The organism is Micromonospora sp. NBC_00617, assembly GCF_045161355.1.
In the GTDB taxonomy this organism is placed as follows: domain Bacteria; phylum Actinomycetota; class Actinomycetes; order Mycobacteriales; family Micromonosporaceae; genus Micromonospora.
The window spans coordinates 6,463,753-6,521,107 of the sequence record NZ_CP107751.1 but is presented as its reverse complement, the minus strand read 5'-3'; the positions used below and the strand labels follow the sequence as shown (position 1 = coordinate 6,521,107).

50 protein-coding genes (2 of these 50 running past the window's edge) are annotated in these 57,355 nt (G+C 72.1%); 18 read left to right on the top strand and 32 right to left on the bottom strand.

Translation table 11 applies throughout. From position 1 onward, the window contains the following. Together OG505_RS30230 and OG505_RS30225 are read right to left on the bottom strand one after the other, a co-directional pair. Positions 1-623 carry the beginning of a DEAD/DEAH box helicase gene (locus tag OG505_RS30230; RefSeq protein WP_405429407.1) on the bottom strand. 1,507 nt of this gene lie to the left of the window's left edge, so 623 of the gene's 2,130 nt are visible here — the first part of the coding sequence; its start codon is at positions 621-623; its stop codon lies off the left edge, out of view. Positions 624-679: 56 nt separating this feature from the next. Next, on the bottom strand, positions 680-2,377 hold the full coding sequence (locus OG505_RS30225) for a BTAD domain-containing putative transcriptional regulator (protein ID WP_405429406.1): 1,698 nt from the start codon (positions 2,375-2,377) through the stop codon (positions 680-682). Between the two features lie 142 nt (positions 2,378-2,519). Here OG505_RS30225 and OG505_RS30220 point away from each other — a divergent pair, with 142 nt between their 5' ends. Next, on the top strand, positions 2,520-3,338 hold the full coding sequence (locus OG505_RS30220; protein WP_405429405.1) for a hypothetical protein: 819 nt from the start codon (positions 2,520-2,522) through the stop codon (positions 3,336-3,338). A gap of 63 nt (positions 3,339-3,401) precedes the next feature. Here the strand turns inward: OG505_RS30220 and OG505_RS30215 are convergent, their stop codons facing one another. The 6 genes from OG505_RS30215 to OG505_RS30190 form a co-directional block, all read right to left on the bottom strand. After that, positions 3,402-4,505, bottom strand: a complete 1,104-nt coding sequence (locus OG505_RS30215) for a branched-chain amino acid ABC transporter permease (RefSeq protein WP_405429404.1) — start codon at positions 4,503-4,505, stop codon at positions 3,402-3,404. Next, positions 4,502-5,392, bottom strand: coding sequence for a branched-chain amino acid ABC transporter permease (locus OG505_RS30210; RefSeq protein WP_124815814.1), 891 nt, complete (start codon positions 5,390-5,392; stop codon positions 4,502-4,504). The genes OG505_RS30215 and OG505_RS30210 overlap by 4 nt, the downstream gene beginning before the upstream one ends. Then, positions 5,392-6,162, bottom strand: a complete 771-nt coding sequence (locus OG505_RS30205; RefSeq protein ID WP_405429403.1) for an ABC transporter ATP-binding protein — start codon at positions 6,160-6,162, stop codon at positions 5,392-5,394. The genes OG505_RS30210 and OG505_RS30205 overlap by 1 nt, the downstream gene beginning before the upstream one ends. Positions 6,163-6,218: 56 nt before the next feature. Next, a complete protein-coding gene (locus OG505_RS30200; protein ID WP_405429402.1) occupies positions 6,219-6,962 on the bottom strand; it encodes an ABC transporter ATP-binding protein in 744 nt (247 codons plus the stop codon). A gap of 3 nt (positions 6,963-6,965) precedes the next feature. After that, positions 6,966-8,165: a substrate-binding domain-containing protein gene (locus OG505_RS30195; RefSeq protein ID WP_405429401.1), complete on the bottom strand. Its 1,200-nt coding sequence runs from the start codon at positions 8,163-8,165 to the stop codon at positions 6,966-6,968. A 209-nt stretch (positions 8,166-8,374) separates the two neighbouring features. Next, on the bottom strand, positions 8,375-8,614 hold the full coding sequence (locus OG505_RS30190) for a hypothetical protein (RefSeq protein WP_405429400.1): 240 nt from the start codon (positions 8,612-8,614) through the stop codon (positions 8,375-8,377). Between the two features lie 212 nt (positions 8,615-8,826). Between OG505_RS30190 and OG505_RS30185 the strand changes: the two genes are divergently transcribed. Beyond that, positions 8,827-9,057, top strand: coding sequence for a GntR family transcriptional regulator (locus tag OG505_RS30185; protein WP_405429399.1), 231 nt, complete (start codon positions 8,827-8,829; stop codon positions 9,055-9,057). 515 nt (positions 9,058-9,572) lie between these two features. Here OG505_RS30185 and OG505_RS30180 read toward each other — a convergent pair. Next, complete coding sequence (locus OG505_RS30180; RefSeq protein WP_405429398.1) at positions 9,573-10,688, bottom strand: glycerophosphodiester phosphodiesterase; 1,116 nt, start codon at positions 10,686-10,688, stop codon at positions 9,573-9,575. Between the two features lie 142 nt (positions 10,689-10,830). Here OG505_RS30180 and OG505_RS30175 point away from each other — a divergent pair, with 142 nt between their 5' ends. Together OG505_RS30175 and OG505_RS30170 are read left to right on the top strand one after the other, a co-directional pair. Then, positions 10,831-12,165, top strand: a complete 1,335-nt coding sequence (locus OG505_RS30175; protein ID WP_405429397.1) for a TrkH family potassium uptake protein — start codon at positions 10,831-10,833, stop codon at positions 12,163-12,165. A 17-nt stretch (positions 12,166-12,182) separates the two neighbouring features. Next, entirely contained in the window at positions 12,183-12,851 is a 669-nt protein-coding gene (locus OG505_RS30170) for a potassium channel family protein (protein WP_405429396.1), read from the top strand. A 47-nt stretch (positions 12,852-12,898) separates the two neighbouring features. Here the strand turns inward: OG505_RS30170 and OG505_RS30165 are convergent, their stop codons facing one another. From OG505_RS30165 to OG505_RS30135, 7 genes are all read right to left on the bottom strand, one after another. Next, complete coding sequence (locus OG505_RS30165; RefSeq protein ID WP_405429395.1) at positions 12,899-14,533, bottom strand: serine/threonine-protein kinase; 1,635 nt, start codon at positions 14,531-14,533, stop codon at positions 12,899-12,901. 71 nt (positions 14,534-14,604) lie between these two features. Continuing rightward, positions 14,605-16,167, bottom strand: coding sequence for a fused MFS/spermidine synthase (locus OG505_RS30160; protein WP_405429394.1), 1,563 nt, complete (start codon positions 16,165-16,167; stop codon positions 14,605-14,607). Between the two features lie 36 nt (positions 16,168-16,203). Next, positions 16,204-17,217, bottom strand: coding sequence for a coiled-coil domain-containing protein (locus OG505_RS30155; RefSeq protein WP_405429393.1), 1,014 nt, complete (start codon positions 17,215-17,217; stop codon positions 16,204-16,206). A 281-nt stretch (positions 17,218-17,498) separates the two neighbouring features. Continuing rightward, on the bottom strand, positions 17,499-18,308 hold the full coding sequence (locus OG505_RS30150; RefSeq protein ID WP_405429392.1) for an inositol monophosphatase family protein: 810 nt from the start codon (positions 18,306-18,308) through the stop codon (positions 17,499-17,501). After that, on the bottom strand, positions 18,301-18,753 hold the full coding sequence (locus tag OG505_RS30145; RefSeq protein WP_234582416.1) for a response regulator: 453 nt from the start codon (positions 18,751-18,753) through the stop codon (positions 18,301-18,303). The genes OG505_RS30150 and OG505_RS30145 overlap by 8 nt, the downstream gene beginning before the upstream one ends. Continuing rightward, on the bottom strand, positions 18,750-20,483 hold the full coding sequence (locus OG505_RS30140; protein WP_405429391.1) for a CHASE3 domain-containing protein: 1,734 nt from the start codon (positions 20,481-20,483) through the stop codon (positions 18,750-18,752). The genes OG505_RS30145 and OG505_RS30140 overlap by 4 nt, the downstream gene beginning before the upstream one ends. After that, on the bottom strand, positions 20,480-21,724 hold the full coding sequence (locus tag OG505_RS30135; protein ID WP_405429390.1) for a PP2C family protein-serine/threonine phosphatase: 1,245 nt from the start codon (positions 21,722-21,724) through the stop codon (positions 20,480-20,482). The genes OG505_RS30140 and OG505_RS30135 overlap by 4 nt, the downstream gene beginning before the upstream one ends. Before the next feature lie 282 nt (positions 21,725-22,006). On the opposite strand from OG505_RS30135, the gene OG505_RS30130 reads away from it, so the two are divergent. Then, positions 22,007-24,427 carry a M28 family peptidase gene (locus OG505_RS30130; RefSeq protein ID WP_405429389.1) on the top strand — a complete coding sequence of 807 codons (2,421 nt, stop codon included), beginning with the start codon at positions 22,007-22,009 and terminating at the stop codon, positions 24,425-24,427. Between the two features lie 93 nt (positions 24,428-24,520). On the opposite strand, the gene OG505_RS30125 is transcribed toward OG505_RS30130, so the two are convergent. Then, a complete protein-coding gene (locus OG505_RS30125) occupies positions 24,521-25,462 on the bottom strand; it encodes a threonine/serine dehydratase (RefSeq protein ID WP_234582412.1) in 942 nt (313 codons plus the stop codon). A 41-nt stretch (positions 25,463-25,503) separates the two neighbouring features. Continuing rightward, positions 25,504-26,523: a hypothetical protein gene (locus OG505_RS30120; RefSeq protein WP_357494962.1), complete on the bottom strand. Its 1,020-nt coding sequence runs from the start codon at positions 26,521-26,523 to the stop codon at positions 25,504-25,506. 279 nt (positions 26,524-26,802) lie between these two features. On the opposite strand from OG505_RS30120, the gene OG505_RS30115 reads away from it, so the two are divergent. Then, positions 26,803-27,618: a hypothetical protein gene (locus OG505_RS30115; RefSeq protein WP_405429388.1), complete on the top strand. Its 816-nt coding sequence runs from the start codon at positions 26,803-26,805 to the stop codon at positions 27,616-27,618. Beyond that, a complete protein-coding gene (locus tag OG505_RS30110; RefSeq protein ID WP_234582410.1) occupies positions 27,618-27,959 on the top strand; it encodes a hypothetical protein in 342 nt (113 codons plus the stop codon). Before OG505_RS30115 ends, OG505_RS30110 begins: the two co-directional genes overlap by 1 nt. Before the next feature lie 54 nt (positions 27,960-28,013). On the opposite strand, the gene OG505_RS30105 is transcribed toward OG505_RS30110, so the two are convergent. Then, positions 28,014-28,241 carry a hypothetical protein gene (locus OG505_RS30105; protein WP_234582409.1) on the bottom strand — a complete coding sequence of 76 codons (228 nt, stop codon included), beginning with the start codon at positions 28,239-28,241 and terminating at the stop codon, positions 28,014-28,016. Between the two features lie 351 nt (positions 28,242-28,592). Here OG505_RS30105 and OG505_RS30100 point away from each other — a divergent pair, with 351 nt between their 5' ends. Next, complete coding sequence (locus OG505_RS30100) at positions 28,593-29,762, top strand: helix-turn-helix domain-containing protein (protein WP_405429387.1); 1,170 nt, start codon at positions 28,593-28,595, stop codon at positions 29,760-29,762. Between the two features lie 100 nt (positions 29,763-29,862). After that, positions 29,863-30,441, top strand: coding sequence for an AAA family ATPase (locus OG505_RS30095; protein ID WP_405429386.1), 579 nt, complete (start codon positions 29,863-29,865; stop codon positions 30,439-30,441). A 25-nt stretch (positions 30,442-30,466) separates the two neighbouring features. On the opposite strand, the gene OG505_RS30090 is transcribed toward OG505_RS30095, so the two are convergent. The 3 genes from OG505_RS30090 to OG505_RS30080 all read right to left on the bottom strand — a co-directional run bounded on the left by OG505_RS30090 (position 30,467) and on the right by OG505_RS30080 (position 32,071). Next, positions 30,467-30,721 carry a Smr/MutS family protein gene (locus OG505_RS30090; protein ID WP_007465523.1) on the bottom strand — a complete coding sequence of 85 codons (255 nt, stop codon included), beginning with the start codon at positions 30,719-30,721 and terminating at the stop codon, positions 30,467-30,469. Positions 30,722-30,842: 121 nt separating this feature from the next. After that, positions 30,843-31,211: a tetratricopeptide repeat protein gene (locus OG505_RS30085; protein WP_405429385.1), complete on the bottom strand. Its 369-nt coding sequence runs from the start codon at positions 31,209-31,211 to the stop codon at positions 30,843-30,845. An 89-nt stretch (positions 31,212-31,300) separates the two neighbouring features. Then, complete coding sequence (locus OG505_RS30080) at positions 31,301-32,071, bottom strand: ROK family protein (protein ID WP_405429384.1); 771 nt, start codon at positions 32,069-32,071, stop codon at positions 31,301-31,303. Positions 32,072-32,133: 62 nt separating this feature from the next. Here OG505_RS30080 and OG505_RS30075 point away from each other — a divergent pair, with 62 nt between their 5' ends. From OG505_RS30075 to OG505_RS30065, 3 genes are all read left to right on the top strand, one after another. Continuing rightward, positions 32,134-33,771 (top strand): ABC-F family ATP-binding cassette domain-containing protein, encoded by a 1,638-nt coding sequence (locus tag OG505_RS30075; protein WP_405429383.1) that lies wholly within the window; start codon positions 32,134-32,136, stop codon positions 33,769-33,771. Positions 33,772-33,809: 38 nt separating this feature from the next. Beyond that, positions 33,810-34,118 (top strand): hypothetical protein, encoded by a 309-nt coding sequence (locus tag OG505_RS30070; RefSeq protein ID WP_405429382.1) that lies wholly within the window; start codon positions 33,810-33,812, stop codon positions 34,116-34,118. A gap of 268 nt (positions 34,119-34,386) precedes the next feature. Continuing rightward, the gene (locus OG505_RS30065; RefSeq protein WP_405429381.1) at positions 34,387-35,112 is read left to right on the top strand and encodes a methyltransferase domain-containing protein; all 726 of its coding nucleotides are present in this window, start codon (positions 34,387-34,389) and stop codon (positions 35,110-35,112) included. Here the strand turns inward: OG505_RS30065 and OG505_RS30060 are convergent. Next, on the bottom strand, positions 35,109-36,116 hold the full coding sequence (locus OG505_RS30060) for a LacI family DNA-binding transcriptional regulator (RefSeq protein WP_405429380.1): 1,008 nt from the start codon (positions 36,114-36,116) through the stop codon (positions 35,109-35,111). The two genes, OG505_RS30065 and OG505_RS30060, sit on opposite strands and share 4 nt — an antisense overlap. A gap of 199 nt (positions 36,117-36,315) precedes the next feature. Next, positions 36,316-37,812: an amino acid permease gene (locus tag OG505_RS30055; protein ID WP_405429379.1), complete on the bottom strand. Its 1,497-nt coding sequence runs from the start codon at positions 37,810-37,812 to the stop codon at positions 36,316-36,318. Between the two features lie 295 nt (positions 37,813-38,107). Between OG505_RS30055 and OG505_RS30050 the strand changes: the two genes are divergently transcribed. Beyond that, positions 38,108-39,766, top strand: coding sequence for a family 10 glycosylhydrolase (locus OG505_RS30050; RefSeq protein ID WP_405429378.1), 1,659 nt, complete (start codon positions 38,108-38,110; stop codon positions 39,764-39,766). 177 nt (positions 39,767-39,943) lie between these two features. After that, the gene (locus OG505_RS30045) at positions 39,944-40,480 is read left to right on the top strand and encodes a phospholipase (RefSeq protein ID WP_405429377.1); all 537 of its coding nucleotides are present in this window, start codon (positions 39,944-39,946) and stop codon (positions 40,478-40,480) included. A 100-nt stretch (positions 40,481-40,580) separates the two neighbouring features. On the opposite strand, the gene OG505_RS30040 is transcribed toward OG505_RS30045, so the two are convergent. Further along, positions 40,581-43,430, bottom strand: coding sequence for an ATP-binding protein (locus OG505_RS30040; RefSeq protein WP_405429376.1), 2,850 nt, complete (start codon positions 43,428-43,430; stop codon positions 40,581-40,583). A 153-nt stretch (positions 43,431-43,583) separates the two neighbouring features. Continuing rightward, a complete protein-coding gene (locus OG505_RS30035; RefSeq protein ID WP_405429375.1) occupies positions 43,584-43,796 on the bottom strand; it encodes a zinc ribbon domain-containing protein in 213 nt (70 codons plus the stop codon). Between the two features lie 56 nt (positions 43,797-43,852). Here OG505_RS30035 and OG505_RS30030 point away from each other — a divergent pair, with 56 nt between their 5' ends. The 3 genes from OG505_RS30030 to OG505_RS30020 all read left to right on the top strand — a co-directional run bounded on the left by OG505_RS30030 (position 43,853) and on the right by OG505_RS30020 (position 49,647). Beyond that, positions 43,853-45,187 carry a lytic murein transglycosylase gene (locus OG505_RS30030; protein WP_405434816.1) on the top strand — a complete coding sequence of 445 codons (1,335 nt, stop codon included), beginning with the start codon at positions 43,853-43,855 and terminating at the stop codon, positions 45,185-45,187. Between the two features lie 72 nt (positions 45,188-45,259). Continuing rightward, positions 45,260-46,276 carry a GNAT family N-acetyltransferase gene (locus OG505_RS30025; RefSeq protein ID WP_405434814.1) on the top strand — a complete coding sequence of 339 codons (1,017 nt, stop codon included), beginning with the start codon at positions 45,260-45,262 and terminating at the stop codon, positions 46,274-46,276. Between the two features lie 92 nt (positions 46,277-46,368). Further along, positions 46,369-49,647, top strand: coding sequence for a lamin tail domain-containing protein (locus OG505_RS30020; protein ID WP_405429374.1), 3,279 nt, complete (start codon positions 46,369-46,371; stop codon positions 49,645-49,647). Positions 49,648-49,724: 77 nt separating this feature from the next. On the opposite strand, the gene OG505_RS30015 is transcribed toward OG505_RS30020, so the two are convergent. From OG505_RS30015 to OG505_RS29990, 6 genes are all read right to left on the bottom strand, one after another. Beyond that, complete coding sequence (locus OG505_RS30015) at positions 49,725-50,228, bottom strand: multiprotein-bridging factor 1 family protein (protein WP_405429373.1); 504 nt, start codon at positions 50,226-50,228, stop codon at positions 49,725-49,727. Between the two features lie 357 nt (positions 50,229-50,585). Continuing rightward, positions 50,586-51,569, bottom strand: a complete 984-nt coding sequence (gene hemB / locus OG505_RS30010) for a porphobilinogen synthase (protein ID WP_405429372.1) — start codon at positions 51,567-51,569, stop codon at positions 50,586-50,588. Between the two features lie 22 nt (positions 51,570-51,591). Beyond that, positions 51,592-53,172, bottom strand: coding sequence for a uroporphyrinogen-III synthase (locus OG505_RS30005; protein ID WP_405429371.1), 1,581 nt, complete (start codon positions 53,170-53,172; stop codon positions 51,592-51,594). Further along, positions 53,169-54,137 (bottom strand): hydroxymethylbilane synthase, encoded by a 969-nt coding sequence (hemC, locus tag OG505_RS30000; protein WP_405429370.1) that lies wholly within the window; start codon positions 54,135-54,137, stop codon positions 53,169-53,171. The genes OG505_RS30005 and hemC overlap by 4 nt, the downstream gene beginning before the upstream one ends. After that, on the bottom strand, positions 54,134-55,510 hold the full coding sequence (locus OG505_RS29995) for a glutamyl-tRNA reductase (protein WP_405429369.1): 1,377 nt from the start codon (positions 55,508-55,510) through the stop codon (positions 54,134-54,136). Before OG505_RS29995 ends, hemC begins: the two co-directional genes overlap by 4 nt. Further along, positions 55,507-56,277: a redox-sensing transcriptional repressor Rex gene (locus OG505_RS29990; protein ID WP_405429368.1), complete on the bottom strand. Its 771-nt coding sequence runs from the start codon at positions 56,275-56,277 to the stop codon at positions 55,507-55,509. The genes OG505_RS29995 and OG505_RS29990 overlap by 4 nt, the downstream gene beginning before the upstream one ends. A gap of 382 nt (positions 56,278-56,659) precedes the next feature. Between OG505_RS29990 and OG505_RS29985 the strand changes: the two genes are divergently transcribed. Continuing rightward, positions 56,660-57,355, top strand: partial view of a sensor histidine kinase gene (locus OG505_RS29985; RefSeq protein WP_405429367.1) — the 5' portion only. 600 nt of this gene lie beyond the right edge of the window; the window shows 696 of its 1,296 coding nt (coding positions 1-696); the start codon lies at positions 56,660-56,662; its stop codon lies off the right edge, out of view.

Sequence of the window (57,355 nt, the reverse complement as noted above, 5' to 3'; positions counted from 1 at the left end):
AACTGCTCGGCCACGTCCTGGGTGACCCGGGCGTTGGCGGTGGCGGTGGTTGCCAGCACGGGCGTGCGCTCGGGCAGGTTGGCGAGGAAGGTGCGCAGCCGCCGGTAGTCCGGCCGGAAGTCATGCCCCCAGTCGGAGACGCAGTGCGCCTCGTCGACCACCAGCAGCCCGGTGGTCGCGGCCAGCTTCGGCAGCACGCCGTCGCGGAAGTCCGGGTTGTTGAGCCGTTCCGGGCTGATCAGCAGCACGTCCACGGCGCCGGCCTGGATCTCGGCGGTGATCTCGTCCCACTCGTCGAGGTTCGCCGAGTTGATCGTGCGAGCCTGGATGCCGGCCCGCGCGGCGGCCTCCACCTGGTTGCGCATGAGCGCCAGCAGCGGCGACACGATGACGGTGGGGCCGGCCTGGTCGCCCTGCCCGCTGTCGCGCAGCAGGGCGGTGGCCACGAAGTAGACGGCGGACTTGCCCCAACCGGTGCGCTGCACGCAGAGCACCCGTCGCCGGTCGACGACCAACGCCTCGATGGCCCGCCACTGATCCTCGCGCAGTCGGGCGTGCTCACCGGCCAGCCGGCGCAGCACCGCCTCGGCCCGCTCCCGTACCGCCGCCCGTTCGTCGCCCATCCGGCATTTCTACCAGCGCCGTCCGTCAGAACCCCGGGCCGCGCGGGAGGTTCCGGTCACGATCCGCGCGTTCGCGCCTCGTCGGGTCGGGACGCCGGGGGCAGGAAGAGCAACAGGTCGCGCAGGGGCTCGGTCGCACTCGGAGGCAGCAGGCAGCGCGCCGCGAGCTCTTCCATCGAGGCGTACGGGCCGCGCAGCCAGCGGTCCACCACTATCTGCCGGCCCTGCTCGCTCGTCAGGCCGGGCAGGGCCGTGAGCACCTGCTCCGGGACCGCGTTGACGTCGACCAGTCCACCGTCATCGAAGGTGCGGGGAAGGTCGGGTCGGCCAAGTCCCAACTCGGCCCGGGCGGCCGGGTAGTGGTAGAGCAGGTAGCGAGCGTGCTCCCGTCGGATGCGCCGCTCCTCGTCGGCGCGGCCCCGAGCGCTGTCCGGCCTCCCGGTGATCGCCTCCCAGAGTCCACGGCTGAGCAGGACCACGTGCACCGCCCCGGCGAGCCAGGTGATGAGGGCCAGGCCGAGGAAGGTCACCGCCTCCGGTCCGGGGACCTCGGCGTCCGGATTCTCGATGTCGAGCATGGTCACCTCGACGACGACCAGCGCAAGGTAGCCGACGCCCGCGACCGCGAGGCGCCAGCTCCGACGCCAACCCGCGTAGGCCAGGATCACCAGCCAGGTCAGGCAACCGAACGAGAGCAGGGCGAGCACCGTACCGAGGATCGTGCCGGTCCTGCTCGCCCAGTGCGGCGCCTGCCGCCGCGCCGGCTTCCCGCCGGTTGCCGACCGCGGCGAGTACGGAGGCAGGGGCGGCGGAGGCGGCGCTGACACGACGGCCGGCGCCGCCGGTCCCGGTTGGGTGGGGATGAGAGCGGCGGGTGCGACCACCGACGCTGCCGGTTCGGGCACCGTGGCTGCCACCGGCCGCGGTGTCTCCGCTTCGGGCACCGGCCGCGGTGTCTCCGGTCCGGTGGAGGGCTTCGCCACCACCAGGGTCGGGTCGGAGCGCAGGATGCGCCGGTGCAGTTCCTGCAACGCCTCGCCCGGGTCGATGCCGTACTCCTCGCGGAGCAGGTCGCCGAATTCCCGGTAGGCGGCGAGCGCCTCCGCCTGCCGCCCGCTGCGATAGAGCGCGAGCATGAGCTGGTGTCGCAGCCGTTCCCGGACGGGGAACTCGGCCACCAGTTCCACCAGCTCACCGACCGTCTCGCGGTGCCGGCCGAGGTCCAGCGTCAGCTCTGCCCGGGTCTCCAACGCCACGGCCCGCAACTCCACCAGCCGCTGCCGGGCCGCCTCGAAGATCGGTCCGGTGAAGCCGGTGAACGGCTCCCCCTGCCACAGGTCCAGGGCGGTGGCCAGCTCACTCAGCGCCTGCTCGGTACGCTCGGCCGCGTGCCGCTGCCGGGCGGCCTGCACGCCCCGTTCGAAGCGGACCGCGTCCACCGCCTCGGGGTTCACCCGCAGCAGATAGCCGGCGTCGGTCAGGCTGAGCACCTGTCCCGGCGTACGGGGCGACCGCTCCGGCTCCAGCACCCGGCGGAGCCCGGCCACGTACTTCTGCACGACGTTGGGGCCGTTCGCGGGTGGCTCCTCCGGCCAGACCGCGTCGACGATCTGCCCGGTGGACACCGGGCGGCCGGCGGAGAGCAGCAGTACGGCGAGCACCGCGCGCTGCTTGCCCGGACCGAGGTCGATCTCCCGGTCGGCGTACCAGGCCCGCTGAGGCCCGAGAATCTCGAAACGCAGTTGGCCTGACATGCGAGTTTCCGCTCCTGACACCCCCGGGACAGCCGGACGGCAGTGCCCGGCAGCCGGACGGCAGCATATCGGCAGCCGAACCGCCGTGCCGGCCGACAGGATCGTCGTCGGCAGAAGCCAGGCAGCGAGAAAGAGAAGTGCGATGACACAGGCAACGGGCACCGCCGGCACCATCCGACGGACGGTCGGTACGGCCGCCGCCGTGCTGGCCGCGACCACCCTGCTCGCGGGTTGCGGGTCGAAGAGCGAACCGGCCGCGGCGCCACCGGGCAGCCCGTCCGCCAGCCCGAGCGTGAGTCCGAAGGAGGCGCTCCTCGATGCCGTCCCGGACGGCACCGAGGGGGCGTTCCGGTTCAGCGGCAAGGACTCGTCGAGCACGATCGACGGCCGGATCGACCCGGCGGCGAAGGCATTCGAACTCAACATGGTCATGCCGCCCGACGACGGCGTCGTGGTGAAGATGTCGTTCCTGGTGATCGAGGACCAGAACTGGGTGAAGGCGAAGTTCAGCGGCCGTCCCGGCCTGCCGAAGTTCCCCGACAAGTGGATGAAGCTGGACCCCACGAAGCTGACCGACGCCGCGAGCATCCCGACGTACGACGGCGTGGACCAGGGCAACGCCGGTCCGCTGATCCAGGCGGCCACCTCGGTCGAGGAGAAGAGCCCCGGTCAGTACGCCGGGTTCATCGACGTGAGCGACACGGAGGCGGCGAAGGCGCTGGAGGACGGCGAGGCGGCGGCCCTCGGGGAGGCCGCCAAGAAGGTGCCGTTCACCGCGGTGGTCGGCGCGGACAAGCACCTGGCCTCGCTGACGTTGAAGATGCCGGCAGCCGGCAAGGCGAAGGCGTACGACTACGTCGTCAAGTACGCCGACTACGGCAGCGCGCCGAAGATCAGCGTGCCGACCGGCGCCGCCGCCATGAAGGCACCGGCGGGGGCGTACGAGTTGTTGAACGGCTGACCCACGACGCAGAGGGCGGCGGCCACACGGGGGGCCGCCGCCCTTCCCCTTGATCAACGAACCTCAACGAGGGGGGCGGAGGGTGCGGGTCAGGTGGGCCAGGCGGGGGGCGAGGCTTGTCATGCCTCCGGGGAAGAAGTACACCGCCAGGATGAAGACCGTGCCCAGGACGAACAGGGGCTGGCTCAACGGGCGGCTGAGGACGGCCGGCAGGTTGTCGACCGCGTCGCTCGTGCCGAACGCGGTGAGCCGGTGGTCCAGGTACATGTAGAGGACCCCGCCGAGCACCGGCCCCCACCGGGTGCCCGGCCCACCGAGCACCACCATGACCAGCAGCGACAGGGTCAGCTCGGAGGACGTGATGTGCGGTGACGCGCCGCCGACGATCAGGACGTAGACCACCCCGCCCGTCGACGCCAGCCCGCCGGCCAGGGTGAACGCCACCAGCTTGTAGCGGTACGGATCCAGCCCGAGCACGCCGATCCGCCGCTCGTCGTCGCGCAGCCCGGCGAGCACCCGGCCGGTCGGCGAACCGCTCACCCGGTGCACCACGAACACCACCAGGGTCAGGTACGCCAGCGCCAACCAGTACAGGTTGACCGTGTTGGTCACCCCGACCAGCCCGGCGGGCAGCCCGGACACGTCCAGCGGCAGACCCTCCTCGCCGCCGGTGAGCCCGCCGAAGTCCCGGGCCACCAGGATCGCCCCGACCTGGGCGAAGGCCAGCGTGACCATGGCGAACGCGATGCCCACGGTCCGCAGCGCCACCGCGCCGAGCAGCGCGGCGAGGATCGTGCCGCCGGTGACGGTCAGCAGCGCCGCCTGCCACAGCGGCAGACCGGCCCGGGTGACGAGGACGTCCGTGCCGTAGACACCGGCGGCGAAGTACAGCGCGTGCCCGAAGGAGAGCATCCCGGTCCGGCCGAAGAGCAGGTCGTACCCGGCGGCCAGCCCGCCGAAGATCAGGCAGATGGCGAGCAGTTGCAGGGTGCCGGGTGAGTTGACCGGCCCCTCGAAGATCCCCGGTAGGGAGATCGTCGAGTACGGCAGGATCGCCAGCACGACCAGCGCGACAAGCGGCAGGAACGGGCGCACCCGGTGCCACCGCCCCCGCTGCGGGGTCAGTTCGTCGGGCACCTGCGCGGGAGGCGCGTCGATCACCGTCATGCCGTTGCCACCTTTCCGGCGATGCCCTGCGGGCGCAGCAGCAGCACCACGGCCAGCAGGCCGACCACGCAGATGTCGCCCAGCCCGGACGTGCCGTAGTAGTTGACGAACTGCTGCACCAGCCCGACCACGACCGCCGCGTACGCGGAGCCGACCACCGAGCCCATTCCGCCGATCACCACCACGATGAACGCGAAGATCAGCAGCGAGCCGCCCTGCCCGGGCGAGACGGTGCCGAAGTAGACCCCACCGAGCGCACCGGCCAGCGCGGCGGCCGCCCCACCGATCGCGAAGACCAGGGTGAACGCCTTGCGGACGTCGATGCCCAGCGCGGTCACCATCTCCCGGTTCTCCACCCCGGCCCGGATCACCAGGCCGTAGCGGGTCCACCGCAGGAACGCCAGGATCGCGCCGAGCACCAGCACCGCCGCGATGATCAGCAGCAGGCCACCGTTGGGCACCTGCGCGCCGAGGATCCCGGTCACCTGCCGGGTCCAGTCCGGCCGCGGAAACGGCCGGGCGTCCGCACCCCAGGTGGCCTGGAGCAACGCCACCCCGGCCAGCGACAGCCCGACGGTGACCAGCACCTGCTCGATGGTGCGGGAGTAGAGCGGGCGGATCAGCACCAGCTCGACCAGGATCGCCACCAGCGTGCCGGCGGCCACCCCGAAGGCGACCGCGAACACGAAGCCGAACCCGTCCGGGCCGGCGCCCGGCAGGTTGCCCGCCGCCCACCAGGTGCCGTACGCGCCGACGCCGAGGAACAGCCCGTGCGCGAAGTTCAGCACGTCGGCCAGGCCGAAGACGAGGGACAACCCGGAGGCGACCAGGAAGTACAGCGCCGCCAGGCCGAGCCCGGTCAACGCCAACAGGATCACGGTCCCCATCAGCGTGCGTCCTTCCCGGCCACCGGGGCCCGGTCCGGCCCGGTCGGGCGGTGCGCCTCACCGGTGCCCACACCGAGCAGCGACTTCGTCAGCGCCGTCTCCAGCAGCAACTCGCGGGCGTCGCCGGTCCAGGCCACCTTGCCGGCAGCTAACACGACCGCGTCGCGGGCCAGCCGGCGTACGACTGCCAGGTTCTGCTCCACGAGCAGAACCGGCACCGACTCCGCGACCCGTTCCACCACCTCGGCCACCTCGGTCACCACCTTTGGCGCCAACCCCTTGGTCGGCTCGTCGACCAGCAGCAGCCGGTTGTCGTTGAGCAGCACCCGCCCGATCGCGAGCATCTGCTGCTGCCCGCCGGAGAGCGAACCGGCACGTTGGCGTCCGCGCCGGTCCAGCTCCGGAAAGAGCGCGAAGACCTTGTCGTACGCCGGCGTGGTGCCCCGCCGCTCGGCGAGCCGCAGGTTCTCGGCGACGGTGAGGCCGGCGAACACGCAGCGGTCCTCGGGCACGTAGCCGAGCCCACCGCGGACCAGCCGGTGCGTGGGCCGGGCCAGCAGGCTCTGCGCGCCCATCCGGATGCTGCCGCGGACCTCGCCGGCGGGCGGGGTGAGGCCGACGATCGCGCGCAACGTGGTGGTCTTGCCGACCCCGTTGCGGCCGAGCAGGACTGTCACGCCGGTCGGGGCGACCGTGAAGGACACCCCCTGGAGGATGTGCAGCCCGGAAATCCGGACCGACAGGTCCGCCACGCTGAGAATCGGTTCCACCTGAACCCCTGCCGTTCGCGACTGCGGGGCTCCCAAATCCGACTCACTCCTCGCGCTCACAGCGACTCCCCCAGGTAGGCCTCTTGCACGGTGGGGTTCGCCATCACCGTCTCCGGGGTGTCGCAGGCGAGCAGCGCGCCGTGGTGCATGACGGCGATCCGGTCGGCCAGCTCCAGGATCACGTCCATGTGGTGTTCGACCATCAGCACCGCCCGACCGCTGTCCCCGGTCAACGACTTGATGACGGCGACCAGTTCGGGCACGTCCTCGGCGCTGACCCCGGCCATCGGCTCGTCGAGCAGCATCACCCGCGGTTCACCGGCGAGCAGCAGAGCGATCTCCAACTTGCGCTTCTCGCCGTGTGCCAGGGTGCCGGCCATCGCCGTACCCCGGTGGGCGAGGCCGACCCGGTCGAGCGCCGCGTCGGCGGCGGCGGCGACCTCCCGGTCGGCCGCCGCTCGCCGCCACAGTGCCATCGAACCCCCGCGGTGCGCCTGCACGGCGAGCCGGACGTTCTCCCGCACGCTGAGCGAGCCGAAGACCGACGACGCCTGGAAGGTACGGCCCAGACCGAGGCGGGCCCGCCGGTGCGGCGCAAGCCCACCGATGTCCTGCCCGTCCAGGGTGATCCGACCCTCCGTGGCCCGGCGCAGGCCGGTGATCAGGTTGAACAGTGAGGTCTTGCCGGCGCCGTTCGGCCCGATCACGCCCAGGAACTCCCCGGGCGCCAGGTCGAGGGCGACGCTGTCGACGATGGCGACCTCACCGATCCGCCAGGTCAGACCGCGGGTGGCGAGCATTTCTCAGCCCTTCATGGCCACGGCCGGCGGCGCGGTCTCGTCACCGGTGAGGCTCTTCTGCGCGGTCGCCGTGAAGGCGGTGCCGCTGCCGGCCAGCTTGGCCTGGAACATCGGCTGGAGCAGCGCGTGGTCGGCGGCCCGGATGGTCATCTTGCCCTTGACCCCGTCGAAGCTCCAGTCCTCCAGCGCGGTGACCATCTTGTCGACGTCGTCGCCGCCCTCCTGCACCGCGCGGACCACCATCTGGGCGGCGGCGAAGCCGTCCGGGTGGAACAGGTCGATGGTGCTGACCTTCGCCTTGAGGGCCTTGCTGGCCTCGGTGTCGCTGGCACCGTCGAAGTAGTGCGACAGGAAGGAGATCTTCGCGCCGGCCGCGCCGAAGGTCGGCCAGGAGGCCCGGATGTCCAGGCCGGTGACGACCGTGGTGGAGGAGAGCACACCCTGCTGGTCGAGCGTCTGCCACATGGCCGGGGCGGTCGTGCCGGCCCAGGCCACGAAGAGCAGGTCCGGCTTGGCGGCCTTGATCTGGCTGGCGAACGGCGTGAACTCGGTGGCGCTGGCCGGTGCCCGGACGCTGCTAACGGTGGCGCCCGCGCTACCGATGACCGCCTTGACGGCCGCCTCGTTGGCGTCGCCGAACGCGCCGTCCTGGGCGAAGACCACGACCTTCTTGCCGGCCGGGTCGCCGATGAACGACTTGGCGGTCACCACGTCCTGGTAAGACTGCCGGCCGGAGCGGAACGTGTACTTGTTCGCCCCGGTCACCGCGTCGGTCGCGGCCGGGCCGGAGATGAAGAGAACCTTGTTCTGCGCCGCGATCGGCGCGACCTGGAGCGCCACACCGGACGCGGTCGAGCCGGCGATGATCTTCGTGCCCTTGCCGATCAGGTCCTTCGCGGCGGAGACCGCCTTGGCCGGGTCACCCGCGTCGTCGACCTCGGTCAGCTCGATCTTCCGATCGCCGACCTTGCCGGTGCCCTGGGTGGCGAAGTCCAACCCCGCCTTGAAACCCTCGATGTACTGCTTTCCGTAGCTGGCCAGGGCTCCCGACTGGGAGTACACCAGGCCGACCTTGACCGGGGCGGCGCTGTCGCCGCCGCCGGTTGCGGTGTCCTGCGGGCTACCACAGGCCGTTGCGGCGAGCGCCGCAGCCATCATCGTGGCGGCGGAGAGGAACGCCCGCCGCGTGTGCCGGACCGTCATCGCGACTCCAGGTGAGGACAGGATGCTGTGTTGTCGGCTCACGCTAGAAGTGACGTCACCCACGAGCTATGTGGCGGAAACACACAAGTAACAGGAAGGGGGTGGCCCGGGGTAACAGCGGGCCGCATTACCATCCTCGGCCCCGGCCTCCCGATGGCCTGAAGCGCCACGGGTGGATCGACAGGTGTGTCGCCCCGAGCCATCCGCCGTCAGCCGCACGGCCCGTCGTGGTCCGCCGGGCGCGGGCACCGCCGTCGACCGCCGAGCAGGCGGTCACAGAAAACCCGATGTCGTACGCACTGAGCGTCCTCCTCCGACACCGTCGTCTCGGCCCGGTCCACGTCGGCGAGAAAGCCAAGCGCCCGGGTTATCGCCCGAGCGAACCGCAGCGCCCCCGGCAGGTCAGCGGCCACCACCGGCAGGTGCACCACGAAGCGTTCCCTCGTCATGCCACGACCACCACCCTCGACTGTGTCGACCTGGAGGGCGGTCCGGTGTGCGGGTAGGGGACGCCCACCGGACCGCCCGGCCCCACGCCCGCAGCCTTCGACGGCGGCGGTACGAGTAGGTCGACCCTCGGAAGTGGCGACGTCGCAGCTTGTTGCAGTAACTGGTGTAGGCCGGCATGATCGAAGACGCCGAACCAACCGGAGTCCTCACCATGCCCACTGCAGAAGCGCCATATCGTCGCATCGCCAACGAGATCGCCGCGAAGATCAAGAGCGGCGAGCTGAAGCCCGGCGACAAGCTCCCCTCGACTCGGGAACTCGCCGAGTCCTACGCCGTGCACATGAACACCGCGTCGCGAGCGCCCTCACTGCTGCACGACCGTGAGCTGATCACCGGCCAGCCCGGCCGCGGCACCTACGTCGCCGAGCACCCCAGCCGCTGACGCCCCGCCACCCTCCCCGCGCCTCCCCGCCGTCGGAGCTCGCCACTTCCACGGTCGCCGACCGCCGTCAAAGGCGGGTCGAGCACGAGAAAGATCCGCACAACTTCCCCTTTGTTGCTGCATTGGGCCGCGTAGCTCCCGCAAGATCTTGCTCGATCGTTGATGTAGTGGCCTCGGGGGCACGGCGAGGCCACTACTTCCTGGATCGAGCGCGACCTTGGGGAGTGCCGCCGTTGGGCGAGCCATCTCCTGTTGAGCGGTATACCTGTGAGTCATAAAAATGACTCACAGGTATACCGCTCAACACAGCAAGTGGCTCCGGTCGAGTGGGGCGTCCCGCACAGGAGGCCGGCGGGTCTTGCGCCTGCGGGCTGTGCCGGAGACGCCGCTGGCCCGGCGTCCGAGGTGACGGACGACGGGCCAGCGTGTGGGCCGGGCGTGATCGGCCCGGTGGTCGACTCGGAGCGGGTCAGCTCCGGGCCGAGGCTCGCGATGGATCAGCAGCTCGCAGGGGCTCAGAGGCCGGCGCGGGCGGCGACGGCGGTGTCCGGGTGGTCGCTGAAGACGCCGTCCAGACCCAGGCCGAGGAAGAGTTCGTACTCGGACGTGATGTCGCCGCGCGCGTTCGGGTCGGTGCCGATCCGGAAGTCCACGGGGAGGAACTGGTTCTCCGCGCGGAACGTCCAGGCGTGCACGAGCAGCCGCTCGCGGTGGGCGTCACGCACCACGTTCGTCGGCGCGAGCAGTTTGCCGGCGGCGTCGCGGGGCACGATGAGGTTCTTGTTCGCCCCGATGCCGTCGGCGTAGCCGGCGATCCACTTCAGGCCGGCTGCCGTGGCGAGGTCCTGGTAGCTGCGGGTGTCGCCGGCGACGGTGAAGTCGTACGGGCGGCCGGTGGCGTCGAGCAGCTGGACGAGCTTCACGTCGGTCAGTCGGCTCAGCCGGCGCAGGTTGGCCGTCTCGAACGACTGGATGAAGACCGGCGAGTTCTTGCGGTCCAGCTTGTTCCGCCGCAGCACCGCAAGCAGCGGCTCCTCCAGCGGCAGGCCGATCGACGTGAAGTAGGTCGGGTGCTTGGTCTCCGGGTAGATGCCGATGGTGCGGCCCCGTGCCCGCCCCTCGGTGCGAGCGAGGTCGATGACCTCCTGGAGGGTGGGCACCTCGAAGCGGCCGTCGAAGGCGGTGTTCGCCACGCGGACCTGCGGCAGCCGCTCCTTGGCCCGCAGCGTCTTCAGCTCGGCCAGGGTGAAGTCCTCGGTGAACCAGCCGGTCACGGCGACACCGTCGATGGTCTTCGTCGCCTTGCGGGCGGCGAACTCCGGGTGCGTCGACACGTCGGTGGTGCCGGAGATCTCGTTCTCGTGCCGGGCGACCAGGACACCGTCGGAAGTGGACACCAGGTCCGGCTCGACGTAGTCGGCGCCCATCCGGATCGCCAGCCGGTACGCCTGAAGGGTGTGCTCCGGCCGGTAGCCGCTGGCGCCCCGGTGACCGATGACGATCGGCCGGTCGTTGCCTCGGGCGCGGTCCGCCCCGGTCGAGGGGTCGGCGGCGGCCATGGTGGGCACGGCCACGGCGGCTGCGGCGAGCAGCGCGCCGGCCACGCCGAAAATCGAGAGGGTACGTCGCAACGCCGTCTCCTGTCATCGAGGGATGTCGCAGACAGCAGACCGCCCGCGATTGACCGGGAGTTGGTCGATGACTGGCCGGCAGGTGAATCTCCGGAATGGGCGTTCCCACTCGGGCAGCCACCCGGAAAAGGAAGATTGTCTGGTGCGCCGGTTACTCCGCAACCCCGTGCGGCTGGTGCCGCTGGGGTTCCTGGTGCCGATCCTGCTCGGCACCGCGCTGCTGCTGGCGCGCTGGTCGACCATCCAGCACCAGCGCCCACCGCTGGTCACCGCCTTCTTCACCGCCACCTCGGCGGTGTCCGTCACCGGCATGGCCCTCACCGACACCCCCAACTACTGGTCCGGCGGGGGCCTGGTGGTGATCACCCTGCTCACTCAGCTCGGCGGTCTCGGCATCCTCACCGTCGCGGCGCTGGTCACCCTCGTCGTCTCGCGCCAGCTCGGGCTGCGCAACCGGCTGCTGGTGCAGGCCGAGACGGCGGAGTTCGGGGTCGGTGACGTGGCCCGGCTGCTGCGCGGGATCGCGGTCACTGTCTTCGCGTGCGAGGCGGTGATGACCGCGCTGGTCACCGGCCGCCTCTGGTGGGCGTACGACTACACGCCCGGTCGGGCCCTCTGGTCCGGCGTGTTCCATGCCATCCAGGCGTTCAACAATGGCGGATTCACGCTCTACTCGGACGGTCTGCTGGCGTTCAACCGCGATCCGTGGGTGTCGCTGCCGCTGGCGTTCGGTGCCATCGTCGGCGGGCTCGGGTTCCCGGCCCTGTTCGAGGCGGCCCGTGAGTGGAGCAGGCCGGCGGGCTGGACGGTGGCCACCAAGCTGACCATCTGGGGCAGCGTGGCGCTGGTGCTGCTCGGCGTCGCCGGCCTGCTCGCCGCCGAGTGGACCAACGTCAGGACCATCGGCCTGTACGACGTCGAGGGCAAGGTGCTCGCGTCGTTCACCCAGATCGCGTTGAGCCGCACCGGTGGCTTCAGCGTGCTGAACATCCCGAACCTGCAGGAGGAGAGCTACCCGCTGCTGGTCGTGTTGATGTTCATCGGCGGCGGCAGCGCCAGCACGGCCGGTGGCATCAAGGTGTCCACGTTCTTCCTGCTGGCGTTCACCATCTGGGCTGAGCTGCGCGGCGAGCCCGACGTGACGGTCGGGCACCGTCGGGTGGCCACCGCCAGCCAGCGGCAGGCCGTCACGGTGGCCCTGCTCAGCGTCGCGCTGGTTACCGCCGGAACGATGCTGCTGTTGCTGCTCACCGAGGGCGTGCGGTTCATCGCCGCCCTGTTCGAGGTCACCTCCGCGTTCAGCACCACCGGGCTGACCATCGGCCTGGCCAGCGAGCTGCCGGCCAGCGGCCAGGTGGTGTTGACGGTGCTGATGTTCATCGGCCGGGTCGGGCCGCTCACCCTCGGGTCGGCGATCGCTCTGAACACCCGCCGCAGGCTCTACCGCTATGCCCAGGAACAACCCATTGTCGGCTGACGAGAAGGAGGGTCGAGGTGTCGGCGAGACGATCGGACGGCAGCGGCATCGTGGTGATCGGGCTGGGCCGGTTCGGGTGCCACCTGGCCAGCGCTCTCACCCGGATGGACCGTGAGGTGCTGGCCATCGACCGCGACCCGGATCAGGTGCAGCGCTTCTCGACCCAACTCGACCGGGTGGTCCAGGCGGACGCGACCGAGGAGGGCGCCCTGCGGCAGCTCGGCGTCACCAGCTTCGACCGGGCCGTGGTGGCCATCGGGGCCTCGGTGGAGGCGAGCGTGCTCAGCGTGCTGACGCTGGTCGAGCTGGGTCTGCCGCAGATCTGGGCCCGCGCCACCTCGCAGAAGCACGCCAAGATCCTGTCGTCGGTGGGCGCGCACCACGTGGTCTTTCCGGAGGCGGAGACCGGGGACCGGGTGGCCCACCTGATCGTCAGCCGGCTGCTCGACTTCATCGAGTTCGACGACGACTTCGCGATCGCCACCGTCCGCGTGCCGCAGTCACTGGCCGGTCGCACCCTGCTCGACCTGCGCCCGGAGGAGCGCTACGGAGTCCGGGTGATCGCCGCGAAGGTGCCGGGCGAGCGCTTCCGGTACGCCTCGGACGACACCGAGCTGCCGCAGGGCGGGGTGCTGGTCGTGGAGGGTGGGATCGACCAGGTGCAGCGGTTCGCGGGGCGACGCTGAGGCCGCTCACTTCTTTCCGCCGCCGTGCCCCTTCCGCTCACCCTTGGTTACTTTCCCGCTTTTCCCGGCCCACCACCCGACCCCTTCCCCTTGCCGGGCTTCTCAGGCTTGGGTGCGGCCTTCGCCGGCGCCTTCGGTGCCTTGGGCGCTGCCTTCGTCGTCTTCTTCGTCGGCGCCTTCGTCGGGGCCGCCTTGGTCGGCGGAGCCGTGGAAGGTGCCGAGCCGGCCACCCCGGAGACGCGTACCCCGCAGGTGGCGTCGCCGAGCCGGAACTCGACAGGCAACGGGTTGGCCCCCTTGTACGTCCCGGCGAGGGTGAGCTTCTCGGCCGCGCCGGGCGCCAGGGTCGTCCGCTGCGCCGCGGGCCGGATCTGCACCGTGCCGCCCTGCTGCTGCACCGGGGCGGGCTCCGCCTTCGTCACCGTCTGCTGCGCGGGGAACGTGAAGTGCATCGTCCAGTCCCGCAGCTCGCGGTCACCGGTGTTGGTCAGGGTCAGCTCGGCGGTGAAGTCCTTGCCGGAGTCGGTGCGCAGCGCGTACGCCACCTCGCAGGGCGCCGTCTCGGGCAGGCCCATCCGCGCCTCGGTCGTGGGCCGGTCCTCGCCGCTGGCCGGGCTGCGGGAGGTGAACCCCCACATCGCCCCGGTGACCGCGATCAGCCCGACGGCTGCCACCCCGGCCTCCACCCGCCGCCGCCGGTTCAGCCGTCGATCGCGGCTGCGCCGGGTACGCGACAGCGGGAGCGCGTCCGTCTCGGCCGACCACGGCAGGATCGTGGTGCCGGCGTTGGCCAGCGCGGCGGGATCCAGCGGACCGGCCGCCGGCGACACCGGCACCGTCGCCAGCATGCCGGCCGCCTCGGCCAGGGTGCGGGCCAGCTCGGCGGTGGTCGGCCGGTCGGCGGGCCGCTTGGCCAGGCAGCGCCGCACCAGGTCGGTCACCGCGTCGGGCAGCCCGGGCACCGCCGGCATCGGGTCCGGGTCGCTGTACATGTGCGCACGCAGCATCTGCGTGGTCGTGTTCGCTTCCCACGGCAGCCGGCCGGTGAGCATCCGGTAGAGCAGCAGCCCCACGGCGTACACGTCGGTGGCCGGGGAGACCTGGCCGTTGTCCAGCCGCTCCGGCGCGAGGTAGGCGGGCGTGCCGAGCAGCGTGCCGTCCGGCCCCTTCTCGCTCTCCCCGACCAGCGCGGAGATGCCGAAATCGACCACCTTCACCCCGGTCGAGGTGAGCATGACGTTGCCCGGGGTGACGTCGCGGTGCACGACCCCACGAGCGTGCGCGGTCGCCAACGCCGAGCTGACCTCCGCGCCGATGGTCACCGCCTCACGCCACGGCAGCCGCACCTCCCGGCCCAGTCGGCCGGCCAGCGAACCGCCGTCGACAAGCTCCATCACCACGTACGGCACGGTGAGGCCGACCTGGTGGGACTCGCCGTAGTCGTACACGTTGGTGATGTTGGGGTGGCAGAGCCGCGCGGCGGCCTGCGCCTCGACGCGGATCCGGTGCCGGAAGGCCCGGTCGCTGGCCAGCCGCGAGGCCAGCACCTTCACCGCGACCTGGCGGCCCAGCACCTCGTCGTAACCGCGCCAGACCACCGACATGCCGCCCGCGCCGAGTTGCTCGATGAGCCGGTACCGCTCATCGAGGAGTTGCGCACCGTTCCGGTCCCCACCGCCCATGGTGGCCGTTGTTGCCCGCAGGAGAAGGGGCTACACCTTAAGTATCGGAATCGGTCAGGAATATCACCCGTTCAGGCGGTCGCCAGCAGTTGGTCCACCGGGGCGTAGTCGTCGGTCAGCACCATCGCCTCGCCGACGAAGTCCGTGAGGTCCGTGCCGGAGAGCAGGCTGACGCTCGGGTCGACCTCGTCGAGGCGGGCGCGGACGGCGGCCAGCGGCAGCGGCGCGTCGGAGCCGACGATGAGGAAGTTGCTGCCCCGCTCCTCGGCGAGCGCCTCCGGCGGGGCGATCAACGCGACGTGGGTGAACTCGGCGGCCACCGTGACCAGCTCGGCGCGGATGAACCGCAGCGGCGGGTAGTCGATGACGTTCTGCACGTACACGCCGCCGGGGCGGGTCACCCGCCGGATCTCGGCGGCCATCTCTCGGGTCGCCAGGTGCCAGGGCACCACCAGGTGCCCGAACGCGTCGCCGACGACCAGGTCGCGGCTGTCCGCCGGCTCGTCGGCGACCAGCATGCGGGCGTCGCCCACCACCGTCCGCAGGCCCGGCCCCGGGCGTACGCCCAGTTCCCGCTCGCCCAGCTCGACGAGCCCGCCGTCGATCTCGAACACCACGTTGTCGGTGCCCGGTCGGGTGGCGCTCAGGTACGTCGGCACGGTGAACCCGCCGCCGCCCAGGTGCAGCGCGTCCAACCGCTGCCCGGCCGGCGCGGCCACGTCGGCGACCGCGCCGATCCACTTGGTGTACGCGTACTCCAGGTGTTTCGGGTCGGCCAGGTCGACGTACGAGTGCCGGGCCGAGTTGAGCAGCAGCGTCCGGCCGCTGGGCCGGTGCGGGTCCGTGGTGACCCGGGCGCAGTGGTACGCGGTCTCGATGTCGCACGGGTTCGGCGCGACGGTGGACAGCCCCGCCCCGAGCAGGCCGAGCACGGCCAGCGCGGCCCGGGTACGGGCCGGACCGGGCAGGCCGGTGCCCGCCTGCCGCCGCAGATACCACCCTAGGCCGATGCCGGCCAGCCCGAGCGCCACCGCCAGCGACAGCAGGATGACCGTGCTGGGCAGGGCGGCGACCAGCACGAACCCGGTGAGCAGGGTGGCGGTGATGCCGCCCAGGGTGCCGATGCCGGACAGCCGGCCGACCACCTGACCGGTACGACGCAGGTCGGCGAGTTGGAGCTTCACCACCAGCGGGGTGACCGCGGCCAGCAGCGCCGCCGGCACGAACACGGCGAGCGCCACCAGCAGCAGGATGGCGCTGGCCGCCCCGCCCCGCAGGACCTCCCCGGCGTAGCGCACCACGGGCAGGGTCACGGCGGTGGCGATGCCGGCCAGCACCAGCGCGGGCGCCAGCAGGCCGCGCGGATCACGCCGGTCGGCGAGCCAGCCGCCGGCCCACGCCCCGTACGCGATGGCGGCCAGCGCGATGCCGATGACCGAGCTGGTCACCTGGAGGGTCACCCCGACGTACGGGCCGACCAGGCGCAGCGCGACCGTCTCCAGCACCAGCACGGCGCCGCTTGCGAAGAAGACCAGGAAGGCGGCCAGGCCGCCCGGCAGCGCCCGACCGGTGACCGGCACGGACGGGCCCGAGGAAACCGGAGTGGTCGCGACGTCGGACGGTGGTGAGCTCATCGTCGCGATGGTACGCAGCGAAGCGGGCGTCTCGGGTCAGTACATCGAGAGATGAACATGGTTCGTGTGGCTGGCGGCCGGGCTGCCGCTGCCGCTGTACGACCGCCACCCCGTGCCCGGATGCCATATCTGCCGGTACCAGATCACGTAGAGCACACCCAGTCGGTCGGCGTTGCGCACGTGCCAGGCGGCCAGGCTGTCCCCGTACGCCTTGTCGCCGCCGGTCGCGTTCTTGTCCTCGAAGCCGTTCGTGGCCGCCGAGAAGTCGCAGGCCCGCCCCTTCGGGTGCTCGCCGCCGCCGCCCTCACGCTTGCAGGAGACGTGCCGCTTGTAGCCGGCGGCCTGGGTCTGCTTCAGGGCGTTCAGCGTGCGCGGGGTGATGCAGCCCGAGGTCGTCGGGTCCTTCACCGAGCAGGACTCCGACGGCCAGGACCCGTCGGAGTTGCGCGGCGCGGGCTTCGCCGACGCGGAGCTGCCGCCGCTGAAACCGTTGCTGCTGCCCGAGCTGACCTCGGCGAGAGCCGCCTCGGCCTCCTTCTTCTTCTTCGCCATCACGGCGAGCTGCTTCTGCTGCTCACGGACCTCGGTGTCGATGGCGATCTTGGCCTTCTGGGCCTGCTGCCGGGCCTCGATGAGATCGCGCAGCCGCTTGCTGTCCCGCTGGGCCATCAGGTCGAGGTCGGCGGCGCGTTGCAGGAACGCCTGCGGCGTGGCGGTGTTGAGCAGCATCGCCGTCGGGGTGAGTCGACCGGCCCGGTACGACTGCGCGGCCACCTCGCCGACCTGGGCGGTGAGCCCGACCAGCCGAACCTCGACTGCCTTCAGCTCGCCGGTCAACGCCGTCTGCCGGCGCTTGGAGTTGTCCAGCTTGGCCTTGGCCTCGATGTGACCCTTGGCGGTCAACTCCAGCGCGTCCTGCAACTTCTTGGTGCCGCCCTCACCGGGCTCCGCGTACGCGGGCACCCCGCCGGCGAGCACCAGCGCGACGGCGGTGAGCAGAGGGAGCAGTACGCGGCGAACGCGCCGCTGACTGAGCCTGGTCCTGGGCACGACAGCGTCCTTCCGTCGACCGCCGGCCCCCGGTGAACCCTGCGCGGCGGCGTCCCCGCCGGCGCCGGTCGGCGGCCTGCTGGCGGAGACCGCCGGTCACGATACCGGAACGCGCGCCGGTGACCAGCCCCGCGACCGCCCACCGGCCCCAGCGTTGACGCAGCGTGCCGCCGTCGTAGCGCACTGCGCGCAGACGCGGCGCTGGCCGCCGTCGCACACATCGCGAAGAGGCCGCGCGGCCGCCCTCGCACCCGGCCTGGAGACGCCGCGCGGTGTGCGGATCAGGAGCCGAGCAGGGCGTCGTGCACCTCGGCCCAGACCTGTTCGTTGGCCGCGACGAGCAGCCCGCGACCCTCGTCGGCCGGGTGGTAGTCGACGCCGTCGAACCGGCGGGCGACACCACCCGCGGCGCGGACCAGCAGGACGCCCGGCGCATGGTCCCACGGCAGGGTGCGCCAGAAGAGGGTGAACTGCTGTTCGCCGGTGAGGATGTCCAGGTATTCCCGGCCGGCACAGTGCTGGCCGGGCAGCAGCTCGCCGAGCCGCCGCCCGCCGGCGCGGACCCGGTCGCGGCCCTCCGCCGGCAGGAACCGCGTCATCGCCGCGCCGCGCAGCTCACCCAGTGGCGGCACGGCGTCGGCGGCGTTGACCGGCTGGCCGTTGAGCAGGGTGCCCTCGTCGGCCCGACCGGCGGCCAGCGTCCCGGCCAACGGGTCGAGAATCCAGCCGGCGGTCGGGCGACCGTCGGTCAGCAGGGCCACCATCAGGGCGAACGGCCGGCGGCCGGCGGCGAAGTTGGCGGTGCCGTCGACCGGGTCGACCAGCCACACGTCTCCGCTGTCGCGCAGGTGCCGCAGCAGCCCCGGATCGTCGGCGACGCCCTCCTCACCCACCACCGTCGAGTCCGGCCGCAGCCTGCGCAGCCCAGCGGAGATCAACTCTTCGGCGCGGCGGTCGGCGACGGTGACCACCTCGCCGGGCGCCTTCTCCGACACGTCGGCGTCGTCGAGCTTGCGGAACAGCGGCAGCACGACCTGGTCGGCGGCCTCCAGGAGCAGGTCACCGACGTCGTCGAGCAGGGTGTCAGCCACGAGGCGGCAGCTTGACCACGCTGACGAAGAACTCGTCGATCTGCCGGACCACGGAGATGAAGCGCTCGAAGTCCACCGGCTTGGTCACGTAGGCGTTGGCGTGCAGCTGGTAGCTGCGCAGGATGTCCTCGTCGGCCTGCGAGGTGGTGAGCACGACCACCGGGATCCGGCGCAGCTCGTCGTCCTTCTTGATCTCTTCGAGCACCTCCCGGCCGTCGCGGCGGGGCAGGTTGAGGTCGAGCAGGATCAGGTCGGGCGCCACGGCGTCGGCGTACTGGCCCTCCCGCCGCAGGTAGGCGAGCGCCTCGGCGCCGTCGGAGACGACGGTCAGCCGGTTGCGCAGCTTGTGCTCCTCGAACGCCTCCTGCGTCATCAACACGTCACCCGGATCGTCCTCCACGAGCAGGACCTCGATCGGGCTCTTGCCGTCCGCCGGCGCGGTCATCCCACCGTCTCCCTCATGTCACCCGTTCTACCGCTTTCCGGCGGCCCGTCGGCCCCGTCCGGCTGGTCCGCCCCGGCGGAATGCTCCGGCAGCGCGGACGACGCCTCGTCCGCGGGCGTCGTGTCCCCCGCCGTGGCCGGCTGCGGCTGCTCGGCGGGGTCGGTGGCGGCAGCCGCCTCCACGTCCTCGGGGCGTGCCGGGAGGGTGAACCGGATGGCCGTGCCCTCCGGTACGTCGGTGTCCACCCAGACCCGGCCGCCGTGATATTCCACGATCTTCTTGACGATCGCCAACCCGATGCCGGTGCCCGGGTACGCGTCCTTCGAGTGCAACCGCTGGAAGATCACAAAGATCTTGTCGGCGAACTCGGGCTCGATGCCGATGCCGTTGTCCTGGCAGCTGATCTCCCACTCGGCCCCGACCAGCCGGGCCGAGATGTGCACCTTCGGCGGCGCGTCGGGACGGCGGAACTTGATCGAGTTGCTGACCAGGTTGGCCAGCAGGTTGGTGAGCAGCGGCTCCTCGCCACGGATCACCGGCAGCTCGGTCCAGGTCAGCTCGGCGTCGGCGTACTGCCGGGCCGCCTCGGTCTGGCCGGCCACGTCGCCCATCACCTTGTTGAGGTCGACGTCGACGAAGCCGGTGGTGAGCCGGCCGATCCGGGAGAACGCGAGCAGGTCGTTGATCAGGCGCTGCATCCGCTGCGCGCCGTCCACCGCGAAGGCGATGTACTGGTCGGCCCGCTCGTCGAGCTGCCCGGCGTAGCGGCGCTGGAGCAGCTGGCAGAAGCTGGCCACCTTACGCAGCGGCTCCTGCAGGTCGTGGGAGGCCACGTACGCGAACTGCTCCAGGTCACGGTTGGACCGGGTCAACTCCTCGGCCTGCTTCTGGAGCTGGCTGTTGACCCACTCGATGCGCTCGCGGGCCTCGCGCACCTCGGCCAGGTCGGAGGCGATCTTCTGGCGCATCGCGTCCACGTTGTCGCCGAGCCGGATGAACTCCGGTGGGCCGACGGTGGCGATGCGGTGCTGGTAGTCGCCCTCGGCGACCTCGCGGACCTGGGTGGCCAGCCCGGTCAGCGGCCGGATCACCATCCGGTCCAGCGAGAGCAGCAGCACCGCGCCGGCAACGACCACCACCAGGGCCGCGATGATCAACAGGAGGACCAGCAGGTTGCTGCTGTTGCGGACGTTCGCCGCGGACTGCTCCCGGGCGGCCAGGATCTCCTGCTGGAGGTCGTCGACGGCCGAGCGCACCTCGTCGAACCGCTGCCGTGCCTGCTCGGTGACCAACGCCTGGCCGGCGCGGGTGCCATCCTGTTCGGTCGTGGCGATGACCGGCTCGGCCACGGCCTCCCGCCACTGCTCGGCCGTCTCCTCGACGACCCGCAGCTCCTGGCCGATCTGCGGGTAGTCGTTGAGCAGCGCCCGCATCGCCTTGATGGTGGCCTTCTCCTGGTCGAGCCCCGCCTCGTACGGACTCAGGTCGGCCGGGTCACCGCTGACCGCGTACCCGCGAACCGCCGTCTCCTGGTCGAGCACCGCGTTGAGCAACTCCTGCGACTGCACCCGCAGCGGGCCGGTCTCGTTCAGGATGGCGTCGATCTGGGTGCGGTTGCGGGCGGCCATCGCCGCCTCCGCGGTGGCCAGGCCGATCAGCAGCACGCCCACGACGGTGAGCAGCGTGATGACCCGGCGGCGCAGACTCCAGCCGCTGCCCACCGGCTTCACCGGCCACCGCCCCGGCTGACCAGCAGCATGGCCACGTCGTCGGCGAGCGGGCCGCCGTTGATCTGCTCGGCCCGACCGACCAGCCAGGCCGGCAGCTCGGGCAGCGACACCTCCCGGTTGGCCGGCTCGTCGAGCAGCCCGCTCAGGCCCGGCACGTCGAGCCGTTCGGTGCCGGCGCCCACCCGCCCCTCGATCAGGCCATCGGTGTACATCAACAGGGACCAGTCATCGGTGTCGAACTCCAGGTCGTAGGCGATCGGCCGGCGAGGTCGTACGCCCAGCAGCAGGCCGCCGGGCGCGGGCACCGGGACGACCCGGCCACCGGAGAGCAGCAGCGGCGGCGGGTGCCCGGCGAGTCGGACGGTGGCCCGGTTGGCGTCCAGGTCGAGTCGGGTGGTGGCCACCGTCGCGAAGATCTCCTGAAGTCGGCGCTCACTCATCAGCACCTGCTCCAGTGCGGGCAGCACCTCGTCGTCCGGCACCCCGGCGAGCACCAGGGCCCGCCACGCCACCCGCAGTTCCACACCGAGCGCGGCCTCGTCCACCCCGTGCCCGCAGACGTCCCCGACGATCAGGTAGAGGCGGTCCGGACGGGTCTGCACCACGTCGAAGAAGTCTCCGCCGATCAGCGCGGCGTGCCGACCCGGCCGGTAGAAGGTGTGCACCGCCACCTCGTCGGTCGTCATCAGCGGTTGGGGCAGCAGGCCACGTTCGAGTCGCGCCGACTCGGCCTGGCGCAACTCGACCTCACGGAGCCGGCGGGCGTTCACGTCGGCGCGCTTGCGCTCGACCGCGTAGCGCAGGGCCCGCGTCAGCAGCACCCCGTCGACCTGGCCCTTGACCAGGTAGTCCTGTGCGCCCTCGGCGACCGCCACGATGCCCAGGTGCTCGTCCGAGCGGCCGGTCAGCACGCAGACGGCGGCCCCACTGGACATCTCCAGCACCTGACGCAGCCCGTCCAGCCCCTGCGCGTCGGGCAGGCCCAGGTCGAGCAGGACGCAGTCGACGCCGGTGATCCGCTGCCGCGCCTCGCTGAGGCTGGTCGCGACCACCAGGTCGATCATCGAGTTCGTCTCGGCGAGCAGCTCACCGACCAGGAAGGCATCGCCTTCGTCGTCCTCCACCAGCAGCACCCGCAACCGCTCGCCGGGCGGCACGTTGCCGTGCCGCGCCAGGCCACCGTGCGGGTACGGCACGACGGGGGACGCGGCCAGGCCGCCTCCCCGGTGCGGCCGGGTCACCGCCGCGAGACGCGGGAGTTCGCTGGTGATGTCGGGCTCCTTCCGAGTGCCCTGCTGATCCTGTATTAGACAACGGTCGCACACAACACGATGGGCGCGGCACGGGCGGGGATGGGCCGGATCACCGCCCGCCGGGGGACAAACCGGGCGACCGGTCGGTGCCCGGGTGCTCAATCCCAGGCCGACGGGCGGGCGATCGGTGGACGCCTGGCCATCCCATCCCCGGCCACCGGAGGGCAGGATGGTGCCACCCCAGGCCCCCACCACCTTCGAGGAGTTCGGATGGGCGCACCCCCCACCCCCGTCACGGCAGGCGTACCGCTCCGGCCGGGTCCGGGCGTACCCCCGGCCGACCGTGCGCTGACCCGACCGCGCCGGCGACTCCTGGCCGCCGCGGCGGCGCTGGTCGCGCTGGCGGCCGTCGGCGCCGGCAGCCTGCTCGACCTGCGCACCCCGACGCCGAGGCCGGCGGACGCGCCGGCGGGCGAGTTCAGCGCCACCCGGGCGTACGAGGACGTCCAGGTGATCGCGGCCCGGTCGCACGTCGCCGGGAGCCCGGCCAACGACCAGGTTCGCGCGCACGTCGAGCAGCGGTTGCGCGGCCTGGGCCTGGAGACGGAGGTGCAGGACACCGTCGCGCCGGAGGCCGGCCAGCTCAGTGGGGCGGCCGGCGGGGCGACCCTGGCCCGGGTGCGCAACGTGGTGGCCCGACTGCCCGGCACCGACCCGACGGGACGGGTGTTCCTGGTCGCCCACTACGACTCGGTGCAGACCGGGCCGGGCGGCAACGACGACGCGGCCGGCACCTCGGCCATCCTGGAGGTGGCCCGCGCGCTGAGCACCGGCCCCCGACCCCGCAACGACATCGTCTTCGTGCTGACCGACGCCGAGGAGGCGTGTCTCTGCGGCGCGGCGGCGTTCGCCGCGAGCCACCCGCTCGCCGCCGACGGCGGTGTGGTGCTCAACCTCGAGGCGCGCGGCTCCACCGGCCCGGTGATCATGTTTGAGACGTCGAAGAACAACGCGAAGCTGGTGGACGTCTTCGGCCGGGCCGCCCCGCATCCGGTCGGCACCTCGTTCGCGGTGGAGATCTACCGGGCGCTGCCCAACGACACCGACTTCACCGCCTTTCTGGACCAGAAGTTCGTCGGGCTGAACTCGGCGTACATCGACGGCGACGCGATCTACCACACGCCCCTGGACACCCCGACCGCGATGGATCGGGGCAGCCTGCAGCAGCACGGGGACAACGCGCTGGGCCTGGCCCGGGAGTTCGGCCGCACCGACCTCACCGACCTGCGTTCCGGGTACGACGCCACCTACTTCCCGATCCCGCGTGGGCTGGTCCGCTACCCGGGCTGGCTCGTCCTGCCGCTGGCCCTGCTCGCGGTGCTCGCCGTCGCGGCGCTGGGCTGGCTGACCCGCCGCAGCGGTCGGGCCAGCACGGGACGGCTGGCCGCCGGTTTCGGCCTCGCTCTCGGGCCGATCGTGGCCGCGCCGGTCGCCGCCCAGCTGCTCTGGCTGGCGATCACCGCGATCCGTCCGGGGTACGCGGAACTGCTCGACCCGTACCGGCCGATCTGGTACCGGTTGGCCGTGCTGGCGCTCGCCGCCGCCATCCTGTTCACCTGGTACGCGCTGGTCCGCCGCCGGATCAGCCCGGCCGCGCTCGCCGTCGGCGGGCTGGCCTGGCTGGCGCTGCTCGGGGTGCTGCTCGCCGTGGCGGTGCCCGGCGGGGCGTACCTCACCAGCCTGCCGGCCCTGGCCGGTGCCCTCGGCGGGCTGGTCGCGCTGCGGACCCGGCAGACCGGGCCGTGGCCGGTGGTGGCGGTGACGGCCGCCGCCGCGGTCGGCGTGGTGATCCTGCTGCCGACCGTGGTTCTGCTCTTTCCCGCATTGGGCATGGCGATGGGTGGGGTGGCCGCGCTGGTCGCGGTGCTGCTCGGCCTGACCGCGTTGCCGGTGATCGACCTGCTGCACCCGCAGGCCGGCGGGCAGCGCGGCCTGGTGGCGCTGCGGGCCCGACGACTCGCGGTGCTGCCGGCCGGGGCCGCCGCCCTGGCGGCGGTGGTGCTCGCCGGGGTCGGGCTGGCCGTGGACCGCTTCGACGCCGCCCACCCCGCGCCCACCCACCTGATGTACGCCTTAGAAGCGGGCACCGGGCAGGCCCGCTGGCTGAGCCACGAGAGCGACCCGCAGCCGTGGACGAACGGTTACGTGGACGGGGTGGCCAGCGTGGCGGACGACTTCCCCGGCCTGGGCGACGCGGAGTTGCGGGCCGGCCCGGCGCAGGCGGCGAACCTGCCGGCGCCGAAGCTCGAGGTGCTGGCCGACACCAGCGCCGGCGGTGAGCGCACGCTGCGGCTGCGGCTCACCCCGCAGCGGGCGGTCCGGCTCGCCACCCTGCACGTCGACACGGCGACCGCCACCGTGTTGCGCGCCGAGGTGGCCGGCCGTCAGGTGCCGGTGGAGCCCCGCGCGGGCAGGTGGGGCTTCGGACTGGTCTTCCACGCCCCGCCGGCGGAGGGCGTCGAGGTCACGTTGACGCTGCGGCCGATCGCCGCGCAGGTGGCGCTGCGGGCGATGGACGCCAGTGACGGGCTGGACGCGCTGCCCGGCTTCCGGCCCCGGCCGCCGGCCGTCGGCGTGGTCGGATCGCACAGCTCCGAGATGCTGGCGGTGGCGCGGACCTACCCCTTCTGACGAGACCGGTCATGGTCCGGCGGGGGTGCTCCCCGCCGGACCAGCGGCCTTTGCTCTGCACCCGCGGACGCACCACCCACCTACGGTGCCCGGTCAGTGCGGCGCGGCCGGACCCAGGTCACTCGGGTCGGTGTTGCCGCCGCAGACGATCACCGCCACCCGCTCCCCCGCCTGCGGCACGTACGCGCCACCGACCAGCGCGGCCAGCGCCGCGGCACCACCGAACTCGGCGGCGACCCGCAGCTCCGACCAGAGCAGTCGACGCGCCCGCACCAGGTCCTCGTCGCTGACCAGCACGGAGACCACACCGGTCCGGCGGGCGGTGTCGAACGCGATGTCGCCGATCCGGCGGGCGCCCAGCGAGTCCGTGGCGACGCCGCCGACCTCGATGTCCACCGGCCGGCCCGCCTTGAGCGCGGAGTGCAGGGTGGGGATCTGCTCGGGTTCGACGGCGACGACCCGCACCGACCCGTCGAACCAGCTCGCGATGCCGGACACCAGTCCACCACCGCCGACCGCCACCAGCACCGTGTCGACCCCGTCGAGCTGCGCCTCCAACTCCCGCCCGACGGTGCCCTGACCGGCCACCACCTCCGGTTGGTCGTACGCGTGCACGACCAACGCGCCGGTCTCCCGCGCCCGCTCGGTGCTCGCCGCCAGGGCCTCGGCGTAGTGCTGGCCCACCTGCCGCACCTGCGCGCCCAGCCCGGCCAGCCGCTGCACCTTCACCGGCGACGAGGTCACCGGCACGAAAACCTCCGCCGTCACGCCCAGCGACCGGGCCGCGTACGCCACCGCGAGCCCGTGGTTGCCACCGGAGGCGGCGATCACCCCGGCCGACGGCAGCGGCCCCTGGAGCATCCGGTTGAACGCGCCACGCGGCTTGAACGAGCCGGTGTGCTGGTGCAGCTCCAACTTGAGGCTGAGCTGGCCGGGCACGCCCAGGTCAGCACCATCGACAGCGATGACCGGAGTTTCGCGGACCCGCCCGGCAACCAGCGCGGCAGCGGCCTCGACGTCGCTTCTGTTCACCATCGGAAACGCCCTCTCACTGGGACCGTGGTCGGTGAGCCATCCTATGGAGCGTCAACGGGGTCGCCCCTGTCGGCTGCGCGCCGCAACCGGCGGTGCTCGGCGGTCACCACCCCCAGCAGGGCCAGGTCGATCGCGACCACGGCTACCGCGTTGAACTGGTTGACCGTGAAGTTGAAGACCTGCCCGAACAGCAGGTTGACCAGCAGCGCGAGCTTGAAGAACCGGAACGCCTCGATCCGGTTCGAGCGCAGCAGCCACGCCGCCCGCAGACTGAGCACCGCCGTGACCAGCGCGGTGGCGGTGACGCCGAGCACTGCCCCCCACTCGCGCTCCTGGTCCAGCTCCCCGGTCACGCCGTCCAGCAGCACCGCCACCACGACAACCAACGGCTCCACCACCAGGTAGACCACACCCAGCCAGACCAGCCAGCGCTGCCGGGTCGCCCAGGCACCGAGACGCCGGGCCAGGTCCGCCGCCCGCTGCCAGAACCGGGCCGGCGGCGGCTCACGCCGCGGCATCGCGTCCAGCAACTGCTCCACGGCCGCCTCGACGGCCGGCCCGGCGCCCCGCAGGAGACGCCGTACCTCCGCCCGACGCCTGTCGGTCAACCCGGCGGGCTGACCGCTGAGCACCACGTCAAGCGCGTTGGCCGTACGCTCCGCCGGGGTCAACTCCGATCGACCGGTACGCCCACGTACCGCCTGGGTGAGCAGGACGAGCAGGGCGAACGCGACGTAGATGATGGCGGCAGCCGGGGCGTAGAAGTAGTCGGTGCCGGTGGTGACGAACTTGCCCACCTCGTCGATGAACAGGCCGAACCCGACGCCGCCGACGATGGCCCCTGCGGTGCGCGCCCCCTCGCCCAGGAAGATCAGCGGGATCCCCAGGCCGACCGCGAGCAGCAGGCCGCCCCAGAGCACGTGCGCGATGTGCAGCCCGCCGCCGCCGAGCTGCGGATAGTCGGTGGCCTCCAGGTACGCCCGCAGGGCCAGAACGGTGACCACACCGGAGAGCACGAAGGCCTGGAGGTGGGACGCCGCCTCGACCGCCCGGGTCGGCAGCCGGCGGACCAGCCAACCAACTCCGGGGCGGTGGCGCGAAGGTCCAGATGACATGTTTCGAAACCTAGTAGCCACCCACTCCACGCGGACGTGGTCCGGTCGAGCCGGCGATGCCAGCACGGATCCGTTCGTCCCTCGTCGTGGGCACGCTGGCCGCGGTGGCGCCGCTGGCCGCGTGCGCCCTCCTCGTCACGAGGTGATCGGCGCCAGCTCACCGAGCTGGAGTCGATCGCTCAACCGGGGCCGCGGGACGTGGCACGGCCGGGCAGAATGCCACCCATGCGCCGGCTCACCACCGTTCTCTGCCTGCTGACTGCCGTGCTGCCGGGAGTGGCTGCCTGCGCGGCGCCGCAGACACGGCCCGGAGACGCCGCACCCAGCGCGTCCGCCGCGTGGAGCACCTACCAGGCCGAGGTGAGCGGCGTGACGCCCGGTCCGGGTGCCCGGGCGGTGACCGTGCAGGTCGAGGCGCTCGCTGGTGGCGATGGTTGCTCCCGCAACGTGCGGGTCGACAACCAGACCGAGGAGAACGGCGTCATCTTCGCCGACATCGTGCAGGATTCGGCCGGGTCCGCCATCGTTGGCGCCTGTCCGACCTTCGAGCCCACCGAGGTGACCCTCACGTCGGAGGAGCCGATCGGCGACCGCCCGCTGTCGCTCAACCAAAAGACGTGGGCGCTGAAGAACGGCGCCTACAACCGCTGCGACGAGAACCTGGGCTGTAACCCACCCAAGGATCGCTGCGACCCGACCTGGACGCGTGCAGCCGTACGGGGGATGGACGTGTCCCGCCACTCGCAGAGTCACGTCGAAGCCTGCGACGGGAACTGGCTGGTCATGACGGTGCCGGACGACCCGGCATCGTGCGGCGTCGAGCCACGCCCTGGGTGCGAGGTGAACACCGCCGTGCGGCGCTACTTCCTGCGGAACGAGCCGGCCGGCTGGTCGATCATCGCCCGGACCACGTCGGGTGGGTGCGACGCGGTCCGCAAGGCAGCGATCACCTTCCCCCGGGCACTCTGCGCCAACCTGAAGCCGACGGCCCGGCTCGTCACCGTGGCACCAACGCCGCCGTCCGGTCGGCCCGGCGGCTGATGGCCCTGTCGCCGCCACGCCCCGACGTCAGCAGCAGGGCCGCGTTCCTGGTGATGATCGGCTGGTATCTGGCCATCGTCGTGGCGTTCGGCCTGTTCCTCGGCACGCTCTCCGGCTCGGTTCCGGCGGGCTGCGGGGAGGTGTGCGACTCGGAACGGTCCCGGATGCTGCTGTTCGGGCTTTACGTCGCCCTGCCGGCGATGTTCCTCGCGCTGCTGGTCAGCCTGGTGACGCTAGCAGTGCTGGTCCCCCGTACGCGGAATCGCTCGTCGGCCCTGGTGGGCACCCTCAGCGCGGTGCTACCGCTGGCCGCGTGCGGCCTCCTCACCGCCAGCCTGTGACAGTGCGCCCAGTCGGAGTAGGACATGACCCGTCGCCTGGGTGGACGCCGCCCATCAGCGCGTCCAAGCCACGAACCGCTCGTACAACTCGGCCGGCGCCACCTCGGGCAGCTCCACGACGACGACGAAGAGCAGCCCACTGACGTAGATGGAAAGGCCGATGCGGTCACACCCGTACGCCTCGGCCAGGCGTACCCGCGCCGGATGGCACGGCCAGGGCGTGTCTGCCGCACACGTCTGACAGTGCCACTGCGGCCGGCGCGGCAGGTGCTCCCCGTCCATCCGGCGATCGAGCGCTGACACCGACCGTTCAGCCCGATTGGCCCGCGCCGTCTCCCACTCTCCGGCCATCACAGAGCCGCCCGCCTACCGTCGTGGTTGCCGTCCCGCGCCGTGATTTCATGCGCGCCGGACCGCTGTGGATAGCAGGTCGCTGCGCCGGTCTTGTCCAACTGGACCTGATTCCGTCTGCTCCACCAGCGTTTGAACCGCTCCCGAACCGCCACCACGCCTCCCGCCGGTCACTGCGCGTGCTCGTCCGATACACCCTGCGGCGGTACGCTCACATCGGTCGACGGGTTGCGCGTTGCCAACCCGCATCGGCAACCCGGCAACTCCGGCGGGAGGCGAGACATGCCAACATTCGGCGCCCGAATGCGGACAGCGCGGGAAGCTCGCGGCCTCAGCCTGGCCGCTCTCTCGGAGCTGCTGCCCGCCGACAAGGGGCACCTCTCCCGCCTCGAGAACGGCCGTCGCCGACCGGGTGAAGATCTGGCCCGCCGGATCGACGACGTCCTGGCCGCTCGTGGGGAGCTGATCGCCTGCGCCGCCCTGGATATCGCCGCCGCCTCCGACACCCGGCCGTCGGAGACCGTCGAGCTGCTACATCGAATGCACGCCAGCGACACCGCCCCCGCCACCATCGAAACGTTGCGGGCGACCGTGACCGAGTTGTGCTGCCAGTACGGGTGGCGCGACGCCGGGGAACTCCGCGCCGAAGGTCAGGGTTGGCTGCGCGAGGTCGCCCGACTGCTACAGCGACCCACCGGGCTACGGCAGCATCGCGAACTGCTGGTGTGCGCAGGCTGGCTGGCGTTGCTGATCGGCTGCGTCGAATACGACCTCGGCAAACGCGCCAGCGCCGAGGCCACCCGCACTGCCGCCCGTCAGCTCGGCGAGGAAGCCGGCCACGCCGGCATCACCGGCTGGGCATGGGAGATGACGGCCTGGTTCGCACTCACCCAGTCCCGACACGAGGCAGTGTTGACTGCCGCCCGAGCTGGGCAGGAAGCCGCCGGCCGGCAGCGGGTGGGGGTGCAACTGATCGCACAGGAAGCCAAAGCGCTGGCACGACTCGGCGACCTTCAGGGCGCGCGGGCGGCGCTCGATCGAGGTCGGCGGCTCCTCGACGACCTCGGTGCGCCAGACCGGCCCGACAACCACTTCGAGGTCGATCCTGGCAAATGGCTGTTCTACGCGATGGACGCCTACCGCCTCGCCGAACACGACGCTCTCGCCGAGCACTACGCCAACGAGGTTCTGCGTCTCGGCACCGGATCGGACGGCATCGAGCGGTCACCCATGCGGATGGCCGAAGCCAGACTCACCCTCGCCGCCACAGCCCTGCGCGCTGGCGAGCTGGAACGGGCCGTCGAGGAGGGGGTGGCGGCGTTCGCCGCTACTCGGCGGTCCCTGCCCTCGCTGCTGCTCGTCGCCGGCGAAGTTGACGTCGAACTTCACCGTCGCTACCCCCACGAGCAGGCCACCGCCGACTTCCGAGACGCGCTGAATGCCATTCGATAGCCACACCCGTCGATGGGGCTGAACGGAGCGCTCTTGTTCATCAAGCACCAAGGCGTCCAGCGATACGGGTCGCTGATCCGGTCGAACTACCCTCACCGTCATGCCGCACCTGGACGCCACGGATCCCCTGCCGCGCCGTCCCCGCCGCGTCCTGGTCGCCGGGACCTCGGGCGCCGGAAAGACGACCCTCGCCTCCCGCATTGCCATCTCGTTGCAGACGCCACACGTGGAGATCGACGGCCTCTTTCACGGACCCTCGTGGACCAGACGTCCCTCCTTCGAAGAAGACGTACGGCGCTTCAGCGCAAGCCCCTCCTGGGTGACCGAGTGGCAGTACGAGGCGGTTCGCGCCCACCTCGCCGATCTCGCGGACCTGCTGGTGTGGCTGGATCTGCCGAAGATCACCGTTATGCGCCAGGTCGTCCGGCGGACCGTCGTCCGCCGTCTTCGCCGCCGGCGGCTGTGGAACGGTAACGTCGAACCGCCGCTCTGGACCCTGTTCACCGACCCCGAGCACATCGTCCGCTGGGCGTGGAACACACATTCACAGACGGCCGCGCGCATCGCGGCCCTGGCGGCCCGGCGTCCGGACCTTCCCGTGGTGCGCCTCCGCAGTCACGCCGCCGCCGATAGTTGGCTGCGCGGCCCGCTGAAGCAGGCTCAGCCCAGCAGGTCGTGACCGTGGCTGCCTCCAGCGGCTCGAGCTACTTCCAGCGGAAGTGGACGAAGAGGCGGCCGAAGTTCTTGGAGTCCTTCTCCACCCGGTGGTAGAGCTGTTTGACGTCCTTCTGGTCGAGGAACCGCAGCACCCGCTTCTTGAGCTGCCCCGACCCCTTGCCCGGGATGATCTCCACGAGGGTGGCCTTCTTCGCCACCGCCTCGTCCATGATCCCGCGCAGCGCGCGGTCGATGTCCTGCCCCTTGTTGAAGATCTCGTGCAGGTCCAGCTTGAGCTTCATGCCGCAGCCCCCGGCCGGTCAGGTCCCATGTCCGCCATCCTAGGCACGCCCGTCGGCCCGCCCGCCGGACGACGAAGGGGCGGCCCGCAGGACCGCCCCTTGCTCGTCACCGGTTTCGCGTTCAGCGGGTGCCGCCCACGCGGGCCTCGACTCGCTCCAGCGCCACCCGGTAGTCGTCGTTGGCCGCGTACATCGCCGCGGCGATCCGCAGGTGCCGCAGCGCGTCGGTGTGCCGGTTCAGCCGCTCCAGCGTCCGTCCCAGCACGTGGTGCGCGTAGTGGTCGCTCGGGTCCCGGTCGATCAGCTCCCGCAGCTGCGCCTCGGCCCGGTTGAGCTGGGCCGACTGGAAGTACGCCCGGGCCAGCAGCTGCCGGACAGCCGCGTTGCCGGGTTCGGCGTCGACGATCGGCTCCAGCAGTCGGGCCGCTCCGCTCGGGTCACCGGTCTCGAAGAACATGGTCGCCCGCCGGTAGTCCGCCAGAAGATCCATCTGCCCACCTCCTCGGGTCGCGCCGTCACCTGTTCCGACGCTGGCACAACACTCGGCGTTTGGCGACTGTTCCCCGGGTGGAAACAGGGTCAGGTGCGGGCGTCCCGGCGGCTGGCGGCCAGCTCCCAGGCGCGGACGCCGCCGACGATCCCGGCCGTGTTCGGCACCACCACCACATCGTCGCCCATCCGGGCCAGCTGCTCCGGCCGGATCAGCCGGGAGTTGCCCCCGCCCAGGTAGAGCCGGTCCCACCGGAACACCGGGCGCAACCCGTCCACCACCTGCCGGATCCGCCGGGACCAGAAGGCGTCGCCGAGCCGCCGCCGTTCCGGCTCACCCACGTACGTGTCGTAGGTGGTGCCCCAGCGCACCGGCGCGTGCGACAGCTCCAGGTGCGGCGCGAGCCGGCCGCCGTCGAAGAGGGCGTTGCCCAGCCCCGTTCCCAGGGTCAACACCAGTTCACAGCCGGTGCCGGCGACCACACCCGCCCCGTGCACCTCGGCGTCGTTGAGCACCAGCGCGGGCACCCCGAACGCGTCGGCCAGCGCCCCCCGCGCGTCCCAGCCGGACCACTCGGCAAGCAGGTCCGGGTCGACGCGGGAGCGGGGGCCGCTGCGGGTGACGTAGTGCGGGGTGGCCACCACCACGCCGTGCCGGATCATCCCGGGTACGCCAACCGTCAGCCGGTCCGCCGTGGGCAGCCGCCCGCCCAGCTCCAGCAGGGTCTGGACGAAGAGCGCGGGAGGCAGTGGGTACGGGGTCGGCACCCGCAGCGGCCGGGCGCGCATCGTGCCGGCCTCGTCGAGGACCGACGCCTTGATGCCCCCGCCGCCGCAGTCGATCGCCAGAGTGGTCACCACGCCGTTGAGTCTGCCCGCTGCCGTCGGCTCTTATGCGAGCAGCCGGATAGGCTGCCGTCCTGATGAGCGCCACGATGATCGTCAAGGACCTGGCCGCCGGGCACGGGGATCGCCCACTCTTCTCCGGGCTGGACCTGGTCGTCGCCCCGGGCGACGTGGTCGGCCTGGTCGGGCCGAACGGGGCCGGCAAGTCGACGCTGCTGCGTACCCTCGCCGGGTTGTTGCCGGTCGAGGCCGGCAGCGTCCGACTCAGCCCGCCCACCGCGAGCGTCGGGCACCTGCCACAGGAGCCGGAACGGCGACCGGGCGAGACCGTACGCGACTTCCTGGCCCGCCGGACCGGGGTGACCGCCGCGCAGGCGGCGTTGGACGCGGCCACCGAGGCGCTGACCGCCGGGACGGCGGGCGCCGACGACGCGTACGCCGACGCGCTGGAGCGCTGGCTCGCCCTCGGCGGCGCGGACCTGGACGAGCGCGCCGAGCAGGTGAGCGCCGACCTGGGGCTCGCGGTCGACCTGGACCATCCGACGACCGGGCTCTCCGGCGGTCAGGCCGCCCGCGCCGGGCTGGCGTCGCTGCTGCTCAGCCGGTACGACGTGTTCCTGCTCGACGAGCCGACCAATGACCTGGACCTGGCCGGCCTGGAGCGGCTGGAGGAGTTCGTCACCGGGTTGCGGGCGGGCACGGTGCTGGTCAGCCACGACCGGGAGTTCCTCACCCGCACGGTGACCCGGGTGGTGGAGCTGGACCTGCCGCAGCAGCAGGTCAATCACTTTGGCGGCGGCTACGCGGCCTACCTGGAGGAGCGCGAGGTGGCGCGGCGGCACGCCCGCGCCGACTTCGAGGAGTACGCCGACACCAAGGCCGGCCTGGAGGCGCGGGCCCGCACCCAGCGCGGCTGGATGGAGAAGGGCGTGAAGAACGCCCGCCGCAAGGCCACCGACAACGACAAGATCGGCCGTAAGTTCCGCAGCGAGGCGAGCGAGAAGCAGGCCGCCAAGGCCAAGCAGACCGAGCGGCTGATCGAACGGCTCGACGTGGTCGAGGAGCCCCGCAAGGAGTGGGAGCTGCGGATGGAGATCGCCGCCGCGCCCCGCGCCGGCGCCGTCGTGGCCACGCTGCGAAACGCAGTGGTACGCCGGGGCGGCTTCACCCTCGGGCCGGTGGACCTCCAGATCGACTGGGCGGACCGGGTCGCGGTGACCGGCGCGAACGGGTCCGGAAAGTCGACGCTGCTGGCCGCCCTGCTGGGCCGGCTACCGCTGGACGAGGGCACCGCCACGCTCGGGCCGGGCGTGGTGGTCGGCGAGGTGGACCAGGCTCGGGGATTGTTCCTCGGTGACGCTCCGCTGATCGACGCGTTCCAGGCGGCCGTACCGCAGATGTCCCCGGCGGACGCGCGGACCCTGCTGGCCAAGTTCGGGCTGCGGGCGGCGCACGTGCCCCGGCCGGCGGCGACCCTCTCCCCCGGCGAGCGGACCCGCGCGGCGCTGGCCCTGCTCCAGGGGCGCGGGGTCAACCTGCTGGTGCTGGACGAGCCCACCAACCACCTGGACCTGCCCGCCATCGAACAGCTCGAATCGGCACTGGCCAGCTATCCCGGCACGCTGCTGCTGGTCACCCACGACCGGCGGATGCTGGCCGCCATCGAGACGAACCGTCGGCTGCGGGTCGACGCCGGGCGGATCGCCGAGGATTGATCCGTGCCGGCGGGCCGTCGCGGGGTGAGAATGACGCCATGCTCAAGTGGGAGTACGCCCTGCTGGTCCGCCGCCGCCAGGCGGCGACCAACGACCTCGGCTGGGAGGTCGTCTTCGTCTGGTACGGCCCGGACGGCTCGATGGTCGACGTGACGCCGTACGGCGACACCGCGCTGGCTCACCTGAACCGGGCCGGCGACCAGGGCTGGGAACTGGTCGCGATGAGCGAGGACCCGTCCCTGCCCGGCAACCACGAGCTGCACCGCTACCACCTCAAGCGGCCGAAGCCCGCCGCCCCGCCACCCCGGCAGCGGATACGCGGGGGCCGCCGGACCATCTCGGGCTGACCCTCGCTGCCAACTCCGGCCCTCGCCGGGGGCGACCTGACCTTCGTGGGCTGCGGCACAGGCCGGCTCGGCCGCGTCGCGGGGCCGGTGTCCCGTCGAGCGATATACCTGTGCGGCATAAATATGACTCACAGGTATATCGCTCAAAGCAGCATCGCCCGCAGGCTGCGACACGCCCGTCGGCGGCGGGCGGACCCCGACGAACAGGGCGGACGAGCCGGGCATACCGGTCGCGAATGTGGGTAACGCGCGGCGGGAGGTGGCCCGAATGGTCGCTTTGGCACAGACTCCGCCCTCGGCCGAGCGGCTGCGGTTGATCGACGAATCCCTCGCGCAGGCGTGGGCGGACCAGGCTCGGCACGACGAGCGGCTGCGCGCTCTGGCGGTCGAGGTGCGCTTCGACCGGGGGGTCGCCCATCTCACCGGGGAGGTGGCCGAGCCCGCCGAGCTGCGGCTGGTACGCGACCTGGTGGGGCGGCTGGCCGGCGTCTACGGCGTCTGGTGCCGGGTCGGCGTCGGCGGGCGGTCACCGGTGGTGGTGGACCTCGGTTGCGGGCCGACCAAGCAGTGGTCGAGCAACCTGGGGCTGGACATCTACCCGGCGCCGGGGGTGGACGCGGTCGCGGATCTGTCCGGCTCGCTGCCGCTGGCGGACAACTCGGTGGACGTCCTCTTCGCGGTGCACATCCTGGAGCACCTGATCGACTTCCTGCCGCTGGTGGACGAGTGCCACCGGGTACTGCGTCCGGGTGGCGTCCTGCACGTGATGAGCCCCTGGTGGGGGCACGTGAACGCGGTCGCCGACCCGACTCACGTCCGGCTGATGGACGTGCAGACGTTCAAGGGGATCTGCCAGCTCCGACCGCCGGGCACGCCGCGGTGGTACCCGCTGCACGCGGGCTGCGACGGTGCCTCGATCTTCGCCGACCTGACCCCCCTGCCCCCGGAGGTCGACCCGGCACCCCCATCCCACCTGGCCCGCTTCTTCGACTAGGGGTTCCGGGTTGATTCGCGGATCTCCAGGCGGTAGGGGGCGGAAAGCTCCTTCGCCGGGGCGGCGCGGTCGCCGTCCAGGCGGTGGGCCAGGAGTTCGACGGCCAGCCGGGCGATCCGCTCCTTGTCCGGGGCGACCGTGCTCAGTGTCGGGATCGAGAACCGGCCGTCCTCGATGTCGTCGAAGCCGACCACCGCCACGTCCTCGGGCACCCGCAGGCCGGCCTCGTGCAGGGCGCGCAGAGCGCCCAGGGCGAGCGTGTCGTTGAAGCAGAAGACGGCGTCGGGGCGTACCCCCGCGGTGAGCAGGCCGCGCATCGCGGCCGCGCCGTCGGCGCGGTGCCAGGCCGGCGCGGGCGCCACGAGGGTTTCGTCGTAGGCCAGGCCGGCGGCGCGCAACGCCTCCGCGTAGCCGGCCAGACGCAGGCGGGCGCTGGCGCCCTCGTCGGTGCGCTGCGAGCCGATCGCCGCGATCCGACGGTGGCCGAGCTGGATCAGGTGGTCGGTGATCTCGCGGGCGGCGGTCACGTTGTCGATCACCACGCGGTCGGCGGGGCCGTGGTCGACCCGCTCGCCGAGCAGCACCATCGGGGTGCCGTCCAGGCCGGCCAGGTCCTCCCCGGTGAGCGCCAGCGGGCTGAAGATCAGCCCGTCGATCAGGTGGTCGGTGATGCCGGAGGCGACCACCCGCTCCTGCTCGCGCCGGCCGCCGGTCTGGTCGATGAGCACCGTCCAGCCGTAGTCGGCGGCGGCGGTGACCACGTAGCGGGCGAGTTCCGCGAAGTACGGGATGTCCAGTTCCGGCACCGCCAGGGCGATCACCCCGGTACGACCCTTGCGCAGGTGGCGGGCGGAGAGGTTGGGCCGGTAGTTCAGTTCGGCGATGGCCTCCTCGACCCGGGCCCGGGTGTCCGGACGTACGTGCACGTAGCCGTTCACCACGTTGGAGACGGTCTTCACCGAGACGCCCGCCCGTTCGGCCACGTCCTTGAGCCTGTGTCGCACGCCGCAACCTCCCCGATGTAAACCCAGCGCACCATACCTCGTCATCAGCCCTTTACAACGTTGCCTACAACGTTGCAGAACCGGCCGGGTGGGCGGTGACTGCGGTCGCGTCCGACGGCCACGCCGCAGACCCGCCCCTGACCGGGTGACCACGCGAAAGGGCCCCCGCGGGAGCGGAAGCCCTTGCGGCGTTCGTGTTTCAGGCGCTCGGTTCGCGCGGCGCCGGGGCGACGGCGGGTTCGTGCCGGGCCAGCCGGTTGCGGCGGTAGCCGTAGCCGAAGTAGATGACCCCGCCGAGCAGCATCCAGGCCAGGAACCGCAGCCAGGTCTCCACCGACAGGTTGAGCATCAGGTAGAAACAGGCCAGCGCCGAGACGACCGGCAGCACCGGGGAGAACGGCACCCGGAACGGCCGCTCCAGGTCCGGGCGCTTGCGGCGCAGGATCGGCACCGCGATCGAGACCAGCACGAACGCGCAGAGCGCGCCGATGCTGACCAGGTCAGCCAGTGCGGAGAGCGGCAGGAAGCCGGCCAGCAGCGCGACCGCCACCGTCATGATCGCCGAGATCCGGTACGGGGTGCCCCAGCGCGGGTGCACGGCCGCGATCGAGGGCGGGATCAGGCCGTCCCGGGCGATGGCGAAGCCGATCCGGCCCATCGCCACCAGGTCGACCAGGATGACGCTGGTCAGGCCGGCAACCGCGGCGATGGAGACGAGCGTCGCCGCCCAGCCGGCCCCCACCGACTCGAACGCCGAGGCGATCGGGGCGCCCCGGTCGATCTCCGTGTACGGCACCATGCCGACGACCACCAGCGAGACGCCGATGTAGAGCACGGTGGAGATCAGCAGCGTGCCGAGCAGGCCCAGGGTGAGGTCCCGCTTGGGCTTGCGCGTCTCCTCGCCCAGGTTGGCGACGGCCTCGAAGCCGGTGTACGCGAAGAAGACCACCGCGGCGGCGCTGAGCACCCCGACGAAGCCGAAGACCGACGGCTCCAACCCGAACAGCGCCTGCGTCACCGGCTGCTTGATGCCGTCGTCGCCACTGCCGGCGGGCTCGGCCGGCGGGATGAACGGGCTGAGGTTGGCGGCCTTGACGAAGAACAGGCCAGCGACCACCACGAAGACGCAGATCGACACCTTGACCAGCACCAACAGGTTGGTGATCCGGGCGGACTCCCGGATGCCGACGATCGCCACGATGCCGAGGATCAGCACGATGGCGATCGCGCCGATGTTGACCGTGCTGCCCTCCTCACCGAACCATCGGGTCGGCAGGTCGAGCAGCTCGGCGAGGTAGCCCGACCAGCCGCGGGCCACCACCGCCGCACCGAGCGCGAACTCCAGCAGCAGGTCCCACCCGATGATCCAGGCGACGATCTCGCCCATCGTGGCGTACGCGTAGGTGTAGGCGCTGCCGGCGGTCGGCACGCTGGAGGCCAGCTCGGCGTAGCAGAGGGCGGCGAGCAGGGCGACCACGCCGGCGATGGCGAAGGAGATCACCACGCCCGGACCGGCGCTGTCGCGGGCCTCGATCCCGGTGAGCGTGAAGATGCCCGTGCCGATCACGATGCCGATGCCGAAGCCGGTGAGGTCGATCGCGCCGAGCCGCCGCTTGAGCCCCAGTCTGCCGTCGGTGCCGTCGGCGTCGCCCTGGGCTATGACGTCCTTGATCGGTTTGGTTCGCAGCACGGACATGCGCTCACCCCTCCCCACCGTGCGGCCACCACCGCAGCGGCCGGCGGTGGGGGTTGCTACCCAGCGGCAGGTTCCGCCAATCGCGCTGGCCGATGACGAGGCGTTCAAGGCCGGTCACGGGGAGCAATCGGACGATCAACCCGGTAGCCGACGATCGCACCGATCTGGCGCGAGACCCTTGCGGCGATGACCCGGAGTATGAAAATTTCCTTCTAGACGCAGATAAGCAGCGGCGAATCTTGCCGACCCCTGCCACACCTGCGCACCCGGGAGCCCCAACGAAGGGACACACCGCATGAAGGCACCTCGACTCGGAGCGGCCGGGCTGGTCGCAGCCCTGCTCGGCGCGCTGGTCGCCGCCACCCCCGCCAACCCCGCGAGCGCCGCGACCGATGCCGCCACCACCAGCTGCGTCACCGACCCGGCCACGCCGAAACGACAGTTCCGGGCGATGTGGATCTCGTCCGTGGTCAACATCGACTGGCCCAGCACGGCGTCCCAGACCAGCCCGGACCGGGTCGCCGCCCAGCAGGCCGAGTACCGCGAACTGCTCGACCTCGCCGAACGGCTGCACCACAACGCCGTCGTGGTGCAGGTCCGACCGACCGCCGACGCGCTCTGGCCCTCGCCGTACGAGCCGTGGTCGGAGTACCTGACCGGCGTACGGGGCCAGGACCCGGGCTGGGACCCACTGGCCTTCCTGGTCGACGAGTCGCACAAGCGCAACCTGGAGTTCCACGCCTGGTTCAACCCGTACCGCGTCTCCATGCCGGCCCCCGGCGGCGCCGGCGCCGACCTCAGCCAGCTCGCACCCGGCCACCCGGCCCGGCAGCACCCGGACTGGACCTTCGCCTACCCGCCGGCCGGCGTGGCCGGCAGCCGGCTCTACTACAACCCCGGCATCCCCGAGGTCCGCGAGTTCGTTCAGACCGCGATGATGGACGCGGTCAAGCGGTACGACATCGACGGCGTGCACTTCGACGACTACTTCTACCCCTACCCCAGCGGCACCTACCAGGTGCCCGACGACGACACCTTCGCGGCGCACAACCGGGGCTTCACCGACCGGGCGGACTGGCGGCGGGACAACATCAACCTGCTGATCCAGGAGATGAACGGCAAGATCAAATCGGCGAAGCCGTGGGTGAAGTTCGGTGTCAGCCCGTTCGGCATCTGGCGCAACGCCAGCGCCGACCCGCTCGGCTCGGACACCACCGGCAGCCAGTCGTACGACATCATCTCCGCCGACACCCGCAAGTGGGTCAAGCAGGAGTGGATCGACTACGTGGTGCCGCAGCTCTACTGGTACATCGGCCAGTACCCGGCGGCCGACTACGCGCGGCTGGTCCCGTGGTGGGCCGAGACCGTGCGCGGCACCCGTGTCCAGCTCTACATCGGGCAGGCCGACTACAAGAGCGGCGATGCGGCGTACGGGCCGTACTGGCAGAACCCGCGTGAGCTGTCCGACCACCTGACACTCAACCGGTCGTACCCCGAGGTGCAGGGCAACGTGCACTTCTCGGCCGTCCAGGTGCGGGCCAACCGGCTCGGCGCCACCGACATCTACGCGGCCGAGCACTACTCCCGCCCGGCCCTCGTGCCGGCCATGCCGCACCTGCCGGCGAAGCCGCTGCTCCTGCCGGTGGTCACCAGGGTCGCCCGGGAGGCCGACGGGGTGCGGCTGACCTGGCGTCAGCCCGCCGACGGCGTGGGCCCGCTGGGCACGGCCACGTCGTACGCGATCTACCGCTTCGACGGCACCACGCTGCCTGGGCGGTGCGCCACGGCGGACGCCAGGCACCTCGTCGACACCGTCCGGGCCACCCCCGGCGGCACCCAGTCCTGGGTGGACACATCGGCCGAGCCCGGCCGGCGCTACACCTACCGGGTGACCGCGCTGGACCGTACCGCCAACGAGAGCCCGGCCAGCCCGCCGGCGTTCCTGCTGCACTAACCCGTTCCGCGGAATGCCCCGGGTGCCTCGCGCACCCGGGGCATTCGTCTGTTTGAACGTATGTCACCAATAGTTGGCGGCGCGCATACCGCCCAGTTGATCACCTGATCGACACTCATCGACATCCGGTAACCCGCCGGTAACTTCTGTCCCACCGCTCACCCGCGGAGGTAAACCGTGCCCCGACGTCTCGCCACCCTGTTCGCCTCGGGCGCGCTCGCGCTGCTCGCCACCCTCGCCGCCGCCTCCCCCGCCGCCGCCGTCACCCCCGCGGAGCGACTGTCCGTGCTGTCGAGCTGGACCCAGACCAGCGCGTCCAGCTACAACTCCTGGAACAGCGCCCGCGTCAACCGGGCCCCCTGGGCCGGGTACAACTTCGACTGGTCCACCGACTACTGCTCGTCCAGCCCGGACAACCCGCTCGGGTTCACCTTCAACCTGGGCTGCTACCGACACGACTTCGGCTACCGCAACTACAAGGCGGTCGGCCAGTTCTCCGCCAACAAGTCCCGCCTGGACAGCGCCTTCTACGAGGACCTGAAGCGGGTCTGCGCCACGTACAACACGGTCGTTCGCCCGGCCTGCTACAGCCTGGCCTGGACGTACTACCAGGCGGTGCACATCTTCGGCTCGGTGGCGGCCGTCCAGCAGGCCGACATCGACCGAGCCGCCCGAATGAAGGCCCAAGCCGAAGCCAAGGCCGCAACCCGGTAACCCCACCCCACCCCCCACCCCACCCGTCGCGGTGATCATGAAGTTGTTGCCCGTCCGCCCGGCGTGTCGTGGCAATAACTTCATGATCAACGACGAGGGGTCAGGCGCGTTCCGTTCGGGTTGCGGGGTGGTGGCGGTTGGGGTCGGCGGGGTGGGCGGGGGGCGGCGCGGGTGGGGACAGGTCGGTGCTGAAGCGGGTCGAATCCGCTGCCAGGTCCGGGTGTTCCACGTCGAGCGCCAGCGCCACGGCCTCGTCCAGGCCCATCTCGGCTCCCTCCCCGTACGCGTCGTCGAACGCCGCGTCACCCGCCATCGCCCGCAGCTCCGCCTGCTGATCGGCCCAGTAGCCGCCGTAGATGCCCGGTGTCGCTCGCATGCTCGCCCGGGTGGCCTGGGCCGCCCCGAACAGCCGGGCGGCCGTCAACCGGTCTCCACCGAGAGCGCAGCGCACCGCGATCGCGTTCAGCGTGTCGCAGGCCCGGCCGTGGTAGCCGTGCCCCATCCGTGAGCGCAGCGCCACCAGCAGGTGCTCGTGCGCGGCGATCACGTCGCCCCGGGCCAGCGCGACCATCCCGAGCAGCATGTCCACCGAACGCCGGCCCCGCTCGACCGGCCGGGCGGCCTCCACCGGACGCGCCGCTCCCAGCAACTCCGCCGCCTCCTCCAGCGCGCCGCGCCGCCACAGCAGCTCGGCCAGGCTGAACACCGCGAACAGCGCCTCGCCGACCACGTCCTGCCCGTGGGCCCAGTCGATGACCTCCCGACAGACCCGCTCGGCCTCGAAGAACTGGCCCATGTCCACCAACGGCGCGGCCCGACCGGCGAGCACCCGGGCCAGCAGCCCGGCGTCGCCGGCCTGTCGGGCGGCCGCCTCCGCCCGCTGCGAGTAGCGCAACTCCTCCGCGAACTCGCCGTCGGCGCCGGCGTGCAACGAGTGCATGTGGTACGCCGCCGCCAGCTCGGCGTCCGGGATGCGCTCGCCGGTCTCGGCGATCCGTCCGTACAGCCGGAACAGCCAGAGTCGACCCTCCCGGGCCAGCCCGCGCTCGCGCCACCACTGGTCCAGCTCACCGGCCAGGCGGAGACCGGCACGGGCGCTACCGCCGGTGGCGCACCAGCGCAGCGCGGCCCGCAGCTCGTCGGCCAGCGGGTCGAGGGTGTAGAGCGACAACGTCACCGGCCGGCCGTCCGGCCCCAGGTGGGCCCGCTCCAGCGCGTGCGCCGACCAGGCCACGTGCCGGTTACGGGCAGCCTGCTCCTCACCCGCCTCGGCCAGCCGCCGTGCCGCGTACGCCCGGATCGGGTCGAGCATCCGGTACGAACTGCCGGCGGCGCGCGGCTCGGCCAACACCATCGACTTGTCCACCAGCACCGACAGTGGATCCAGCGGATCGTCGCCCAGCAGCCACTCCACCGTCGGCAGATCCACCGGCCCCGCGAAGACCGCCAGCCAGCGCAACAGCCGCGCGGCCCGGTGCCCCAACGTGCGGTACGACCAGGTGACGGTCGCCTGCATGGTCAGATGCCGTTCGGTGGCCGAGCGCTGCACGGCCCTGCTCGCCGGGGTGGGCGGCGGTGTCCCGATCGCCGCGGCCACCAGGTCCACGGTGTCCTGCTGGTTGCCGGACCAGCCCCGCTCCACCGGCGGTGGATCCGGATCCTCCCGGCCGGCGTCCAGCGTGCCGAGGACGTCGTCCAACCGCTCGGCCAGCTGACCCACGGAGAGCACCCGCAGCCGGGCGGCCGCCAACTCGATGGCGAGTGGCAGCCCGTCCAGCCGCTGCACCACCCGGCGCAGGTCGGCCGACTCGGACGGGTCGGGCCGCCGACCGCCACGGGCCGCCGCCGTACGGTCCAGCAGCAGCGCGACCGCGTCGCTCTCCGCGCCGCCCGGGTGGGGATCGACCGAGAGCGGCGGGATCCGCCAGACCACCTCGCCGGGCAGGCTGAACGACTCCCGGCTGGTCGCCAGCACCCGCACGCCGCCCCCGCCGGAGAGCAGCCGTGAGATGACCTCGCCGCAGGCCGCCGGTTGCGTGTCGCAGGTGTCCAGTACGACCAGCATCCGGCGGGCCGCCGCGTACTCGACGAGGGTGTCCAGCATCGGGCGGCCCGGCTCGGGCCGCAGCCCGAGCACCGCGGCGATGGCGAACGCCACCAGTCCCGGGTCGGTCACTGCGGCGATGTCGACGAACCAGACCCCGTCCGGGTACGCCTCGACGACGCCACCGGCCAGCTCCACGGCGAGCCGGGTCTTGCCCGCGCCGCCCGCGCCCAGCACGGTGACCAGTCGGTGCCGCTCCACCAACCGGCCCAGCTCGGCCCGCTCGACCTCCCGCCCGACGAACGAGGTCACCTGGGTCGGCAGGTTGTGCGCCACCGCGTCGGCGGTGCGGGGGCGGGGGAACTGCCGTTCCAGGCCGGGCGCGACCAGTTGGAACAACCGCTCCCGGTCGTCGAAGCCACGCAGCCGGTGCAGGCCCAGGTCCAGCAGGGTGGCGCCGGGGGGCAGCGGATCGGCCCGGCGGGCCGTGGACGCCGAACAGAGCACCTGTCCGCCGTGCGCGGCCGCGGCCACCCGGGCGGCCCGATGCACCTCGGGGCTCGCGTAGTCCCCGTCGCGGGGCTCGGCGTAACCGGTGTGCAAGCCCATCCGCACCCGGGGCGCGGCCTCCTCGGTGGGCCAGTCGTGGCTCGCCAACGCCCGCTGGGCGGTCAGGCAGGCGGTCAGCGCCGCCGCCGCGTCGTCGAAGGCCAGGAAGAACGAGTCGCCCTCGGTCAGCAGCTCCGCGCCACCGGTGGCGGCCAGGGTGCGACGCAGCAACCGGCGGTGCTCGGCGAGCACCGGGCGGTAGTCCGCGCCGAGCAGTTGGGCCAGCCGGGTCGAGCCCTCGATGTCGGTGAACACGAAGGTCACCCAACCGCTCGGGAGCTGGATCCGTGGCGACATGCGTGGAACCTCCGCCCGTGACGTCGGGTTCATGCTGCCTGACTCCGAGCGGTCACGCATCGTGAGAACGGCCGGGCACGTGCCGCCTCAAGGTGCCACTCGAACCCGCTCCCGGCAAGGCCGGCCCACCGGCCGGCCACCGGAACGCCCGGCTCAGCAGCCGCAGGCACCACCGCAGCAGCCACCGCCACCAGCGGGAGGTTGCGCGCCACCAGCGCCCCGACCGGTGACCGACACCGCCGAAAGCAGCTTGACCGTGTCGACATGACCCTGCGGGCAGGTGGCCGGGGCGCCGGCCTCCGCCATCGGACGGTTGACTTCGAAAGTGTCGCCGCAGGCGCGGCAGCGGAACTCGTACCGGGGCATGGCGATCAGGGTACGTGGGCCTGACGGTCACCGGGGACATGAGTGATACTCGACGGGTGGTGGACGGCGAGGACGAGACGCGTGTGCAACCGCTTCGGCCGGCCGCGCCGCTGGACGGGCCGCTGGCCGAGTCGGGCGCCGCACCGGATCCGGTGCCCGCGGCCGTGCCCCGCCCCCGCCGGCCCTGGCTCGGCGGCCGCAGGACCGACCCGAAGGCCGAGACCCCGGCGACGTCCGTGACCACCGACGCACCCCTTGCCCCGAGCGTCGATGCCGCGACCGGCGACCAGTTGGGGGCCACCGACACCGCGAAGGCTGAGGACGCGAAGGCCGACAGCGCGACAGCGGCGGACGCCACCGCCACCGACCTGACGGCGACCAAGGTGGACGGTGCCGCCGTGGTGCCGACGCCCGAGCGCGGCCGCCGTCGGCGGGTGCCGTTCGCGCACGCCGTACGGGTGCCACCGCCCCGTCAGGCCGCGGTGACCGCCGCCCGGGCGACCCGCGCCTGGGCCCGCCGGCCCAGCGGCCGACTCACGATCCCGGGGGTCTTCCTGCTGCTTCTGGTGGCCGCGACCGCCGCGGCGGGGGCGTTGCTCGTCCCGGCGACCATTCGGGGATCCCGGCCGGTGGCCGACGTCACGGCCGCGCCGACCGTGGCCGTGCCGCCGGCGGTGCCCATCGACCCGCTGCCCACCCGTCCGCTGCCCACCGGCACTCTGCCCACCGGGCCGATGCCGACCGCGCCGCTGCCCACCGGAGCGTTCCCCAGCGGCGGCATGCCGACCGGGCCGGCCGTCGGTCCGACTGCCGGCGGCCGTCCCTCGGATTCCCTGGCCGCCTGGGCGCAGCAGGTCGCCGCCAAGGTCAAGATTCCCGCGACCGCCGTGCAGGCGTACGGGTACGCCGAGGTGGTGCTCGCCCAGACCAACCGCAGCTGTGCGCTGAGCTGGACGACGTTGGCCGCGATCGGCCAGGTCGAGTCCGGGCACGGCTCGGCCAACGGCGCGCGGTTGGGGGCGGACGGCAAGGCGCTGCCCCACATCATCGGGCTGCCACTGGACGGAAACGGCGGCCGGATGCGGATCATCGACACCGACCGCGGTGCCCTCGACAACGACAGCACCTACGACCGGGCGATCGGGCCGATGCAGTTCATCCCGACGACCTGGCAGGAGATCGGCGCGGACGCCGACCTGGATGGCGTCAAGGACCCGCACGACCTGGATGACGCCGCTCTGGCTGCCGGCAACTACCTGTGCAAGGGCGGCCGCAACCTGAGCATCCCCGGCGACTGGTGGAACGCGATCTTGTCGTACAACGACGTGCGCCGGTACGCCCAGGCCGTCTACGACACCGCTGACCGGTACGGACGGGCCAGCCGCACGTGATGTGATCGTCCGCGTACATTGGAGAACTGGACACTTCCCCCGAGCAGCCGTTAGCGGCAAGCTAGACGGGTGATGGTGCGCGAGTGGGACCCCAGGACCGCGTCGTCCGCCGAGATCGCGTCGCTGCTGACAACGCTGAACGCGGTGCTGGCGGCCGATCTGCCGCAGGACCCGCCGTGGCGGGAGACCTCTCTGCGGGAGTATCTCGGCGAGGTGATGCCCGGTGAGCGGCGGATCTCCTGGCTTGCTCAGGCCGAGCCGACCGCTTCCGGCGAGACGGGCGCTGTCCTCGGGCAGGTCCACGTGCTGCTCCTCGGCGACATCGGGGTGCTCGAGGTGCTGGTGCACCCCTTAGTCCGACGCAACGGCCTCGGCCGTGAGCTGGTGCTGCGCGCCGCCCGCCGCGTCTACCAGGAGGGTTTCCAGTCGATCGGGGTCGAGGTGGTCGGCGACACGCCGGCGGTGGGCTTCTACGAGTCGCTCGGCTTCACCCGGGAGTACGTGGAGACGCGCAGCGTGCTCGACCTGACCTCGGTGGACTGGGCCGAGCTGACCGAGATGGCCACCGGGATCGGCGCGGGCTACCACCTGGAGTTCTACCCCGGTGGGCCACCGGACGACCTGATCGAGTCGTACGCGCGGGCCAAGGCCGAGGTGCGCGACGTCGACGACGGCGAGTTGCGTCCCAGCTCGTATGACCCGGAGCGGCTGCGGGACAGCCTGGACACCCTGCACCGGCGGGGTATGAAGCCGTACATCGTCCTGGCCCGGCACGAGCAGAGTGGCGAGGTGGCCGGCCTGACCGAGGTCGTGGTGCCGGCGCAGCACCCGACCCGCGCCGACCAGTACGACACGATCGTCGCGCAGGACCACCGGGGTTACGGCATCGACCGGGCGATCAAGGCGCGGATGCTGCTGGAGCTGCGTTCCGCCGAGTCGGAGCTGGCCGAGGTGCAGACCTGGAACGCCCAGGCCAACGAGGCGATGCTCAAGGTCAACGCGGAGCTGGGCTACCGGCCCGACCGGGACTGGTGCGAATACAGCGTCGACGTCGCCGAGCTGGTGCACCGCATCGACCCGCCGCGTTGAGGAATTCACGAAACTGTCCGGTGGGGGATGGACGATGGACGGTTACGCACCTTAACGTGCGTTGACTCCCATCCACCCATCGTGGAGGCCCTATGCGCCCGCGCCGCACGACAGCCGCGCTCGCGATCGCCACCGCCGCAGTGACCGTCACGGCCCTCGGCGTCACACCCACCGCCGCCATCGCCGCGCCCACCGACCTGTTCATCTCGGAGTACGTCGAAGGCTCGTCGAACAACAAGGCGATCGAGCTGTTCAACGGCACCGGCGCCGCCGTCGACCTCACCGCGGGCGGCTACCAGCTCCAGCTCTACTTCAACGGCTCCACCACCCCGACCAGCATCGCGCTGGCCGGGACCGTGGCCGCCGGGGACGCGTTCGTGTTCGCCAGCGCCTCGGCCGGGGCGGCCATCCTCGCCCAGGCCGACCAGACCACCGGGGCGAGCCTGTTCAACGGCGACGACGCGATCGTGCTGCGCCGGGGCGCCACGGTGCTCGACTCGATCGGCCAGGTGGGTGTCGACCCGGGCACCGAGTGGGGCACGGGCGCGACCAGCACGGCGGACAACACGCTGCGCCGCCTGCCCACGGTGACGGCGGGCGACACCGACCCGTCGGACGCGTTCGACCCCGCCGCGCAGTGGACCGGTCTTCCGATCGACACCTTCGACGGGCTCGGCTCGCACACCGTGGACGGCGGTGGCCCGGTCGACGCGCCGGCCACGCTGACCTGTGGTGGGCCGTTGGTCACCGCCGCCGGGACGGCTGCGAGCCGCGAGGTGACCGCCGTCGACCCCGACGACACGATCGTCGACCTGGCGGTGACCGCGATCAGCCCGAGCCCGACCTCCGGCTCGATCACCCGTACCGCGTTCACCCCGGCCGACGGGGTGGGCGGCACCGCCCGCGCCACGATCAGCGCGAGCGCCGACCTCACCGCCGGGGCGTACACCGTCACCGTGACCACGACCGACGCGGGCGGTGGCACCGCCACCTGCGCGCTGGCCGTGCAGGTCACCCGGGAGCTGACCGTCGGTGAGGTGCAGGGTCCGACCACCGACACCGAGTCCGGCCCCGCCGACCGGTCACCGCTCGCACCGGCGAGCGGCAACGGCACCAGCAGCACGATGTACGACGTCCGTGGCGTGATCACCCAGTTGACGCTTGCCCGTACGGCGGCCGGTGCGGAGCAGAACGGGTTCTTCCTGCAGAGCCGCAGCGGTGACACCGACGGTGACCCGACCAGCTCCGACGGCATCTTCGTGTTCATCGGCACGTTCACCTCGCTGATCGGCGGCTACGTGCCGACGGTCGGCGACGAGGTGGTGCTCCGGGCCCGGGTGTCGGAGTACTACAACCTCACCCAGCTCTCCGGCGCGTCGCTGGTCCGCCGGATCGCCACCGGCCTGGACGTGGACACGACGGTCACGGTGACCGACGCGGTGCCGCCGGTCGAGCTGACCGAGGCGCAGCGCTGGTGGGAGCGGCACGAGGGCGCCCGGCTGCGCGTCCGCGCCGGCAGCGGTGCGGTGAGCGGTCGCAACGTCTTCTCGTCCACGGCGGACGCGGAGCTGTGGGTCGTCGACCGGGACGACCCGCTGCTCGACCGCGCCGACCCGTACGCCCGGCGGGTCTTTAGGGACTCCCACCCGCTGGACAACGACCCGAGCCAGCGCTTCGACGACGGCAACGGTCAGCGCGTGCTGCTGGGCAGCATGGGCGTGAAGGGCACCGCCGGGGACAGCACCGCGCTGCTCCCGCCGGCGCACACCTTCGACACGTTGCGGGCGGACGCGGTGGGTGGCGTCTACTACTCGTTCGAGAAGTACGGCGTGCAGGTCGAGCGGGCCGGGTTCGACGCCGGCGCCGACCCGTCGAAGAACAACCCGCCGAAGCCGGCCGACCGTTCCCAGGAGGTCGCGGTCGCCACGTACAACGTGGAGAACCTGTACGACTACCGCGACGACCCGTTCGACGGCTGCGACTTCGCCGGCAACTCCGGCTGCCCGGGCGTCAACCCGCCGTTCGACTACGTGCCGAGCAGCGAGGCGGACTACCGGGAGCACCTGACGTCGCTCGCCGACCAGATCGTCAAGGATCTGCACGCGCCCGATCTGATCCTGGTGCAGGAGGCCGAGGACCAGGACATCTGTACGGTCTCCGGTGGGGCGCTGACCTGCGGCGACACCAACAACGCCGACGGCGCTCCGGACAGCATCCAGGAGTTGGCGCTCGCGGTGGCGGCGGCCGGCGGGCCGGCGTACGCCGCGACCTATGACCGGACCGGCGCGGACGCCCGCGGGATCACCGCCGCGTTCCTGTACCGCACCGACCGGCTGTCGTTGGCGGCCGCGACGGCGAACGATCCGCTGCTCGGCTCGGCGCCGACCGTCCAGTACCGGGCCCCGGGACTGCCGGGCAACGCCGACGTGCAGAACCCGAAGGCCCTCAACGCGGTGCTGCCGGCCGATGTGGACACGTCGACCGGGAAGGACGGGAACAACGTCTTCACCCGGGCACCCCAGCTGGGCAAGTTCACGGTCGCCGCGGCGCCCGGCGCGGCCGAGCGGTTCACCCTGTACGCGCTGAGCAACCACTACTCCTCCGGCCCGGACGGCCGGATCGGGCAGCGGCGGGAGCAGGCGGCGTACGGCGCGGCGATCGTCACCGCGATCGAGGCGGCCGATCAGAGCGCCCGGGTGGTCTACGGCGGGGACCTGAACGTCTTCCCCCGTCCGGACGATCCCATCGCCACCGGCGCGCAGCCGACGTCGTCGGACCAGCTCGCCCCGCTCTACGAGGCCGGCCTGCACAACCTGTGGGACACCCTCGTCGCGCAGGTGCCCGCATCGGCCTACTCGTACAGCTTCGAGGGGCAGGCGCAGACGCTCGACCACCTGTTTGTCAACGACGCGCTCTACGGTGACCTGGTGCAGGTGCGGGCGGCGCACGTCAACGCCGACTGGCCGGCGGAGTTCACGGGTGACGGGTCGCGGGGCTCCAGCGACCACGACCCGCAGGTGGCCCGTTTCCGGTCCCGGGCGTCGTTGACCGTCACCGACACGTCGGTGGTCGAGGGCGACCAGGGCACCCGTCAGCTCACCTTCACCGCCACCGTGTCCCGGCCGCTGTCCCAGCCGGTGCTGCTCTGCGCCGCCACCGTCGGTGTCACGGCGCAGATCGGCTCGGACTTCGACCCGTACGTCGGTTGCCGCACCCTGGCCGCCGGGCAGACGTCTGTCGCCTTCCCGGTGACCGTGCGCGGTGACCGCAAGCGGGAGTCGGACGAGAAGTTGACCCTGCTGGTGGCGGGCGTGCCCGGGTTGCGGCTGGCCGATCCGCTGGCGGTGGGCACCATCACCAACGACGACTGACAGTCTTTCGCCGTGTCGGCGGCCCGTCGTCCAGGTCTCCTCGGGCGGCGGGCCGCTCGCGTCTGCCGATGTCTCCCTCAGTAGTACTCCTGGACTATCGGCGGGGGTGGTGCGTTGCGGTGCTGTGCCACCCGCACCTCCCACTGGCTGCGGTGGCGTCGCGCTTCGCGATCCGTCGAGCTGCGGTGGTAGGTCTCTGGTGGCCGGGTCAGCCCGTAGATGTCGCCCCACCACTCCCCCGGCTTGGGGTCGAGGATGGTGTCGAGGTGCGAGGGATAGCGGCGACCCGCGCCGTCATGAACGTCCTCACGGTCGGCCATCGGTTGGACGATCCGGCCTTCCTGGTCCACGACGACCAGGTAGAGCCCGGCCGCGCCGAGCAGACGCTCCAGCACCGCCAGGCTCGGCGACAGGGTGCCCGCTTCGACCCGACCCACTGTCGAGGGCGTGACCTTGGCGAAGCGGGCCATCTGATGTTGGCTCAGCCGGACGATTCGCCGCGCCCGGCGCACCAGACCGGCGATGGGATAACGGCCGACGGTGGGGCCGGGAGGCAGAGGAGGAACGAGCGCGGAGGCCATCCGCCCACCATGCCCGCGACACCACCCAGGCTCAATCCCGGTGGATAAGCCTGTGGATAACTCGGCCAGCCGGCGGCTTGCGCGCTGCGGGGCCGGGCCGAGCCGGCTCTCTAGTGTGCGTCCTTTGCTCTGCTTCAACTGACGCAACAGTCAGACCCGAAAAGTGTTGCGCCGGTTGAAGCAGAGCAAAGGACGTGCACTAGGGGCCCTGGACCCCGTACCTGAAGGGCGCGCAACAGGGTGCGGGGACGCGCAATGCTACGAGGGTCAGCGAGGTGCAACGAGGGCCAACGAGGGCCAACAGGGCGCAGAGCCCAAGGGCCTAGCGGAAAAGCGGGCCGTGCGGGACCGGGCTGCTCAGTAGCGCTGGCGGAGCAGGCCGGCGGCTTCGACCGCCCAGTAGGTGAGGATGATCTGCGCGCCGGCCCGCTTGATCGAGGTGAGCGTCTCCAACATCACCCGCTCGCGGTCGATCCAACCGTTCGCGGCAGCCGCCTCGACCATCGCGTACTCCCCGGAGACCTGGTAGGCGGCGACCGGGACGTCCACCGCGGCCCGCACCGCCGACACCACGTCGAGGTAGGGCAGCGCCGGCTTGACCATCACCAGGTCGGCGCCCTCGGCGACGTCGAGCGCCACCTCGCGCAGCGACTCGCGCAGGTTGGCCGGATCCTGCTGGTAGGCACGCCGGTCGCCCTCCAGCGCCGACTCCACCGCCTCCCGGAACGGGCCGAAGAACGCCGAGGCGTACTTCACCGCGTACGCCAGCACCGCCACATCCTGGTGGCCGGCGGCGTCGAGCGCCCGGCGGACCACGCCGACCTGGCCGTCCATCATCCCGGACGGCCCGACCATGTGGACCCCGGCGGCGGCCTGGGCCACCGCCATCTCGGCGTACGCGGCAAGGGTGGCGTCGTTGTCCACCTCACCGTCTGCGGTGAGCACGCCGCAGTGCCCGTGCGAGGTGAACTCGTCCAGGCACAGGTCGCTCATCACGACAGTGCTGTCGCCCACCTCGGACACCACGTCGCGGATGGCGACGTTCAGGATGCCGTTCGGGTCGAGGCCGCCGGACCCGGTCGGGTCACGCCGCTCGGGCACCCCGAAGAGCATGATCCCGCCGACGCCGGCCTGGACCGCCTCGGTGGCCGCCTTGCGCAGGGAGTCCCGGGAGTGCTGGAGCACCCCCGGGAGCGACCCGATGGCCCGGGGCTCGGTGAGCCCTTCCTTGACGAACATCGGCACGACCAGCTCGGCCGGGTCGACCCGGGTCTCGGACACCAGCCGGCGGATCGCCGGGGTGCGGCGCAGGCGGCGGGGCCGGATCTCGGGGTACGACATGAAAGGGCCCTCCTGAGGACGACTACCGGAAGCGGAGGGCGGTCGGCCCCTGCACCTTCGAGCCACGGCGCTGCTTGGCCGGCATGGCGGCCAGCTTCTCGCGCAGCTCGACGGCGTAGGCGGCGAGCGCCTCCACCAGGTCGGGCACCGAGGCGTGCGGTGGCTGGACGTCGACCCGAAGGCCGAACTCCGTCGCGGTCTCCGCCGTCTTGGGCCCAATCACGGCAACAACCGTCCGCGCATGCGGCTTCCCGGCGATGCCGACCAGGTTCCGCACAGTGGAAGAAGACGTGAAGAGGACCGCGTCGAACCCGCCCGACTTGATCGCGTCGCGGATCTCGGCGGGCGGCGGCGCGGCCCGCACCGTCCGGTACGCGGTCACGTCGTCGACCTCCCAGCCGCGCTCGGTGAGCCCGGCGGCGAGCGTCTCGGTGGCGATGTCGGCGCGCGGCAGCAGCACCCGGCCGACCGGGTCGAGGATCTCGTCGTGCGGCGAGAACTCGGCCAGCAGCCCCTCGGAGGACTGCTCCCCAGCGGGGATCAGTTCCGGCTGGATGCCGAACGCGCGGACCGCGTCAGCGGTCGGCTCGCCGATGCAGGCGATCTTGACGCCGCCGAAGTGCCGGGCGTCCAGACCGTGCTCGGCGAACTTCTCCCAGACCGCGCGGACCGCGTTCACCGAGGTGAAGATCACCCAGGCGTACCGGCCGTCGACCAGACCCTTGACGGCCCGCTCCATCTGCGCCGGGGTGCGCGGCGGCTCGACCGCGATGGTCGGCACCTCGCACGGAATCGCCCCGTACGCCCGCAGTCGGGCGCTCATCGCGCCGGCCTGCTCCTTGGTGCGCGGCACCAGCACCTTCCAGCCGTACAGCGGGCGGTTCTCCCACCAGCTCAGCTTGTCGCGCTGGCCCACGCCCGCGCCGATGGTGAGCACCACCCGGCCGGTGAAGCCGAGCGCGGCGGCCACGAAGCTGTCCACGGTCGACGTGGTCGTGTACTGGGTCTCGCCGGTGCCGTCGCCGGTCACCCCGACGTCGGTGGTGCCGTCGACCCCGGCGGCCAGCAGGCCGTCCCGGACGGCGGCGAGGTCACCGGCGTCCACCGCGAGCGCGAGCGAGCCCCGCCCGACGGCCGCAGCCAGCGCCTCGAAGTCCAGCGTGCTGACGTCCTCGACGTCGGCGGCGGTACGCACACCCGGCAACGGAACACCTGCGTAGGTGGCGACGCCCTCGGCCTGGCCGACACCCGGCACCACCTCGAAGTGGGCGGCGGTGCGGGCCACCGCCTGCACCTCCTTGACCACCGAGTCGTGGCCGAACGGGTCACCGGCCACCAGGTGCACCGCGTTCAGCCCGGACCGGGCCGCGGAGATCAACACCTTCGCCACGTCCCCCGGTGCGCCTTCGGCAGGCGTGAACTGGGCGTCGTCCCTGGCCTCGGCGCGTACGACGGCGAGCAGCGACTCGGGGACTCCCCGGTCGTAGATCACCTGGTCCGCGTCGACCAGGGCGTCGTGCGCCCGACGGGTCAGCAGGCCCGGGTCACCGGGGCCAGCCCCGACGAACGCGATACGGCCGACGGGCTTACGGGTGCGGGTCATTCTGTGCTCCCAAATTGCTGGGTCCCCGGGCCGGTGTGTCCTTCGTGGCCGAGGATCGAGTCGGCGCCGAGTTCGAGGAGTTCGGCGGCGAGTGCCTTACCGATCTCCGCCGCGTCGGCGGGCGTTCCGGTGCGGGACAGCCGGAGGTCACGAATGCCGTCCGGGCTGATCACCGCCCCGCGCAGGTAGATCTCATCGCCGGCGTCACCTTCGGCGAGTTCCGCATAGGCGGCGACGGGTGCGCTGCACCCGGCCTCCAGTGTTGCCAGCAACGCGCGCTCCGCGGTGACCGCGGCGTGCGACGGTGCGTGGTCGAGCGTCCCGAGCAGCTCGACCAGCTCCTGGTCGTCGACCCGGCACTCCACGGCCAGCGCGCCCTGGGCGGGCGCGGGCAGCATGAGCATCGGGTCGAGCGTCTCGGTGATCACGTCGGTCCGGCCGATCCGGGCCAGCCCGGCCCGGGCCAGCACGATCGCGTCGAGGTCGGCCTCGGGGCCGAGCACCCGCGCCAGGCGGGTGTCGATGTTGCCGCGGATCGGAGTGACCTCCAGTTGCAGCCCGAGGGCGTGCAACTGGGCGATGCGGCGCAGCGCGCCGGTACCAACGGTGGCCCCGGGCGGCAGCTCGGCGAGCGTCCGCCCGCCCTGGGCGATCAGCGCGTCGCGCGGGTCCTGTCGGGCCGGCACGGCCGCGATGTGCAGCCCGGCGGCGCCGGCCGTGGGCAGATCCTTGTAGGAGTGCACGGCGAAGTCGATCGTCCGGGCGGTCAGCGCGTCACGCAGCGCGGAGACGAACACCCCGACGCCGAGCCGGTGCACCGGAGCACTGGAGCGGTCGCCGGCGGTGACCACCTCGACGAGCTCGACCGGGCGGCCGGTGGCGGCGGTCAACGTCTCGGCGACCTGGCCGGACTGGGCCATCGCCAGGGCGCTGCCCCGGGTGCCGAGGCGCAGGGGGGCGGTCATCGCGCACCTCCGGTGGGCGGGATCTGCTCGGTGACGTCGACGCCGGTCACCGAGGCGTTGGTAGGGGTCAGCACGTCGGGGACGGTGTCCACCGGCGAGGTCTGCGGCACCTGGAGGTCGAACAGCTCGCGCAGCAGAGCCGCGTACTGGTCGCCACCGGGCTCGGCCGCGAGCTGGCGGACCTTGACGGTGGGCTGGTGCAGCAGCCGCTGCACCACGCGGTGCACCGTACGGGCCACCTCGGCCCGCAGGTCGTCGCCGAGGTCGGGACGGCGCTGGGCCAGACGACGCAGCTCAGCGGTGACGACGTCGTCGGCGCGACCGCGCAGCGCCGCCACGGTGGGTGCCACGTCGGCGCCGCGCAGCCAGGTGAGGAAGCCCTCCACCTCGCCGAGCACGATCCGCTCGACGGCGGCGGCGTCCGCCGCCGCCGGACCGTCGGCGAGCTGCGCCGCCATCCGGCCGATGTCGATCACCTCGACGCCGGGCAGGTCGGCGACGCCCTCCTCGACGTCGCGGGGGACGGCCAGGTCGAGCAGGACCAGCGGACCCCGCGAGGGGCCCCGCTCGGCGAGTGCGGCGCCGACCACCGCCCGGGTGAGGACCGGTTCAGTGGACGCGGTGGCGGCCACTACGATGTCCACTGTGGAGAGCGTGGCGGCCAGCTCGGTCATCGGCGCGGCGTCCGCCCCGTACGACTCGGCGAGCCGGACGGCCCGGTCGGCGCCCCGGTTGGTGACCGTGAGCGGCCCGGCGCCCTGCCGGGACAGCGTGGCCACCCCGAGCGACCCCATCGCGCCGGCCCCGATCACCAGGGCCGGGTGGCCGGCGAGGTTGCCGTCGAGGTGCCCGGCGGCCAGCTCCAACGCGGCGGTGACGACGCTCTGGCCGGCCCGGTCGATGCCGGTCTCGGCGTGGGCCCGCTTGCCGACGCGCAGTGCCTGCTGCATCAGCTCGTGCAGCAGGCGGCCGGCCGAGTCGGTGCCGGTGGCCCAGTGGTACGCGTCACGCAGCTGGCCGAGGATCTGCGCCTCGCCCACGACCATCGAGTCCAGCCCGGTGGCGACCCGGAAGACGTGGTCCACGGCGGCGGTGTCGTAGTGCACGTAGAGATGGCTGGCGAGCGCCGCCGGCGAGCTGTCGGCCTGCTCGGCCAGGACGGCGCAGATGTCGCCGAGCCCGCCGTGGAATCCGGACACGGCGGCGTAGACCTCCACCCGGTTGCAGGTGGAGACGAGCACCGCCTCGCCCACGTACGGCTGGGCGACCAGGCGGTCCAGGGTGCGGGTGAGGTCGGCGGGGGGCACGGCCAGCTGCTCCAGCGTGGCGACCGGGGCGGTCCGGTAGGACGCGCCGACGACGAGCAGTTTCACGTGCCGATCGCCTCCTGGGTGTCGGTGGCCGCGAACCCGCCGGGCAGGGCCGTGAGAGCGGACCCGCCGGTGGCGGGCAGCGCGGTCAGCGACGCCTTGCGGTGCTCGTGGAAGGACAAAATCTGCAGCTCGATGGCGAGGTCGACCTTGCGCACGTCGACCCCCTCCGGAACAGAGAGTACGCACGGCGCGAAGTTGAGGATGCTCGTCACGCCGACCGCGACCAGCTGATCGGCGACCCGCTGGGCCGCAGCGGCCGGCGTGGCGATCACGCCGATCGCGATGGATTCCTCCGTGGCGACCGCCGGCAGCTCGTCGACATGCCGGACAACCAGGCCGTTGATCTCTTCGCCGACCCGGGAGGGATCGGCGTCCAGCAGTGCGGCGATCCGGAAGCCCCGGCCGGCGAAGCCGTCGTAGCCGGCCAGAGCGTGACCGAGATTACCCACGCCGACCAGGGCGACAGCGCGACGCTGAGTGAGCCCGAGCACGTACTCGATCTGCTCGATCAGCAACGCGACGTCGTAGCCGACGCCACGGGTGCCGTACGAGCCGAGGTGGGAGAGGTCCTTGCGGAGCTTGGCGGAGTTGACCCCGGCGGCGGCCGAGAGACCCTCGCTGGAGATCGTCTCGTGCCCGGCATCGGCGAGGTTGTGCAGCGCGCGCAGGTATTCCGGGAGCCGAGCGACGGTCGCCTCGGGAAGGTCCGGGAGCGCCGGTACGGCACCGGCGGGGCCGGGCGCACCTGGGTGACGGTGCTGACTCATGAGACTCCGTGCGGTGCGATCCTCGGCCAACTCCGCTGGTCGGCCGCTTATGGACTCCCGCTGGCGACCGAGGTTGCCGGCTGTGCTAGCAGGGCGCGTCGGAACTACAGAGTAGGCGCTTGTGAAGACGTGCACAAATCGCGATCTTGTCGCTCCGGGACGCGACCCCACCAGCCCCTCCGTTCCACAAGATCGATTGAGCGGCCCTGCGCGCCCACCACCTGGGCGATTATTACTCAATCCCGACTTCTCTGACCAATCCCGCGTCGGCCGGTCCGGCGACGGTAGGGCCTGGTCACGATGCGGGGTAGGGACAGCACTACGAGGGAGAGGCGGGGCGTCGGGATGGGGGCACCGAGCCCGCATGCCTAGCCTTTGGGCTATGACCGCCGTTGCCGCCAGCGACCATCCGACGCTGGCACCGAGCATCCCCCGCCAGCTCTTCGCCGACTCCGGGTACGTGCTGCTCGGCCTCCCCCTCGCGGTGGCCAGCTTCGTCGTCCTCCTCGCGGGCCTCGTGGCCGGTGTCGGCCTGATGGTCACCGTGATCGGCCTGCCGATCCTCAGCGGCACCCTGTACGCGGCCCGGGGGCTGGCCGACATCGAGCGGCTGCGGCTGCCCGCCGTGCTGGGACAACCCCGGATCCGACCGCACTACCGGATGCCGGAGGCGGGCGCGAACGCCTGGCGGCGGATCTTCCTGCCGATGCGCGACGCCCAGTCCTGGCTCGATCTGGCACACGGCATCCTGCGGGTGATCGTGGCGCTGGTCACCTTCGTGCTGGCGGTGGCCTGGTGGATCGCCGCGGCCGCCGGCTCCCTCTACTGGGTGTACGACTGGGCGCTGCCGCACGGCGTGGACGACAGCGACCTGGCCCAACTGCTCGGCCTGGGCGACTCGACCACGGCCCGGATCGGGGTGACCACCGCGACCGGAGTGTTCTTCCTGATCACGCTGCCGATCGTGGTCCGGGGCTGCGCCCTGCTCCAGGCCAGCTTCGCCAAGGCCCTGCTGACCGGGGTGGCCGAGATGCGGGACCGGATCACCGTGCTGGAGGAGCAGAAGCGGGCCGCCGTG

Excerpts from the sequence above, each read along its gene's own strand:
- OG505_RS30215 (WP_405429404.1), bottom strand. The coding sequence starts at position 4,505 with ATGACGGTGATCGACGCGCCTCCCGCGCAGGTGCCCGACGAACTGACC.
- OG505_RS30145 (WP_234582416.1), bottom strand. The coding sequence starts at position 18,753 with ATGACCGCGCCGGCGGACGGCAAGAGCCCGATCGAGGTCCTGCTCGTG.
- OG505_RS30050 (WP_405429378.1), top strand. The coding sequence starts at position 38,108 with ATGAAGGCACCTCGACTCGGAGCGGCCGGGCTGGTCGCAGCCCTGCTC.
- hemB (WP_405429372.1), bottom strand. The coding sequence starts at position 51,569 with ATGTCGTACCCCGAGATCCGGCCCCGCCGCCTGCGCCGCACCCCGGCG.
- OG505_RS30100 (WP_405429387.1), top strand. The coding sequence starts at position 28,593 with ATGCCAACATTCGGCGCCCGAATGCGGACAGCGCGGGAAGCTCGCGGC.
- OG505_RS30025 (WP_405434814.1), top strand. The coding sequence starts at position 45,260 with ATGGTGCGCGAGTGGGACCCCAGGACCGCGTCGTCCGCCGAGATCGCG.
- OG505_RS30195 (WP_405429401.1), bottom strand. The coding sequence starts at position 8,165 with ATGACGGTCCGGCACACGCGGCGGGCGTTCCTCTCCGCCGCCACGATG.
- OG505_RS30105 (WP_234582409.1), bottom strand. The coding sequence starts at position 28,241 with ATGGACGGGGAGCACCTGCCGCGCCGGCCGCAGTGGCACTGTCAGACG.
- OG505_RS30125 (WP_234582412.1), bottom strand. The coding sequence starts at position 25,462 with ATGGTGAACAGAAGCGACGTCGAGGCCGCTGCCGCGCTGGTTGCCGGG.
- OG505_RS30090 (WP_007465523.1), bottom strand. The coding sequence starts at position 30,721 with ATGAAGCTCAAGCTGGACCTGCACGAGATCTTCAACAAGGGGCAGGAC.
- OG505_RS30065 (WP_405429381.1), top strand. The coding sequence starts at position 34,387 with ATGGTCGCTTTGGCACAGACTCCGCCCTCGGCCGAGCGGCTGCGGTTG.
- hemC (WP_405429370.1), bottom strand. The coding sequence starts at position 54,137 with ATGACCGCCCCCCTGCGCCTCGGCACCCGGGGCAGCGCCCTGGCGATG.
- OG505_RS30210 (WP_124815814.1), bottom strand. The coding sequence starts at position 5,392 with ATGGGGACCGTGATCCTGTTGGCGTTGACCGGGCTCGGCCTGGCGGCG.
- OG505_RS30190 (WP_405429400.1), bottom strand. The coding sequence starts at position 8,614 with ATGACGAGGGAACGCTTCGTGGTGCACCTGCCGGTGGTGGCCGCTGAC.
- OG505_RS30095 (WP_405429386.1), top strand. The coding sequence starts at position 29,863 with ATGCCGCACCTGGACGCCACGGATCCCCTGCCGCGCCGTCCCCGCCGC.
- OG505_RS30165 (WP_405429395.1), bottom strand. The coding sequence starts at position 14,533 with ATGGGCGGTGGGGACCGGAACGGTGCGCAACTCCTCGATGAGCGGTAC.
- OG505_RS30005 (WP_405429371.1), bottom strand. The coding sequence starts at position 53,172 with ATGACCCGCACCCGTAAGCCCGTCGGCCGTATCGCGTTCGTCGGGGCT.
- OG505_RS30085 (WP_405429385.1), bottom strand. The coding sequence starts at position 31,211 with ATGGATCTTCTGGCGGACTACCGGCGGGCGACCATGTTCTTCGAGACC.
- OG505_RS30040 (WP_405429376.1), bottom strand. The coding sequence starts at position 43,430 with ATGTCGCCACGGATCCAGCTCCCGAGCGGTTGGGTGACCTTCGTGTTC.
- OG505_RS30070 (WP_405429382.1), top strand. The coding sequence starts at position 33,810 with ATGCTCAAGTGGGAGTACGCCCTGCTGGTCCGCCGCCGCCAGGCGGCG.
- OG505_RS30130 (WP_405429389.1), top strand. The coding sequence starts at position 22,007 with ATGGGCGCACCCCCCACCCCCGTCACGGCAGGCGTACCGCTCCGGCCG.
- OG505_RS30015 (WP_405429373.1), bottom strand. The coding sequence starts at position 50,228 with ATGGCCTCCGCGCTCGTTCCTCCTCTGCCTCCCGGCCCCACCGTCGGC.
- OG505_RS30220 (WP_405429405.1), top strand. The coding sequence starts at position 2,520 with ATGACACAGGCAACGGGCACCGCCGGCACCATCCGACGGACGGTCGGT.
- OG505_RS30055 (WP_405429379.1), bottom strand. The coding sequence starts at position 37,812 with ATGTCCGTGCTGCGAACCAAACCGATCAAGGACGTCATAGCCCAGGGC.
- OG505_RS30020 (WP_405429374.1), top strand. The coding sequence starts at position 46,369 with ATGCGCCCGCGCCGCACGACAGCCGCGCTCGCGATCGCCACCGCCGCA.
- OG505_RS30115 (WP_405429388.1), top strand. The coding sequence starts at position 26,803 with ATGCGCCGGCTCACCACCGTTCTCTGCCTGCTGACTGCCGTGCTGCCG.
- OG505_RS30200 (WP_405429402.1), bottom strand. The coding sequence starts at position 6,962 with ATGCTCGCCACCCGCGGTCTGACCTGGCGGATCGGTGAGGTCGCCATC.
- OG505_RS30035 (WP_405429375.1), bottom strand. The coding sequence starts at position 43,796 with ATGCCCCGGTACGAGTTCCGCTGCCGCGCCTGCGGCGACACTTTCGAA.
- OG505_RS29990 (WP_405429368.1), bottom strand. The coding sequence starts at position 56,277 with ATGAGTCAGCACCGTCACCCAGGTGCGCCCGGCCCCGCCGGTGCCGTA.
- OG505_RS30225 (WP_405429406.1), bottom strand. The coding sequence starts at position 2,377 with ATGTCAGGCCAACTGCGTTTCGAGATTCTCGGGCCTCAGCGGGCCTGG.
- OG505_RS30075 (WP_405429383.1), top strand. The coding sequence starts at position 32,134 with ATGAGCGCCACGATGATCGTCAAGGACCTGGCCGCCGGGCACGGGGAT.
- OG505_RS30110 (WP_234582410.1), top strand. The coding sequence starts at position 27,618 with ATGGCCCTGTCGCCGCCACGCCCCGACGTCAGCAGCAGGGCCGCGTTC.
- OG505_RS30160 (WP_405429394.1), bottom strand. The coding sequence starts at position 16,167 with ATGAGCTCACCACCGTCCGACGTCGCGACCACTCCGGTTTCCTCGGGC.
- OG505_RS30185 (WP_405429399.1), top strand. The coding sequence starts at position 8,827 with ATGCCCACTGCAGAAGCGCCATATCGTCGCATCGCCAACGAGATCGCC.